Source organism: Candidatus Bathyarchaeota archaeon (genome assembly GCA_026014465.1).
In the GTDB taxonomy this organism is placed as follows: domain Archaea; phylum Thermoproteota; class Bathyarchaeia; order Bathyarchaeales; family Bathycorpusculaceae; genus JADGNF01.
The window spans coordinates 230,052-287,560 of the sequence record JAOZID010000004.1 but is presented as its reverse complement, the minus strand read 5'-3'; the positions used below and the strand labels follow the sequence as shown (position 1 = coordinate 287,560).

The window sequence follows — 57,509 nt, the reverse complement described above, 5'->3', positions numbered from 1 at the left end:
GAGCCGCAGTACACATAGCGGGGGAACACCAAAAAGACAAAGCGTTAGGTATTGGTTGAGGATAGCCAAAAAATGGTGGGTTGGGAGGTTATTGTACTTTGAGGAAAGAGGTTACGAATTTTCGTAGGTCTTGGTTGGTGTTTAGGATGGTTGTTATCATGTTGTTGCCTTTTGTTGTGAGTTGGTAGGTTCGTTTTCTTTCGTTCCAGACGCCTTCGATGAGGCTGTTTCGTTCTAGACTGTATAGAAGGGAATAGATTGTTCCTGAACTTATCAGAAGCTGGAATTTGTTGTGGATATAACTTATTATGTCGTAACCGCTAAGAGCCCCGTTTCGAAGCTCACTTAGGATGATTACGTCTAAGAAGTTCTTTATGATTCGTTCATTCATTTTATCTATTATTTTTGCGTTTGATTTATCGATGATTGTAACCACTTCGGATCACCAGATGTCCCTGCAATTGTTTAGATAGTTCAATTCGGATGTAAATATTTAACCATTATTCGGATTTGGAATCAGAAGTTATAACAATTTTTGTTGTGTTTAAACAAAACCATCAAACACGCAGCGTGCCCAGGAGAAGGGAAACGTAGCTGTGGATAGAAAAAGCACAAAATTGGGCGAAAAAGCAAAAGAAGAGAAAACAGAAAAGAAAGAAGAGAAGGGGAGCAGGTTATTGCTGGTGTTCTGTGTCGTTATCGGATATAGCTTCGACTTCGTTCAAGGTTTCTTTTGTTGAATGAGTCGTATCCTGCAGAGTTTCTGCGTAGACCGCGGGGGCGTCTTCGGCGGCTAAAGTTTCTTCTTGCGCCTCTTGTTGGGGCGCGTCTTGTAAAGGGTTTGCTTGTGCCACCTCCTCGGTTGCGGGGGAGTCGTTGATTTGGGGGGCTTCGAGTTTGATGGGGTCTGCTTGGATTATTTCTATTGTGTCGACTTCGGGTTCCATGGGGGTTTCTTCAACTACGGGTTCAGCGTCCATTTGCTCTTCTGCCATGGGTTCCTCAATTGGGGCTTCCTCGTCAAGGTCGGGGGACGCATCCATGCTTTCAGTGTTCTCAACTTCAGGCTGCTCTATTGCCTGCTCATAAATTTGCTCGTCAACTGGAGAGTCCTGCTCAACTGCGGATTCATCTTCCACGGCAGGGGCAGATTCTTGGTTTTCAAAAACCGCAGGCTCTTCAACTGCTGCTGGTTCTGCCTCGTAAATAGCTTCAGAAGAATCAACTGCCTCAACAACGGGTTCCTCCAAAGAAGCTTCTTCCAAAGGAGCCTCAGCAGAGGGTTCTTCGATGGGGGCTTCTGCGACGTAAGTTACGGTTTCTTGAACGTAGGTTTCTTCTGTTTCAGCGGGGGCATCGTCCATGACTACTGGTTCTTCGGGTTGGTCGAAAACGCAGGGTTCATCTGTGAAGGGTGTATCTGCAGGTTCTTGCAGGGCGGGTTCAGGAGATGTTTCAGGCTCTACTTCAGTAGGAGCAGCAGCTACCATCTCTTCAATGTTTTCCTCGGGTTGTTCAGGAGCAACTTCGGGAATTGGTGAAACCTCTTCAACTGCGGGAGCTTGGGGCGTCACCAAAGGAGTGCAAAGCTGGGTTACAGCCTCTTTTACGGTTCCCAACTCGTTGCGGGTTATGTCAAGAGCGCGTCCAAGAAGGGTTATTTCCATCTGGTAAGTCTCTTCGTCTAGCTCACCAGTGACATGCTGAATTTCATAATTGGCCAGAAGCATTTCTAGGGTTTTGATTTGGTTGTCGAGTTCAGAGGTTTTTGCCTGCATTTTTTGCAAAAGCTCGTTTTGTTGCCGCTCAATTTCTGCAAGAGCAACTTCTATGTCCTTGCCAAAAGTCTCATGGGTAGACTCCGAAATCTTACCCGATTCAAGCAAATTGTCCAACGCCTGTTTCTTTTTCTGGGCTAGCTCATATTCTTCGTTTAATTGGTTAAAGGAAAGTTTCCACGAAATCATATTTAGGCACCAGCAAAAACTACACACTAAAAAGAGATAACGTTTGTTAACATGCACATATATCGCTCATTGACAAAAACAGTTTTTCACAGCATAAAAATCGAAACCATACATACAAAACACGACCCCAACCAAGCGGCTAATAGCATTAAACAATGAAATTTTTCAAGGAGCCGCCAAACACGTCAAGGCAGTGTGGCATCCTTTATCTAAATTCCTTGTCTACAAACTCGCTTTTATATGTTAATCCCAACAGCACACCAAACACGCCCAAAAACAACACCTAAACACGAATCAGAACACACAGCAGGTTACTGCATTTTCAGCCTGCCAGCTTCCTACCTACCCTATAGGTTTTATCCATTTGGTTTTTGGGTTGCTTTTGTTGTTTAGCTTGTATTTCAGGCGTTTCTTGCGTCCCAAAAAGGCGATAAAAGGCGTGAAGAGTCAGGAAAAGGCACATCGCTGCAGAGCAACTCAAAGACCTGCTGCTCGCCCTCATAATTGTAGGCGAATATGATTTTCTAAAAGATGAAGTTGAAGCATACGCACACAAACTTCAACACAGGCGTTAAAGTCACAGCCCCAGATGCATGAGAATAGCCATACACAACTTCGCCATGCTAAACCCAATCACCAACGCCGTCCAACCCAAGTAGCCATAGCCATAGCCAACAGCTACCTCAAAAAACACCATTAACCACATTAACTCCATCCAATACGTCCTTGTTTAATATGTACAAAATTTCACCAGAAAGAAGTTCACCAGAAGGACAACAAAAAGAAAACACAAGCAGGTAATGGGCGTTTTTGTGGCATCTTCGGGTTTATTAGTATCCCCTGAGCACAAAACTAATTAGGTTTTTGACTGCAAAAACCGACAAAGAGACAATTAATAGCCTAATCGGATGACAATGAAGATGCAACTAAGAGCAGAAGATATTTTTCCAAGATCCACTAAACCGGAACAAATTCTTAAGGAGCTTGCTGATTTAACTCAGTCTGCACTTAAAGGAATCTTTCCCGCAAATGAGGACATTATAAAATACATTAGCAATTTCAAAAAGCCTCAAAAAGCAAGGTTGTTTCTTGAAACTGGAAGGTATTATCACTTAGCAAAAAACTATAGTTGTCCAATATGCTTTCCGCCAAAACGTTTAGAAAAGTGTCCAAATTGCAGAAAAACCCTTGAAATGCCTTCATTTTTGGTTTTAATTATGATAATTTCGATAATGGAAAGACTATCGCAAGGGGAGAAAACATATCAAGAGTTCTATACATGGATGGGCACAAAGAAAGCACGTAAAAAAGTTCAAGATTTTTTGGAGAAAGACGAAACTAAGAAAGCGGACGTTTTGATTGAAGATTTAAGAGAGTGCTGGTTGAAAGAATATGGGAGTACTACAAGGATAACGGAATTTTTCAAAAACTTCCTAACTAAAGAAGAGAAAATAGAAGTCGTCAAGTCAATCAGATATGTCTTCAAAGTGTTTGAGTTACCACCCAAAAGTTTTGATAACAGTGGAGGTAAAAAAGAAATAGCAGAAATACTTGACAAATGGGAAGAGGTTGTTAATAAAAAACAAGAAATAAGCTTTCAGTCAGACCAAGACATTTTTGACTATATTGAGAAAAATGATAATAAGAAAACGTATAAAGTTTTACCCATATGCTTCAATGAAGAAAGATTTTTGGAGTGTTACAGCAGAGATATCTATGGGCGAGGAAAAGGATACTGCAATTATAATCATTTATGCAAGCTAGGCAAAGATTCAAAAATTCTAAACGACTGTTTCGTGCAAACTGTTAAGACAATTTATGATTGGCGAAGTAAATTTGTCCATAACATGAAAATTCCGCCAATTAGAGAGACATCCATGGTTAGCGATTCTTATGACAACAAATTAGTTCTGGTTGAATTAACTACGAAATCACTTAAGCCAGTTTTTGAAAGAATGATTAAAAGGTATTTCGACCAATTTCAAAAATAGCTTAAAACAGAACGCGCTTTAAGTCCAATAACATACAATCACAAGTCTTTAAAAGAAAGACCAAAAATAACACGCCAAAAGGAATGTCATAGTTATGCCCCCCCATGAAGCCCATAAAAAGACATAGAGAGACAACAAAGGTTTGAAAAGACAACAACATGCAGTTTTAAATGGGTAGAAGTTGGAGGGTTAGGTTTGTTTGACTGGAATGCAGATTTTGGTGTTGTTGACGTAGGCGATTTGGATGTTGATGCCGTAGATTTGTTTGAGGTTTTGTTCGGTTATGACGTTGTCGGCGGGTCCTGTGGCTATGAAGTTGCCTTTGTCGATTATGGCTACGGTGGAGGAGAGGTGGAAGGCGTGGTCGGGGAAGTGGGTGGTCATGATTATAGAGAGGCCTTTGTCGGAGAGTTTTTTGATGAGGTCGAGCATGCGGATTTGGTTTCCAAAGTCTAGGTGGCTGGTGGGTTCATCTAGAAGCAGGATTTTGGGTTGCTGGGTGAGTACCATGGCTATGAGGGCGAGTTGGCGTTCGCCGCCGCTTATGTTGGTGTAGGGTTTGTCGGTTAAGTGGGAGATGCCTAGCAGGTCAAGGTTTTCTTTGGCAAGCGCGTAGTCTTTTTTGGAGGGGGATTCGGCTAATCCAAGATGCGGCGACCTGCCCATGACGGCTACTTCAAGCACGGTGAAGGGAAAGGTGGAAACGTGGATCTGCGGCAGAAAACCCATGTACGTGGCTAGTTCTTTTCGGCTAATGGCGGTTATGTCTTTGCCGTTTACGACGACGTTGCCGCAGTCGAGTTTTTGCAGGGCGTTTGTGCATTTGAGCAGGGTGGATTTTCCTGAACCGTTAGGTCCCAAGATGCACAGTATCTCGCCTTGCGAGAGGGAAAAATTGACGTGTTCAAAGACCTTCTTTTTCCCGTCATACGAATACGCAGCGTCAGTAACTTGCAGCATTAGGACCACCCCGCTTTTGCTTTCCACAGCAGGTACGCGAAGAAGGGCGTTCCCACAAGCGCAGTCAAAATTCCCAGGGGCACTTCGCCTGAGATGACGGTTCGGGCGATGTCGTCGATGACTAGTAGGTAGCAGCCGCCGATGAGTAGGCTAACTGGGAGGAGTTTTTTGTAGTCGGGTCCAACTAGCATTCTGCCGATGTGGGGGATGACTAAGCCGACCCAGCCGACGACGCCGCTTATGCAGACTGCTGAGGCAGTTGCGATGGTTGCGCAGGCTACGACAAGGCTCACGAGAACTTTGAGGTTAATTCCTAAGGAGCGGGCTTCGTTTTCTCCCATGGACAGTATGTTTATTCTCCATCGAACCAGCATCAACCCAACTATCCCCACCAAGATGACGGGGATTGCGGGGAGCAGGTTTTTGACTGTCGTGGCGGACAAGGAGCCCATGAGCCAAAAGACGATTTCGGGGAGGGTTTCTCGGGGGTCGGCAACGTACTGCATAAGCGAGACCAGTGCGGAGAAAAATGAGCCGACGATGATGCCTGAGAGTACAAGTGTGAGAGTAGAGGAGCCTTTGTAGATGCGGCTCATGGCAAAGGAGGCTAAAACGGCTATGATGCCAAAGAGGAAAGCGTAGCCTTGGATAAGAAAGGTGCTGCCTGCCATTGTTATTGCTAAAGCTGCGCCAAAACCTGCCCCTGACGAAACGCCCAGCTGGTAAGAGGAAACCAAAGGGTTTTTGAAAAGTCCCTGGAAAGCTGCTCCTGAAACTGCTAACGTTGCACCCACCAAGATGGCAGCGATTACGCGGGGGAGGCGCACGTTGAAAATTACGTTTACGGCGGTGCTGTCTGCGGTGTTGCCTAAAAACAGGGTGCTAAACACGGTGTCAAGGGGAATTGAGTATCTGCCCATTGAGATGGAGGCTAAAAACAGTAGAATGAGAAGACCAATTAGCAGAGCCAGAAGGGCAGGGTAGCTTTTAATTAGTTTCATGGCTTTTTGCCTTGTTGTGGTTTTGTGTTTTCCACCAGTAAACGCCCCAGGTCTGGTTGGCTTTGAAGAATCGTTCTTGGCTTTGTTTTAGATGCGTTTGGAACGCTGTTTTTTCTTGGGGGGTTAGGTTCACTGCCCAGCCTACGCGCCTTATGGTGAGGTTCTTGTCGATGTTTGGGTTGGTAAAGTGCAAGGTGTCGACGTTGGGGCGAAGACCCATCTGGTAGAGCATGTTGTGCAAGATGGTGTAGCTTGGCCAAGGGTGATGCTGTTTTCCGATACTTTTGAACGCTGCCGAGTAATCGTGAACCGCTGCGGGGAAGCTAATGTAAACACGTTTTCCCACTTGATTCATTTTTTCTATTGCCGTGGCAAGGTCCCAGCTTAACTTGGGTTTGCCGTCCACAAAGGATTCTTGGATGCCAAGCAGGTTTATAGAGTTAGAAGAGAGCACGATGTCGTAGTTGTCGGCTATGTCTTCGCCGATGTGGGTTTCAAGCCAGAATTTGTTGACGTATTTGATGTTTACTACGCCTTCGCGCGCCGCGTTTTGCTTGAGTATGTTGAGCATGCCCGGGGATATGTCGACTACGGTTACTGTTTTGGAGAGTTTAGAAAAAGGAAGGGCGAGAACGCCTGGTCCGCATCCTATGTCGAGTATGTTGTCGGTTGGTTGGATGTTTATGAGTTGGTTGAGTGCTTTGGGGTAGTGGGGGCTGGAGTGTTGGAGGTAGTCTTTGGCGTCGTTGGGGTGCCATCGTTTTAGGCTGCCGTTTTGGTCAAGCGCCACTCCTGTGCACTTGTCCATCATGCTGCGCCAGAGTTCGTGCCAGAGCAGGGGTGCAGGGCGTTCTTGGTTCATTCTAAAGCTGTGGTCCTGTATAGTTCACGCCGTAGACTGCCTGATAGAAGCTGTTTGCTTCCTGGTTAATGTCGATGTCACTATAGTGGTCAGGATAAAGCTTTGTTGACATCCATTCTATGGCAAAGATAGCCCGCAAGGAGCCAAAGTCCCAGCCTGCCTCGGCGATAGAGTAGACTTTGCCGTCGCTGATTGCCGAAACGGATTGGATGCGTTCGTCATGCAAGATTTCATCAGTGTTGACTGCTTCTAAGGTGAAGATTACGTCGGGGTTCCAGTCAATTAGTTGTTCAGGAGAGATTTCAGGGAGCCAAGTGGTGATACTTTCTGCTACGTTTACGCCTTTGGCGGTGACTATTTGGAAGTGCTCAAAAGTGGTTGAGCCGTAAGCGTGGTACACGTCGTGAGAGCAGAAGTACGCAGAAACCTGTTCAGCCACGGAGATGTCGCCAACGTGGGAGTCTATGGTAGATAGGACGCCTTCAATGTGGGGAATGACTTGTTCGGCGCGTTCGGTTTTACCTACGACTTCAGCGACGATTCTAAGATCACGGCTAAAGTTTCCGATTTCTTCAAAATGCGCCACTACAACTGTGAGGTTGGCGTTTTTTAGGGGTTCAATCCAGCTGAGTCTGCCGTAGCCGCCGATGAAAACCACGTCGGGGTCTAAAGCGATGACTTCTTCGACGTTTACTGAGCGCCCAGCAACAGGAGCAGTAACGCCTAGCAGTTCAGGGCAGATTTGGACGTTAAAAGCGCCGTAGCCTGAACCGTCGGTTGTTTGCTCGTCCACACCAACTATTGTATCTTCCGCGCCCAGCACAACTAGCATCTCAACAATGCCAGAGCGCAAAGCCACCACACGGTTAACCTCCATGGGGATTTCAACAGTTTCGCCAGTTGAGTCAACGACCGTACGGGTCTGCGGTTCGCCGCCTTCAGGGGAACTAGACGAGTACAGGTAAACACCCGCTACGCCGCCCACTGCGATAATAGCAATTATTACAACTGCAAGTAAAGTTTTCATTTAATTCACCGTTGTGTCCCCAGATACAAAACGAAGTGCTAATAAATCTATCTAAAAAACAAGACAAAAAACAACAAAAAAACAGCGTTATACCCCAGCAAACCAACTGACCGCCCAAAGAAAGTTTAACCCACCCAACCCAAGGCGCACCAGGGGGCATCCGCGCAATTCACGAATGTCGGGCAACTAACTACAGCTACCGCAAACTAATCCACATACTCTAACCTAACCTACCTTAGACGGCAGCCAACAAGTCACGCAGCAGTTTTATAGCTGACCATGCAGCCAAAGCGCTGGTTTTGGGGTTTTCAGGATGCGGACTGTTAGCAAACCGCAGGTGCATCTCGCCAAATTTCCAGTTAACGTTAATTTCGTGGGTGTTTTTTTGCATGGCGGGGTCGGCGATAACGGTTACTTTGACTTTTGAAGGCTTGACAGCTAAGGCTAATGTGGCGGCAACGTTCATCTCACGCGGGAACTGGCGTGCAGCTTCTTGAGCGTCCCCCTCATAGATTACTGAGGCGGTGGCGGGCGGGTTTTTTAGGGCTTTAGGGTTTTTGTGGGTCGTCAACGTAACTTGCAACTCGCCTGTTAGGGCGGCGCTGGCTATGGCGTCTAAGCCTCCGATGGCTCCTGAAGGAACATGCAGCCTGTTTGAGGTTAAGTCTAAATCCAGCAGGGCACCCGTGCTCATGACAATAACGTCTATTTCTTGCTCTACTAGTTTTTTTGCGTAGTCGCGTACTGCCTGCTGAGAAGCTGCTTCAACCACCACCGTGGGACGGCGTTTTAGCAATTCTTCGAAGCTATCGACGATGGTTACGGGGAAACTAAGGAGCCGCTTTAGCTGCTGGGCTTTGGATGCGTCAACGTCAAAAACGATTAGCTCGTCGCAGACTACAAGTTTGCGGTCTATAGCCTCTGCCAAAACCGTACCTATCGCACCACAGCCAATCAACCCAACGGTTTTCATTTCTTTTTTGCCTCGCCGTGCTGGGCTACAAAATGCACCTTGGGGTACTGAGCAAGTTCCCTGCCCTCGCCCTCGGCGGCTACGACCTCGAACGCTTCAACCTTGCAAGCGCCCACTATGTCACTTTCAGCCGACAGCAGAGCCTTTGCCGCCTCATCACTGCCAGCGTAAACTTTCAGCTGCAGAACAGGCGTATTCAAAGACAAGCGGTTTTGTGCTTTTTCACGCCGAACTTCGCCGATTAGCTCCACGACAAGGGCGCCTTGCTTTTCTGCTTGCTCATCTACCAATGCCGCTTCAACTTGGGGCCAGGGGGAAGTTTGCAGGCTACTGTAGTTCTTGTCGGGGGCGTACATGGTTTGGTAGATTTCTTCGGTCAGGTGCGGGGTTACGGGTGAGAGCAACTGGAGCATGTGGTAGAGAACGCTGTAGAGGGTGTACTGGGCAGCTACGCGTTTTTCTTGTCCGTGAACCTCGGGGCGGTAGAGGCGGTCTTTTACGGCTTCCACGTATGAGTCGCAGAAAACGTGCCAGGTAAAGTTGCGCAGTTCTTCAACTGCCATGTTGAATTGGCATTTTTCAAACGCGTCGGTTACGTTTTGGATGAGCGTTTGCATTTTGCTTAGCACCCAGCGGTCTAACGGCTCAAGCTTCACGTCTGCGGCTGCTGTGGGCGTGTAGTCAGCAAGCAGTTTACTGGTGAAGCCCGAAACGTTCCACAGCTTAACAAGAAAACGCCTGCCGTACTCTACATCGGGGGCACGGTACGGGATATCTGAGCCTGTGGCTCCTCCGCCTGCTGCCCACTGCCTTGTAGCATCTGCACCGTACTGGTCAAGAACCTTAGGCGCCGCAACATAATTCTTAAGCGACTTGCTCATTTTGCGCCCGTCCCCGCCTAGGACCATGCCGTTAATTAGGCAGCTCTTGTAGGGGGTCTGGTCAAACAACGCCAAATGCCTAACCATCAAGTAATAAGCCCAAGTGCGGATGATGTCAATGCCTGAAGGGTGCATGTCTGCGGGGAAAAGCCGCGTCCAGTCTTCACGGTCGGGCCAACCCGCGTGCACGGCGCAGGTTATGGAAGAGTCCATCCAAGTGTCGAAAACGTCGGTTTCACCGTTGAAGTCGGTGCCGCCGCATTTGGGGCACTTCTCGATTTTGGGGTTTTCGAGTTTGGGGTTTATGGGCACCCAGTCGGGTCCAGCGAGGATGAGTTCGCCGCAGCTTTTGCAGTACCACACGGGAATGGGCGTGGCGAAAAGGCGTTGGCGGCTAATTACCCAGTCCCAATCGAGGGCTTTTGCCCAGTCGATGAGGCGTGATTTCATGTAATCGGGATACCAGATGACTTCGTTGGCGGTTTTTTCGACCTGCTCGGTTAGGCTGCGGGTCTTCATGAACCACTGCTTGCGCTCTAAGATTTCCACGTTGGCTTTGCAGCGGTCACATTTGCCGACCTGCTGGGTAAGCGGCTCAACTTTTTCCAAAAGCCCCTGTGCCTTCAAATCTTCCACAATCGCCGCCCGAGCCTGACTCACAGTTAATCCAGCGTATTTGTCACCGCTCTCCGAAATCCGCCCGTTCTCAGATAAAAGCCCAATTGTGGGGAGCTTGTGTTTCATGACGGTTTTTACGTCTTCTTTGTCGCCGTAGGTGCAGATTTGAACCACGCCCGTTCCAAAGTCGGGGTCTACGCTTTCTTCGGCGATGATTGGGACTTTGCGGTTGACGATGGGGACTATGATGTTTTTGCCGATGTACTTGTTGAAGCGTTCGTCTTTGGGGTTGACTTCAACGGCTACGCATGCGGGTATGAATTCGGGGCGTGAAGTGGCAATTAGTAGGTGCTCGCTGCTGTCTTCGAGGGGGTAGCGGATGTAGTTAAGGGTGCTTTCTCGGGTTTTGTAGTCGACTTCGGCGTCGGCTATGGCGGTTTCGCATCGGGGGCACCAGTTTACGGGGTGGGTGCCGCGGTACATGTAGCCTTTCTTGTGCAGCAGGATGAAGCTGAGTTGGGTGCGGCGCCAGTAGTCGGGGTCCATGGTGCGGTATTCGGTGGACCAGTCGATGCTGCAGCCCAGTTTGAGGATGCCGTCTTTCATCATACCAATGTACTTTTCAACAAGCTCTTGGCACCAGCTGCGGAACTGAGCAGGTTCCACATCACGTTTACGAACATCATGCAGCTTCTCCACCTGAATCTCTATGCCCAAGCCGTGACAGTCCCAACCCTGCGGAAACAACACGTTAAACCCGCGCATACGCTTGTACCTAGCCACCATATCAAAATACGTCCAGTTCAAAACGTTCCCCATGTGCAACTCACCCGACGGATAAGGCGGCGGAGTATCAATACTAAAAGGCACCCGCTTCGTGTCGTTCCAGTCGTAACGGAAAACCCCAAGGTCCTCCCATTTCTGCTGCCACTTACGCTCAATCTCTATGAACTTGTAATCCTTAGGCAAAGGCTGCATACAACATGCTCCACATCAATACAATGCGATAGCAAAACCCGAAAACACCCTAAAAACATTACCGTAAAATTGTATACAAAATTTGGGTATTTTAAAAAAAATGTAATTTTGTACAGATTCTTGCGGTACACTCGCGTGTGAATTTAATCAGTAACAAAAAGAGGAAGGAGAGTATTTCATCTAATGCCGTTTAGCACAACAGATTTCCTAAATTAGCAGAGGTATGCTTTTTGGTGTTGTTCCATCTAGAACAAGGTGACTTGAGTAGGCTAAGCCAAGAGAAAGAAGCCACGCTTTTTGATTTTCGGTGAGCTGTTCAGTTTGCAATATTTTGTTGTTGCCAAGGGCTATTAAACCCAACGTTGTTCCACTATGAAAGACACTTCGATGATTGGGGTTAGTTGCGGGTTCAATTACGTCTGGAAGCACTGCCACTGCCGCTCCGACTGCACCTACTGCAAGCATCTCCCAGAAGTTTATTTCCTGATTTTTGTACAGCTTGTAAAACAAGTAGAAAGCACCAGATACTAAGCCTCCGCATATCGCATGATTTTTCAGGTTCATTTGTTCACCTCCTCAACTGTCACCGCCTAAGATTTCCGCAATTGCCGCGATTCCAAAAAGAAGCAGTAAGAACCCAACCAGATTCCCAAGCGCCGTATCGCTATTTCGTTTTTTAGCCTTTAAGTCAGCCAAGAAGCCACCCACGATCTTGTCAACCATTTCACTTCGGCTTGATGCTGCACCAAGTCTTACAAGTTCGTCAACTGCTTTAAGGTGGTCATCGCGCAATGTTATTAGAACTTTTTCAGGCATTCATCATCAATATCCTAAAGATATAATAAAGATATAACCACAAATCCCAAAGATAAGCATTATTAACGGCTTTCACTCAAAAATACAGCAGCCACATGAATAGAATAAGCAAAACTATACACATGAAGTTCTGAACATCCAAATTGCACAAAAACGTTTCAGCATTCACACCTTTCTTAAGACAAACACCAATATGGGAAAAACCAAGCTGTTACTGCGCAGGGTCACGGGGTGGGTCGTGCATCAGGGGAGAGGCGGTTATTGGAGGGGTTTTTTGGTTTTTGCATGATAAGCTGTGCCTGCAATGACTATGGCTACTAGTAAGCTGCAGACAACGATGAAGGAGGTTGCTGGGAAAGGTTCGGGTTGGGTGTTAGAGATTGTGAACTGTAGGAGTTTTGAGGCGGCGACGTTTCCAGTGGTGTCTTGTGCGTAGACTTGAATGGTGTGGTTGCCGTTGGTTAGGTTAGTTAGGGTTGTGTTTCCCGAAAGTGAGATGCTGTTTTGGTCGTCAAGGCTGTAGCTTAGGTGGGAAACTGTGCCGTTGACAGCGAAGGTCAGGGCGACGTCTGAAGAGTTGTAAGCTATAGCTTTGGGGGACAAAACATCAACTGCGGGCGAATTATCATCGGGGGCGTGGTACCCAATTGGGGTGTATTGCTCGTTTGCGGCGCTTGCTAGGGCGTTCATGCCTACCTCGAGGGTTTCGCCACCAATAACGTACAGTTGGTCTTTGACAACAGCAACGCCGGTGTTAGCACGCTCAGTCGACATTGATGCCCCAGAACCCCAAGCATCACTTGTGGGGTCATAAACAGCGGTTGTGACAGGGGGTGGATTTAGTTCCCAGACAGTGTAAGCTGCACTGAAAACGTATAGGCGTTTAGGCGCGTTGATACCTGTGGTTACAGCTGCTGAGGCGTAAGCGACGCCGTTTAGTGCTCCTGAACTCCAAGTGTTGGCGTCAGGGTCGTATATTAGATGGAAAGCGCCCTCGGAGTTTAATCCCAGAACATGTATTTTGCCTGATATGACGGCGGAAACGCAGCTCCAGCCAGAGTTAAGCTGGGGGACAACAGGCATGGAAGCTTTTTCAGCCCACGAATCAGCAGCAACGTCGTAGACATAGTTTTCTGAAGAGTTGCCGCCTAAAACATAGATTTTGTTGTCAACAACGTTTGCTTGTACGCCTTCTTTTGGTGCGGGCAGGGGAGTTAGCGTTTGCCAAGAATCGGATGCGGGGTCATAGACTTCGTTAACGTCGGATACTAGGCGTTTGTAGGGATGCTGCTCTACCGCGGATAAGCCGCCTATGCAGTATATTTTGTTTTGACAAACGGCTACGCCAAAGCTGGCTCGGGGAGTAGGCATGAATTCTTTGAAAACCCAAACATCACTTGTGGGGTCATATTTTTCGTTGGTTCCCAAAAACTGGCCCGTGCTTGTAGAGCCACCAATAGCATAGATTTGCTCGTCAACAACAGCAACGCCTAGGCGCGCTCTGGCTTCATGCATAGACGCTTTTTCTATCCACAAATCCTCAACAACAGAAGACGCCCCCGCAGGCGTAGCCATAACAAAACACAAGGTAAACAGGAAAACAAAACAAGCCACAGACACAAAATCTTTACCCACAAGACCACCATTGACTATTTTTCTTTCGTTTGCAGATAAAGCTTTTGCAATATACATGATAGCTCAGAGAAAGTTTTTAGAGAGATAGAAAAAAGGGAGAGGTTGTTGAGGGTTTTTGTTGGTTGCTTAGGGTATTGGCGGGAGGACGACAATGGAGTCGATGTAGAGGTTATTGATGTAGTCACCTGCGCTTTGGCGGTAGACCACTAATGAGATGTATCGGAAATCGGTTGCGTAGGTTCCACAGTCAATCCAGCGGGCGCCGCCGGGGCTTACGAGTATATTGTCGGCAACTAGTTGCCATCCAGATCCGCTGTAGTAAGAAGCGTATACGCGTAGGCGGCTGGTGTATGTGGAGGAGTAGCCATACGCCCAGATGTGTCCATGTGCTTCGTTGGCGCCTGTGTAACCCATGCTGCCAATTACCACTGCTTGGTCGTTTACGTTTAGTGCCCGTAGAAGGGTGTAGTCGCTGTTGGGTTGAGCACCTGTGAAGCCGTTAGGATTGCTAACTAACCCAGAACCATATGTTCCAGAGCTAACGTAGGGGTAATGCACAAAGTACTCGTACAAGTGTATGTTACCGTTTCCGTAGACAGCCATGGTGCTGTTTGGACCCGTATCGTCTTGCCATTCCCACTGATTGGAAGTTGCGTTATAACGGTATATGGGCCAGACTGCGGTGAAGCTGTTGTAGAGGGCAGTGTCGCCAAAGTCCTCGCTAAAGTTCTCCAGTGAAGCTTCGTCTAAAGCTTGGTTAATTGTCATGTCAAAAGACAGCGCATGCCAAAAGAAGTCTTCCACCCATTCCCAGTATTTTGGGCAACCGTCTTCAATGTACTGGTCTAAAGCGGCAGAACCAAATGGGAACCCTATGTAACAGTAGTCTCCGTTGTCGGGGTCAGCGTAGCCAAACATGCTCATGTGGTCTGCGGTAGTAAAGTTGCCAAAGCCTTTCCAGTTTACAAGTTTATGAGTCCAAGCAAAAGGCAGACTAACAGCAGAGCCATTGTCGTTGAATCCTTGCCCAGCAGGGTAGGTTGGCACTACTTCGGTATCAACGAATCGCCCAGACATGCAAGTGTTGATGAACGCAAAGAAAGTGTTGCCGTCTGTTGCGTTGTGTATGTCCATGTCAAATACCAGATGGTCAAAATCAGGATTATCCCAGTTAGTCATGCCAACGTTGTCTTCAATCATGTAATGGAATTCTCCATGAGCTTCATCGTAGTCAACCCTGCCAACGCCGTGGTCAAAATCAACTACAGCTACACGGTCATAATTTGCCTCGTTATTTGAGATCTGGTACAGAATCTGGCTCTTAATTGAGCTGCTTCCCTGATAGTTGTTAGCGGAGTAGCCGTCGTTGGCAAAGTACTCGCTGATGTGCTGCGAAACGGATTGTTGCCGTGAAATTTCAGCGGCGGTTTTTCGACCAGACAAACCAGTACTTTCAGAACCCCAAACAGTAGCGCGTCGAGTTGGTTCAGCACTAACAACCGCGATTGGAAGCATCAGCATCGGAGTTATCAACAGAAGAATCAAAGCACTACCAAGGGTACGTTTTGGCGAAGCCTTCTTACCAAACCAAAGAGGAGTCACACCAACCATTACGGCGAGAAGAACAGGGAAAACTATCCACGCAATTGCCATCGAATTTGACTGAGCATCGCCAACAGCGAGGGTAAGGTCTGATGAAGCACTCGAGAGGTCTTCGATTGTTACAACCTGGTCAGCTGGAGGGTCAAGGGTTGAAAAACGTTCTTGGATTTGACAGATTTCTTTAGTATCAGCCCAGACAAAAACTTCTATACCATAAACATTGCCTGGATAGAATTTGTCCAAACTAACCCAAACATGCCTCACGGGGTAAAGCATCAGAGGGTCATCGCTTCGTGCTTTATCCGCGTAAAGGTTGCTGCAAAAGAGTGTATCCCAGACCATCGCGTTTGTAACATTGAAGTCCTTGACTTCATAGATGCTATCGCCAGAATCAGTCTGCCAAGAAAATGCCTTAGCATTATCCAATGCGATGTCTATGGCTTCTTCTTCAGAGAGGTTAATGCTGTCACTGCCTATTTTGTAGAGAGCCCAATTGTCTAGGAAATAGTTTAGGAAGCCGTTCTTGTAGCTTAGGGCTACGCATTTGGATGGGGCTTCAGCGCCGTTAGATGTGTAGGTCCAACGGAAGGTATTTGAGTCTTCATCGGTGTTTACTTCAAGTTTTATGTTTCCAGAAGTTACAGGAGCATTTTCAGCACCTAGATTATCAAGCATTGACCCAAGTTCGTTATAGAACGAGTCTTCAGTGTAGGTTTGGTAGTTATTTAGAAAAGTCTTAGCCATTTCAAGTTCGCTGTTTGACGAAGCGGTCAGGCTTTGTGTTCCCTTGCTTTCAAGAACATGCATCACCTGCAAGTCATCATTTGCAAAGGTGCAAAGTATATCCAGCGTGCTTCCATCACCAGTAAGCATGTAACGCACGTTTTGTTGTGGAACAACATTAAGGTAAGAATCATCAACGCATTTCTCTGAAGCAATGGCATACTTTGTCAGGTCAAGAGCAACAACAGTTTCCAAAAGGGATAAACCCTTCAATTCAAGAACCGATTTGGTCGTGTTTGCTTCAGCGCCCAAGTTTGCAAGCATATCTTCAATGGTTGAGTCAGGCACATCAGTGGTGGCGTGTGCAGTCGACAAAGAGAAGGCACCTAGGCTCGAACTCAACAACAAAAGAAGTGTTGCTGAAAAAACCAAATATTTAGATTTAGACATTTTTTATCTCCTTTTTTATTTTATCTCAGCTTGGCTTTGAACAGTTACCATCCAATTCAAAGCTTCGAGACGCAATTAGCATCACTAAATGTTTCATTCTTAAGTTTTACTGCTGGTTTGTTTAACAAAAATACAACCAAAACAACACAATTGACAATTAAAACATGCCCACAAAAACACACCACAAAACAAAAAATCCGCCCCAAAAGAAAAAGAACCCAAACACCAACACAATAAGCACACCGATAAACCTAAAAGCTTTGATACCCAGTTTTTGTTTTAGGTTATTCAATGGGGAGCTAGGATCTGACCTGGCTGAGAGGGCAACTACTTGTTGTCGACCCAAGGAACCTGACCCAGGTAATACTGGCGGAGGGAACAAATAGTGAACAAAGTAAATGTTGAGTCTAAACCTCAGAATGTAACTGTATTTCCAACGAGAATTCTTGCTGAAATTGTTGTTTTTTCTGCTTTGGCGGCGGTTTTGTATGCGGTTCGTATTCCGTGGCCGTATGGCGGAGCCGTGACCGTGGGCAGCATGGTGCCTGTTATGTGGCTATCACTACGGCGGGGCATAAAAGTCGGCTTGATTGCAGGTGTGGTTTTTGGCGCATTGGCACTATTTATTGACGTGTTAACGTTTGGCGCCGCATACGCTATCGCAACCCCCGTGCAAGCAATTCTGGAGTACCCCGTAGCGTTTTGTCTGTTGGGATTAACAGGCATATTCCACCGCAAAACCGTCCCATTCGCAGTTGCAGGAGCCGCCATAGCCGTTTTCTTGCGGTTTTTGGTGCACTATTTTGTGGGCGTGTTTGTCTGGTACTACGTGTACGATTTCCCAGAGTTTGGCAGGTGGCTTTGGCCCGCAGTCTACAACGGCAGTTTCCTTGCAGGGGAATTTATAATCAGCGCCGTACTCCTAATCGTTCTAGTTAAAAGAGGAACACTGGATTACCGCGTCTAACAGGAGACAACTATGGGAAAACTATCCACCACGCAGCTCCAAAAACTCCTTGGCTGCATAAAAAAAGACCCCCGAGTGGTGGTTGCGCCACAAGTAGGTTACGACGCAGGCGTACACTGCTTAGCAGACAAGTACGTCGCAGTTGCAACCGACCCCTGCACAGGCGTACCCCCAGAACACTTCGGGTACCTACTGGTAAACTATGCAGCCTCAGACGTGTCGCTGTTTGGAGCAAAACCAGAATTCTGCACCATAACCCTGATGGGTCCACGCCCAACCGACCCCACAATTTTTGAGCAGATAATGCAGCAGACCTGCCGCGCCGCAGACGAATTAGACATAGCCATTGTTCGGGGTCACACAGGCATGTACGATAGCCTCTCAGAAGTCATTGGAGTCTGCACAGTATACGGAACGGTCGCGCCTGAGGGGTTGGTTACGCCAAACAACGCAGAACCCGGCGATTATATTTTGTGCACTAAGCCAATTGGACTGGAAACCGCAGTAAATTTCGCTTTGACATGTAGAGAGTTGGCAAAGAAGGTTTGGGATGCACCGCAGGTAGAGGCGTTAAAGGGGCTGGTTAGGTGGCAGAGCTGTGTTGGGGAGGCGTTGGCGCTTGCTCAGGGCGGGGTTGTTCGGGCGATGCATGACGCAACGGAAGGCGGCTTGGTTACGGCGCTTAACGAGTTAGCAGATGCCTCCAATGTGGGTTTTGAGGTTTGTTGGGAGAAAATTCCGTTGTGCCCGCAGGCTCAAACGCTGCAGGGGTATTTTGGGCTTTCAGATACGCAACTGCTCTCGATGTCCTCCACGGGAACCATCATAGCAGCAGTTAACCCCAAAGCCAAAGAAAAGACCCAAAACATCCTAACCCAAAACGGGCTACAAGCGCAGTTCATAGGCAAATTCACCCAAAACCCAACAACACGCACGCTAACAAAAAATAACCAGCTTGCCCCGTTCCCAAAAACCGCAGATGACCCCTACACCATGCTGCTGCTAAAACAAAAGCAAACGGCATAGGCACGTTATTTTTTGAGTTCACAGAGTAGGTAGTTGATGATTTCGTCTGCGATGTTGACTTGGGTGACGAGTTGGAGTCCTTTCCATCCGGGTTGGCTGTTGACGTCGCAGATTTTTGGTCCGTTGGGTCCTACCATGATGTCGACGCCTGAGATTTTGCATCCTACGGCTTTGGAGGCTTTGACGGCGAGTTCTTCAAGGTCGGGGCTTAGGGTGGTGGGTTCGGGTCTTGCGCCTTGGCTGTAGTTGGTTTTCCAGTCGGCGGCTTCGCGTTTCATGGAGGCTACTACTTGGTCTCCTATGACAAAGGCTCGGATGTCGGAGTTGCCGTGGGGGACGAATTCTTGCAGGTAGATGACGCCGTGGTGGAAGCTGATGGCTTTGAAGATGGTGAGGGCGACTTCGGGGTCGTTGATGCGGGTTATGCCTACTCCGCGGCTGCCAAAGATGGGTTTTAGGATTACGTCGTTGCCTAGCTGCTTGAAGGCTTCGGCGGCTTTTAAGGGGTTTTCAGTTGCGAACGTGCGAGGGACGGGTACGCTGCTGTCGGCAAGGACCGCTATGATGTCGTATTTGTCGGCGCAGTGTTCGATGGATTCGGCGGGGTTTAGTATGTAGAAGCCTTCGCGTTCCATCTTGTAGAGCATGTCCATGCGAAACACGAGTTCCTCAAGGCTGCCGCGTCCGATGGGGCGAATAAGCAGGGCATCTAAGTCATGGAGCAAATCCATATCCTGCAAGTCAGCATCATCTGAAACCGAAAAGAAAGGCTTGCCGCCAATCTGCGCCGTTATCATAGGAAAAGTAAAACACGCATAAGGAACCCCACGCCTAGTTAGGGCTTCGCGGAGTTGAGTGCTGCTCCAGCCCTCCAAGTTTCGAGTAACTATACCAACCGTCACACAAACTCTTCCTTGAAATACATCTGCAAAAATGCAGCGACACTATGCTCTTAAAGCTTACGCGGCAAAGACCGCTAAAACTGGTGAATAAAAGGCAAAAGCTCACGGGCACTTGCAAACCTCTCGGTTAAGGGTACATCCAAGTATGCGGCTTTGCTGTTAAAGTACGGGGGACCTTTGCGCGAGAACAGCGTGAGGACTTGGTTGTTGTGGCTGATTTTGTAGCCTTCGTTGGGGGATTCGTGTCCGCGTATTAGGATTTTCACGTTGAGCTGCATGAGGACTTGGCGGGTTACGTCTGATCCAAAGAGGTTTCCTGCACCGCGCGGCGAGGGCTGGGTGCCGTGGAGGTTTTCGGCGGGGTCGCTCCACAAAAGCTCTTCCAGCACTGCTTTGGCGGGGTGGGTCTGGTCGGCTTGCGAGAGCGTTTGCAGGGTCTGCAGGTTCTTAGGTAAGCCTCCGTGAACCATCAAATAACGCCCTTGCACGTAAGCAGCATTGCACAAACAGCCAAAAAGCCCGCGGGTAGCCTCATACACCTTGCCCCCGTCCTGCTTGAATTTGCGCTGGAAATAATAAGGCAAATCATGGGGCGACGCCATCAAATCCGCGGGAGCTTCGTGGTTTCCCCTAAGCAAAATAACCTGCTCTGGATATGATAGCTTCAAGCGCATCAGGAGGTAGTAGAGTTCGACGGATTTTGCGCCGCGGTCGCCGTAGTCACCCAAAAAAACAAGTGTTGCTTTGTTGTGGTTTAGGCGGTTTGCGAACTGGCTTTTTTCGAATATGGTTTGCAGGCTTTTGATGTCTCCGTGCAAATCGCCGATTACGACGGCGGCTCCTGAAGGTTCGATGCAGGCGAGCTTGCCGTTTTGGTTTTGGCAAATTACTTTGGCGGCGTTTTTAGTGAGCTGCAAAAACTCGTCTGCCTGGATGCTTTTTGATTCTTCAAGTACAGCAGAAAACTCAAAGGGCAAAGCAACACCGCCTTCCCAAACAGGGCTATGTTATGTGTACTTGTTTGTTTAGGAAGCTTTGTATGTTTTGTTCTATGGTGGTTTTGTGGTTTTTTAGGCGGTCTAGCAGGTCGTTGCGGGCGGTTTCTTTGACTGTTTCGTCCGCTTCGAGATTTGCTTGTCTGCCGTTGAGTTTGTCGGTTTGTTCTTCGATGACTGCTAGGGTTTGTTTGGCTTTTTGCATTTCTTGTGAGGTTAGGAGTTGCTGTTTTTTGGCGGCTACTTGGGCGCATTGGGTTTGCAGTGCAGAGAGTGAGTCGTGTTTAAGGATTCTTTCGGCGTCTTGTTTGGCTTTGCGGTGCTTGTCAGACTTGAGTTTTAGTTTATCTTGAGCTAAAAGCCCCAGAAGCTTCTCCAAAATCTCTTTTAAGATGCCGCAGCCTGGCTCCTCGGTTGCCAACGCTTCAAACGGCTCATCTATGTACTGGGCGAGTTTTTGGTTTTCGCCAGGAGTTAAGCCTGAACTGGAGAGAGCCTGCATTTTGAGGAAGGGTTTTTGGAAGTGACGCGTGGCATGTTTTGCTTTTTCGCCTAACGCTTGCTGTTCCACGTCAATTTGCCGCAGTTTCGCAAGCACATCAGTAGTTTCAAGTTCAGAACGCTGCTGCTGCAGACTCTGCATTTCCTCTTCTACGCCAAGGCGTTCATCACGCAGGTCGTTGCGGGCTTTTTCAGCTTCCGAAAACTGCGCTTCAAGCTCCACCAACTCACCCACCAAAGCATAAGTCTGCTCCAAAGTCTTCGTTTTCGAGTACTCCTTGACCAAAAACTCGTTTAGGTCATTAACAGTAAACTTGGTTTTCTCAAACACTGGGAGGAATTTGCGCCTGTCCATTATGAAAAACGGGCTGATTTTGGGGAACCAGTTGCGGATGTCGATTTCGGTTACGTGCAGGGCTTTGGTGGTTTCTTGGGCGAAGCTGTTTAGGGTGTCATACGAGATTGGGTCTGGGGTTTTGAGTTTGCGGATGCGGTCCATGAAAAGGGCAGAGAGCTTGTTTAGGGCACGGGCACGGTTAAAAAGCTTCATATTCTGCTTGTCAATTTCTTTTTGGCTGTTCTCAGAAAGCTTTTTACTTGCTTCCGCAAGATTCTGCAACGCATCAACAGTCTCCTCCAGATGCCTTTGAGCCTGACCCTGCACAGAAGACAAAACCGAACCCGTCTCACGCTCAAGCCACGCCGACAACTCCGAAACAGAAAGACTAACTCCAGACAAACACCATCACCGTAGACCCAAACTATGAAAAATATCCCTTATTTACATTAACCCAAATCAGCTCTGACGCGGGTCAGGAAGATTATTTTAGGCTAAAGTGTTCGGATGATTTGGCTTTCAAGGGTTGTAACACAAAGTAATAGAATGGAAAAACACTTACAAAAAGCGCAAGCCATACAAACAGGAGATAAAAAACAAAGGGTATAACACTAATACAAAAAGTAAGAAGAACCAAAAAGGATAAGCATAGTTCAAATAATATTCACCTGAAAATATAGGCTGAGTTACAGGGGGACAAATATAGTATCAAAGAGGTTTCGTGTAAGAATAACTCTAATTCTTCTTGGGCTTGCTCTGCTTGCCTTCGCTTCAGCGTTAATGCCTTCGATTATACAAGCACAACAACAAATAGAACACAACGAAAGACAAGATAGGGTAGACGCACTTCAAGGTGACACTAATCCATATCTAATCAATATGACAAAAGAGTTCATTCTTCATTTTGGCAAAAATGGTGCCACCAGCCATGTTTCTCCTGAAAAGATTGTCAACGGCATCGAAGTAGGTTGCCTCATATCAGTTAATGGGGAAGAAATTCCAGTTATTGTCAAAATTGAGGATAATCACTTTTAATCTCTGCCAATGTTACGGATAGCAATAGTGAACAAGTTGGGCATATTTGGGATAATGTTTGGGTAGGTGCTACAGAAACAATTCTAAAAACATATGACGTAAATTTTAATAACTTTGCGTTTGAAGTTGTAGGAAGAGACAAAAAGCCACTTATTCAGATTTATTTCATGGAACAAAACGAACTGGACGTCACAGGGTTTTTCAATAACGGAAACGACTTTATTGCCATCACTGATGATAGAGTATATGTAAACCCGAGCAACAAACCAGTCTTATCGCCATTCTTTTTATATCCAAGCGATATTTACCCGAACAAATTAGTACAACCAGAACTCTTCTTACCACCAGAGAACAGCATCCCTTGGTCTGTTTGGCTAGACTATATTCACTTTGTTCTATTGATCATTGGTAGCATACTAACCACTTTAATTTCTATTGATTCCGGTTATAAATGTATTCGTAAAAGCAAAGATACATAATTCCCACAAATATGAATAAAAGATACAGCCAAAGAAAGCACATTCCCGCCTAGAAAAATTGTTCGCGCATATCAAGTGTGACACAAATGTGCACCACCTACAGGTCGGATTACCCAACACCCCACACATTTTTAGGTAGCTACTCTTAAATAATTAAGTGGTGCTGTTAGCTTGATTACGATGAATACGAAGAGGCTTGCAGTAACTATTGTCTTTGCTGCCCTAACAGTAGCGTTAAATCCAGTTATATCTAAGATTGGGATTCCAGCTCCTTACGCGCCCTATTTGATTTATGGTATTTGGGAGATTCCTATTATTGTGGCGTTTTTGCTTTTGGGGGTTAAGTCGGGGTTGGCGATTTCGTTTATGAATTCTGTGGTGTTGTTTGCGTTCTATCAAGGTTCGTTGCCTGCGGGACCATTTTATAACTTGGCGGCGGTGTTGTCTACGTTGCTGGGAGTTTACATAGCAGGCAAATTTTTCGTCCAAAACTATACGCAGCCAAAGCAAGCCGCTATGTTGGTTACGGCTGCAACTGCTCTGGGGATTCTGTTTCGAGAAATCGTCATGACAGTCCTCAACTACGTCACCTTGCAGCAGCCTTACCCGTTCGGGTTTGAACTCACAGAAATAGCAACCATAGCAGCGCTGCCAGCCACAGCCATATTCAACGGAACCGTCGTCCTCTACAGCATACCACTAGCCTACATCCTAACGCAAATAATCCAAAGAAACATACGCATAAACTTAGACTAACAAAAAGTCAACGCAGCAATAATCACTTCTTCATTTTTTCTCCAAACAAAACTAAGCAGGCAAGCAGGAACCTAAAGCATACTGTGCAAGTGAAAGCTAAAACTGGAGAAGAGAGAAAGAAGAGGTTTAGAATCCGAGGGATTTTGTGAGGATTTGGGGGTTGGTTTGTCCTGCTTTGAAGGCTTTGCCTGTTTTGGCGTTGTTTATTGTGAGGACTGCGGGGGCGAAGAGGTTGTGGTCGATTTTGTAGAAGTCTTTGTCGGCTTCTTGGAAGATTTGTAGGAAGGGTTTGCCGTAGTCTTTGGACATGTTGGAGGGTGCTTGACTCACGATTTTTTGTAGTTGTTCTTCGTTGTCGTAGTCTACGGTGAGGTAGACGGCGCCGCCGTAGAGGATGGCGTCGTTGGTTCGTGCCATGGCAACTTCGAATTCTCCGCATTGGGGCGGAATGGGGGCAAAGCCGCAGGCGTATTTGATAGCTTTGGGGTCTAAGCCCAGAGTGCGGAGTTTGTGGATGCCGACTTCGACGACGCGTCCTGTGACCTGCGTTAAGCCTGCGATGCTGGCGGTTGGAGCTACGACAATGATTAGGTTTTCGGCTGCGATGTTGCAGGCTTTGGTGACTTTTTCTATTAGGGCGTCGGAGGGTAGGCAGTTGCTTTCCAGCGTGAGGACAGCTTTGTCGGATTCGTCAAAGTAGCCGATTTCTTCGAAGACGTTTTTGGGTTTTTTGGCTATGGCACGTGCGGGACCTGAGCCGATGGCGATGGATTCGTCGGGTTCTTTTATGCGCCAGCCTGCGAACTGGGAGCCTAACGCTGCGATGGCGGGGTGGTCAGAAGAGATGGTTACTGAAAGAAGTTCTGTGTCGCCGTAGGCTTTGAAGCCAAGTTGGGCTTTTCCTGCGCCGCCTAGGCAAAGTTCGGTTAGGATTTTGCCTGCTTGGAAGCCTCCGGGGACGTTGACTCCTGCGTCTATGACGGTTGCGCCTGCGCTGCTTGTGGTTGCGTGAACGCCGTAGGCTGCTTGGTTGTTTAAGAGTTTCTGGGCGACTTTCCATGCAAGAGCATTAACGCTTAAGGTTTCATGCATAAACTTTCACTCTACTCTACAGGTACTTGTCGTAAATTGGACCTAACTGCGGGTTGCTGGGTTTGGATATGAAAAGTTTGCCTGTTCCGTGCTGAGCCAAATCTCCGAGAAACACGTAAAATGGACCTTCAGCTTTTTGGGTGTCATCTACTTTGACTTTGCCTTTGGTTGCGTCAACGGTAAAGGTTGGCATGACCTCTTCTACAGTGCCTTGGATTATGACTTTGCCGCCTGTCATGCAGGGCGCTAAACGGTAGGCACAGTTTTTCTCGACGTAAATGGTGCCGTTGGACATGTGGTAGCCTAAGAAGCGTCCGGCGTTGCCTTTGATTTTGATTACGCCACCATGCATGTAGCAAGCAGAGTCAGTTCCGATATCACCGTCAACTATGATGGTGCCGCCACGCATGCCTGTTTCGCTGCCTCGGTAAGGAGAAGCCAAGTAGTCGCCGCCGTTGCCGTGGATTTCTATGGTGCCGCCACGCATTTGGCAGCCTACCCAGCCTACAGCGTTGCCGTTTATGACGATTTTGCCGCCCAGCATTTTTTCGCCTGTGTGCATGCCGACATCTCCGTTTATGATGATTTCGCCTGTTTTCATTTCTTGTCCGATGCGTTTGACTTTGCCAAAGTCGCCGTTAAGGGTGATGTTTGGGGTTTCTTGGGGGGTTTCTTCGAGTTTGAAGAGGTCGCAAAGCGTGAGTTGTTTGCTGCCTTCAGTTACAGGTAGAGCTGCGATTTCTTGGAGGGTTTTTCCTTGGAATACGTCGGGGTTTATGCAGGCTGCTTGGACGGGGGCTTCAAATTTTTTGAGGGGGGTGAGTACTATCATTTTAGACATCTGCCTTTATGGTTATTTGTTGTGGGACGCGCACGTAGTGGTCAAACACGGGGTAGTTGTCATATTCGATTGTCCAGTAGTCTTTGAATCTGCGTTTCATGTCTTCGTCGATTAGGCAGGGTTCGTTGGTGTCGACGTTGAGCCACATGGTTTTGCCGCTGGGGGTTTTGACGACTTCGCCGTCTTTGACTACGACTTCGCCGTCTTTGATGGTGTAGGCTGCGTTGCCAAAGGCTTTACGTGCGGTTTGGTACTTCTGGGTTATATCCAGTGTCTGGGGGTTAATGTCGTAGATTGCAACGTCACCGTCTGCTCCTACGCCTAAGTGACCCTTGTTGTCAAGGCCTAGGGCTTTGGCTTGTCCTGCCCTTGTGACTATGGCAAGCTCGTAGAGGCTAAGCTCACGGTCAATTGAGGGCAACAAGCTTCGGGACTGCGCTTTCTTGTGGCACTTATTAAGCACCGCCATACGGGCTTTCTTGCTAGTCAGCCACGCCATAATCTTTGGGTAATAGAAGAATGGCCCGCCGTTGGGGTGGTCGGTTGTCATGAAGATTTTCCAAGGGTCTTTGATCATGAGGGCAAGTTCTAAGCCGATGGACCATTGGATGGCGTTGACGGCGCTTGAGCGTTTGTACTGCATGGGTATGATGCCTCCGCTGGTTTCAGTTTCAACATCAGAATTGACCCATTTGTGACCGCTAAGCTCATAGAGCGTAAACTCAAAGGGGCCATCAGCAGTCATGGTCGTGGTTTCAGAGAAAATAACCTGACCCATATCAAAGGTCATGTGATTGTGATTGTTGATGTACTTGGAGATTTCTTCGGCGCCTGACTTCATGTTTGCCCAGCCATCACCCGCAAAACTGCTAAACTGCAGGTGAGTGATGTGACCAACGGGTCTATCGCCAGTGTAGACATCTTCGAGGGCTTTCATGGTTTCCAGCGTAGTGGTGTAGTTGCCTGGCAGACCCAAGTTGTTTGTGTGCAGGTGAATAGAGTGAGGCAAGTTGAGTCGTTTGTTGACTTTGGCTAAGCCGCGCACGATTTCTCTCGGGGTAATGCAGAAGTTAGGTACTTGGTCGTCAATGCTGTGCACGTTGCCGCCAAAACCCCAAGATTCCAAGCCGCCGGGGTTGACGATTTTGATGGCGTAGCCCTTGGTGGAGTTCATCATCCATGCGATGTGGCGGGCGCATTCGTCGATTTGGTCTTTGCTTAGGTACTCAAGCGCGAACCACCAGTCACCCAGCAGGGGATAGGTGGCTTTGTCGAGCATTGGTATGTCGTTTAGTTCTTCGTGAGTATGCTTAGCTTCCAAGGGGGACATGGAAGGGTTCATGACGGTTGTGTAGCCCATTTTGGAGTAGCGGTAGCCCGTGGTGAACGTTGAGGGTATGGAGTAACCTACGCCTGAGCGGGTTAGGGCGGTTTTGCGTTCGACGTCTTTGACGTGGTCTTCGGGGCGGATCATGCGTCCTGTATTTACTTCGCCGCCTGCAATGTGAGTGTGAATATCTACAGCACCAGCCATCACAGTTTTGCCAGAAGCATCAATGATTTGCGCGGTACTCTCGTCTACTTTCTCGACGATTTTGCCGTCTTTGATGGCGATGTCCATTTTTTCGCCGTTGATATTGTTGATGGGGTCAAAGACGAAACCGTTTTTTATGAGCATTTCACCCATTTTAGGTAGCCTCCGCGGTTACTGCACAGGCAGGTTTCTTGGGTTCCTTGCCCGCTTTCTCTACTTTTAGCTCGCGGACTTTGTTTAGTATCATCTTTAGGAGTTCTTCATCGTTGGGTACGCCCGGTGGAGGTTCGACGACTTTGCGCAGCATGATGGGAACATGATCCATGCGGTAGGCGGTGCCTTCGTATTCTATGCCGCACCACTGGGTGGGAAACACGACGTCACCAAGCCTTGAAACACAGTTCATGTCAGGATTAATGACGATTAGGGGCTTTTTGACTAAGCTTTGGACTGCAGCTTTGGGGAAATGAGCACCAGGGTCAGCAGATATGACAAGGGTGGCGTCGTTGTCACCGCGCTTTAACAAATCAACCGCAGTGAATTCACCAGGATTATATTGCGGATAGCCCTGGGAGAAGTCTAACGCGTAGGGGTAACCAGTTTGCCAAGCGAAAACCACGTTGGCACCTGTGACGTTGAAGTGCCCACGCATGGGGGCAATAACGAATTTGGTTCTTTGGTTAAGGTCACGGGTTAGGGCGATGGCGATTTCGATGTTTCTGAACCTGCCAGCACTTGCGGTCAAGCCCAACCCAAAGAAGATGGCCCCGAACTCGGCGTTAACCAAGGCGTCAGCTACTTCTTTTAGGTATTCCACGGGAACACCGCCGACTTTGTCCACATCAAGTTCTTGATCATTAATCAAGCAACGCAGAGCCTCAAAGATTTCGTAGTCCTTATTCGGCTCCACCTGAACAAAATAGTCTGCAGCTTCAGCCGTCATAGTCTTGCGTACGTCAAAAACAATCATCTTACGCCCCATCTTCTGCATGGTCTGAGGAGGCGCATCAACACTGCACATGTCAGGACGTGCAGGAGGCTGATACCTGCCCATAGCACGAGTAGCAGCGGCTCGGATTTTCTTTTTGCCTGATTCGCTCTTTAGTTTCTGTATGAAATTTGTCCATTCGCTTTTCTCGAAGCGTCCTTCGGAGAAGTTGGTGTAGCGTTCTACGTGGCGCGGATGCGACGCCCAAGGGTTGCATGCCCAGTAGACGATGAGGTCGGCGCGGTGTCTGATTTGGCCTAGGGTTGCGGTGGGGATTCCGATTTCTTGGGTTGCCATGACGGATGGTCCGTGGCAGACGCTGCAGCAGTTGTCTAAGGCTGAGCCTAGTTCTTCGGCTAATTCTACGCCGATGCGTTGGGCTTCACTAGTGGAGCTGCTCCAGCCAAACAGGAGCGGATATTTTGCGTCGGTAAGTATCTGAGCAGCTTTAGTTACCGCTTCATCCATGGTGACGGGGACAAGTTTGCCGTCTTTGCGTATGAGGGGTTTTAGGATGCGTTCTTCACTGTTGTAGCCGTGAACCATTTTGGCTTCGCATACGGCGCAGCCGTTTTTCATTTTCACGATTTTGTTATCTTCAACTGTTACTTCGAGGTCATCACAAAGACAACCACAAATCGGACAAATAATTGATTTTAATTCAGTCAATCACAGGACCTCCCGAATTCCTTTTTCAAAAGCTCATCTAGGTTTAAGATGGTTTCATTAGGGGCAAGTTCAATTTCAACGGGGAACCCCTTGAACAGAGGCATGCCCATGCTGTAGGTGTCATCGCCGCACACGGCGTTTGCCCATAAACCGCACGGCATAAAAGCCATTCCAGGCATGGATCCACGTGGAAACTTTTTAGCTTTAACTATCACTGAACCAAACTTTGAAGTCACCCGAACAATAGAGCGGTTTCTTATACCAAACTTTACCATGTCGGATTTATCTAGGAAACAGACCGCGGCGCTGTCAAAGTATTCTTGTGAACCTTTGCCCAATTCTTTTCCAACACCCTGGTCAATCGTCCTTCCAGTAATCATAGTTGCGCGTAACTTTTGGTCTACCATACCCTTGACCTTACTCAAATAGAATTTCAGTGGTTATATTTAAGAGTAAGTTCATGAAAAACGCGAAAAACAACATCAAAACAGGGTATAGAACACTTGTGGATGGAGAAAAAGTGTGTTTTGAGCTTGCGGATTTTATGTTGAAACAAAGCAGGTGGGGGTTGGTTGTTTTTATTTGAGTTTGCCTTGTTCTGCTTTGAAGGTTGCGTTGTAGGTTCGTTTGTTTGCGGCTCCTGTGGTGTATGTGGGTTTTGTGGGGAAGGTTACGCCGCGTAGTCTGCGCAGGTCTTTGGTTGTGTCGGATTCGTTGTCGTCAAACCAGCACATAACATACTGGTCAGCCATGCCCTCAGGAGAAGAGATGTAATCCGCATCACCCATTAGCGTAAAGAAATCAGTTATACTGCCAGCTAACTTGCCGTCCTCAGACTTGCACACGACAAGTTTTTTGCAGCGGACAACCACAAACGGGTCAGCCTCATGATTCTCAAAACGTTCCCTGAAAACACAAATAACAGCTTTATCCCAAACAAATTCATCAGCCAAAACAATACACCTAAAAAACCATAAGCACCAAGCAATATATAACACTAATGCCAACACCCCAGCAGGTCAGCCGCGCCACATTAATCTAAGAGAACACCCATCTGAAAAGGCAAGTGAGGTTAAAACTAAATGAGCGGTAACGACGACATGTTTTTTCCAGCGTTAGATGAATCCGAATTAACAGAAGGTTCTATGAAGCTGGTGCGCGTTGACGGCGAACCCGTCTTGTTAATCAGAACAAAAGGGAAAATCTACGCCATAGACAACCGTTGCCCGCATATGAGCTGCGGTTTTTCAGGCGGCGCCCTCGACGGAGACGTAATCATCTGCCCCTGCCACGACTGGCGCTTCAACCTTGAAACAAGCGAATACGAAGAAGACCCCGACATGAAACTGCTAAAATACGAATGGAAAATCAAAGCAGGAAAAATCTACGTCAAACTCGACGAAGAATAACCGCAAAGACGCCCCGCGGAGGGTGTGGGGGCGGGTAGTTAAGCGTTAGCGGCAGCTTCAAGAGGCTTTTCTAAAACTGCTTGCTTGCAAAATGTCCAGAAGACCTCGGAGGTTTTGAGTAGGGGTCGTTTGGAGCGTATCATGTAGAGTTTGCGTTTGGAGTTTACGCCTGTGATTGGAAGGATTTTGATTAGCCCTGCGTCTTGGGCTTGTTTGGAGGCGGTGGAGGAGATTACGCTTATGCCTCTGCCTTGGGAAACCGCGGTTATCACGGACTGGGTGCTTCCAAGCTCCAACGTCGTCCGAAGCTGCGAAAGCGGAATACCTGCGGCTATAAACATCTTTTCAATTTCCTTGCGGGTTCCCGAGTTTTCACCACGGTTAATGTAGGGGTACGGCAGGATTTGGTTTAGCGTGACGCTTTCTTGCCTTGTGAGTTCGTGGTTGTTGGGGACGATAAGGACTAGTTCTTCGGCTCCGACTTCTAGTATGTCGAATTGGTCGCGGTAACCGTTTATGGTTCCGACTAGGGCGAAGTCGTAGTCTGTGGTGTCATGGAGTTTTGCAAGGCTGCTTAGGCTGTCTTCGGCTTTGATTCTAAACTTCACCTGCGGATACAGCTTTTGGAATTCTGCTAGCAGGCTGGGAAGAATGTGTTCGCCAGGTATGGTGCTTGCCAAGATTTTGATGACACCCGAGAGTTTTTGTTTGGTGACAGAGATTTCGGCTTTGGTGGCTTCGAAGTCGTCAAGAAGCTTGTGTGCACGGTTTTTAAGAATCGCTCCTGCAGCGGTGACTTCTACGCCTTTGGCGGTGCGTTTGAAAAGCTCTGCCTCAAAGAATTCCTCTAGCGCAGCTATGTGGTTGCTAACAGTTCCCTGGCTAGTTCCAAGCTCCTTAGCAGCTACCGAAAAACTGCCCGTACGGTCCACAGTCAAATACGTCCTCAAATACTCAAGTCTCATACCCTACGCCTTCATTTAGAATCTAAACACCGCTAAATACTTCCTACCCAAAAGACTATATTAAACTGTCCATCAAACACAACCAGCCAAACAGGGCACAAACACATCTTTTTCAGATTTCACGGGTTTTTGCCGTTGCAATGATGGCGCAAGTGTGAATGGGTAAAAAGCTATATATTCTATCAGAAATACCGATAGCGTCAATCAAAAAAATTAAAGGGATAATACACTATGAAACGTGTTTCAGTAATAGTTGCCGGTTTGGTAGCTGGAATTTTAGCTGCCGCCGTTCAAATCCTCTTTAGTGTCTCGCCACCCCCAGCATACGGCGTTTGTATTGCCTGTCATGCAAGGGACCTGGTGAACTGGATAGTCAACGGTGTTGCAGGCACATCGCTCTCAGTTGCGCCTGTTTCCGCCGCCGCACCCGTGCTGACAATTGTCGGCTTGGTCATAGGCGCGTATGTGGCTTCAGCGCGTAACGGCGAATTCAAATTCAAAATAACCAAGAACCCCATCATGTCGTTTATTTATGGATTTTTGGTTATGATTTTTGCGTTGATTTTAGGGGCTTGCCCGCTGCGCACTGTGCTTCGGGTTGCCTATTTTGACTTTGTTGCCCTGGTTGGTTTAGGAGCCATTGTCGCGGGCGTTGTGATAAGCGCGGGCATTATCAAGTGGAACGCGCAAAGAGAAATCGATGGAGCGGTCTAAAATGGTACAAATTGAAGTTTTAGCAAGCACTCTGATTGCGGGGCTCATTATCGGTTATCTGGCTCAGCGCGCAAGAATGTGCTTTGTCGGAGGAGTCCGAGACTTCACCCTCGTAAAAGATACTCACCTGCTCAAGGCTTTGGGCGCGTTTCTAATCGGCGCATTAGCGTTTTTTGCAATCGCCGCGGCGTTCTCAGCTGTACCAAAGTTTCCGTGGATACTCTCTTCCTCAGGCTTGAACCCCATTCCAGGTGCACCCCTGTCAAGTGCGGCTGCAACTCCGTTGTGGGTACACATCACGTTGGCGGTCATCGGCGGTTTGGGTATAGGAGCATTTTCAGTCTTTGCAGGCGGATGCCCCCTAAGACAGCACATCATGGCGTCAGAAGGAGACAAAAGCTCAATGTCCTACCTAGCAGGATTCTACATCGGAGCCATAATCTTCACAATCGCCGTAGCACCCACCATAGTGCAAATATTTAGTTAGACAGGAGGAAAACAAGAAGTGAAAGCACAACTCGACGTGAAAGGAAAAACATGCCCTTGGCCCGTGTTGCTCACACGCCAAAAACTCAACAAACTCAACTCAGGAGACGTCCTCGAAGTAGTTGCGGATTATGCTCCTGCTAGAGAAAACGTGGAGCGCGTAGCAAAATCGTTGGGCAACAAGGTGCTCGAAATCAGAGAAGAAAAAGACCAGTTCGTCATCGTCATCGAAAAAAGGTAACGCGATGACTTGAAACGTTGGTAGTGGTGGAGGTTACGTGGTGAAACCTGACAAAACGGAGGGCGCCTTAGTGCTGTTGCGTGACGTACGTGAAAGCATGAAGGCAGAGCGGATACTAAAGCTACAAAAATACGCAGTCAAAGTAGTTGCTCCTCCCCCTGAAGTACGAATCGGCTGCGACCTAGCACTGGAAATCAACATCGTAGACAGCTTTGGCGTAGAAAACGCCCTGAAAAAGCACGGCATCAAACCCATCGACATCGTAGCACTGGGCAACACGCAACTTCGACCACTAAGCATCATCAAAAAAACAGACTTCGACGAGTACCAAATGGTAAAGGCAGGACACATGAAACTAACATTCCACAAGCAAACAGGCGAAATCGTCAACATCTCAGGCGGCGGCTGCCCCGACATCCCCTACCTCGCGCTTAGCATGGTCGGCAAAAACTTGAAGGACACCCCAAACCCGCAGGAGCTTGGCTACACGTTGTGCGCTTTTATGCTGCAAAAAGCCTACGAAGACGCCCTGCAAACCTACAGGAGCCAAACCTAGTGCTAATCATCGCAGGCGCAGTTCCCATAAAAGACCTGCAGCTAACCACCAGTTTTTGCAGCTTCGAGGACGGCAAACTCAAAGCAGGCGAGGTTGAGCTTCCGCTAATCAACGGAACCAGCGTAATGATTGCCGCAGCAGCCACCGCATGCAAAACCCTCCAAATCGAAATGCCCTACGCCATACTCGCAGGCGACATAGGCACAGGAGAAGGTAGCAACCAAATCTACAGGTACCTAAAAGACAAACTCAACCCCAACGCAAAAGACGGCGCGGTCATGGCTATGCACTACATCAAACCCAACATACTCTACGCCAAAGACGCCATCAAAAACGTCAAAAAACGCTTCAACCCCAAACTCATCGCGGACGCAGGCTCCATGTACGTTGCCAAAGCCGCAGGCATATCCAAAGACTTCACGTTGTTCACTCCTGACCCTGGCGAAATGGCGTTTTTAGCTGACCCCGAAGCTATGCACCCCGCTTACGTGCGCAACTACATCTTTGACGCCATTAACGATACGCCCAAGCTGATTAAGCAGGCTTGTGAGAACGGCAACGTCCCCGAAGTCATGCTAGTCAAGGGCAAAGTAGACTACGTTGTCACGCAGGGCAAAACCGTCGCGCAGGTCACTGAGCCGTGTATTCCAGTTTTGGAGGCAATCGGCGGCACAGGCGACACCTTAGCAGGCATGGTCTCAGCACTAATTGCTTCAGGAACCGACACTGTCACAGCGGCAACGCAAGCAGCCAAAGCAAACCGCATAATGGGCGAACTCGCAAAACCTACCCCCGCCACCAAAATCTGGGAAATGGTACCCCAAATCCCCCAAGCCCTCAAAACCGCAAAGCAACCATAACAGCCAATTCACGCAATCCAACAACCTTTTCTTTATTCTTTTCTTCAACTGCGGGTCAACACGGGTTTTGGCGTTGGCTAAAAACTAACATAAGGTACTTATATCAACATGGCTAATAGTTGGTATTAGAGATACTGAGTTTAGGGTGATTTGTATGGTTTCGTTTACAGTTTTGATTAATGAAGCACCTATAGCTAAAGAACGCGCGTTCACTGCCCTTCGGTTTGCCACTACTTGCTCGTTGGAGGGACATGAGGTCAAAGTGTTTTTGATGGAAAACGGCGTGTACGTTGCCAAGAAAGGGCAGAATCCGTCGGCGGATGCTCCGAACCTGCTCGAGTACCTTGAGGAGCTTATCAAGGGCAAAGTGGAAGTTAAAGCCTGCGTGGTCTGCTGCCAAGCCCGCGGACTAACCCAAGACGACCTTGTTGACGGCGTCAAAATCGCCTCCATGCACGAACTAGTCGAGTGGACAGCTAACACCGACAAAACCATAGTTTTCTAAGCGGCGAATGAAAGTGGAAACTGAAAAACTTGAAGTAAAAGGCAAAGTCTGCCCCATGCCGATTCTGATTCTTAAGCGCAAGCTCGAAACCGTAGAGTCAGGAAAAGTTTTGGAGGTTATCGGCGACTGCGGACCAGCCTTTGAGAACGTGCAAAGATGGGCAAAAAACGCAGGACACGAAATCGTCGAAGCCACCAAAGACGACAACGAATTCAACATCAAAATAAAAAAGAAGTAGCAGCGTTTGCCCGCCTGTTTTGTCTTTGGGCGAAGCTAAAGGTTGGCTAACGCCAAGGTTTTATTTGTTTTTTTAATAGTTTTTATCAAAAATTTTAATAGATACGTGAGGGCAGAAACTCTGCAACGACAAGTGGTAGTTATGGCAGAGAAATATACTGAATTATGGACAAGTTTAGGAATAGACCTTGAAAAGCACAATCAACTTTTGGAGGTTTTGCCCAAAGTCTACCAAGATTTTGTGCTCTCACAGAAAAACAGGCCCAAAAAGATGGATTACTTTGATTTTGTCATCTCTGAAATTCACGGGCTACGAGTAGAAGAACTTGCAAAACTGCGCAAAGAAGGCAACAAAATCATCGGAGCATTTTGCCTCTACGCCCCTGAAGAGCTCGCATACGCCGCGAACGCAACAATGGTTGGACTATGCGGAGGCGCAGACTTCTCAATTCCCGATGCTGAAGCGGTTTTGCCCCGCAACATGTGCCCCCTAATCAAGTCGTTTTATGGTTTCAAAATCGGTTTGACGTGCCCGTATTTCCAGTGCTGCGACATGCTAGTTGGAGAAACCACGTGTGATGGCAAAAAGAAAGTCTACGAACTGCTAAACGAAGAAGTCCCAACTTACGTAATTGAAGTCCCCCACAAACCCGACACCAAGCAGGGACGGAGCCTTTGGCTAAAAGAGCTTGAAGAATTCAAAGCCAAACTAGAAGAACTCACAGGCAACACCATAACCGCCGAAAAACTCAAGCAATCCATAGAGCTAATAAACAACAAACGCAAAGCCCTCAAACGATTATCTGAACTTCGCAAAACAAACCCCGCCCCCATTAGCGGCTTGGACGCTTTGATTGTAACCCAAATCGGCTTCTACGACGACGTCGCACGCTTCACAGCCAAAGTCAACGAACTTTGCGACGACCTCGAAGAGCGCGTGAAAAACGGCGAAGGCGTAGTTGACAAGAACGCTACAAGACTGATGGTTTCAGGTTGCCCCATGGCGGTTCCCAACTGGAAGGTACCCAGCATCGCTGAGTCCTTGGGAGCATCCATAGTAGTCGAGGAAAGCTGCGTAGGCTCAAGGTACTTCACCGACATGGTAGAACCCAAGAGCGATAGCCTAAATGACCTCATGGAAGCCCTAGTCGAGAAATACGCCAAAATCCCCTGTGCCTGCTTCACCCCCAACGACGCCCGCGTAGACAGCGTAAACAAACTCGCCAAAGACTTCAACGTCGACGGAGTCGTCTACTACACACTACAATTCTGCCACAGCTACAACGTCGAAGCCGTCAAAGTCGGAAAAGAACTCAAAAAAGAAGACGTCCCCATGCTCAAAGTAGAAACCGACTACACCATGGAAGACGCCGAACAAATCAGAACCCGCCTCGAAGCATTCCTAGAAATGATACGGGGCAAAAAATAACAACCCCCCTTCTTCTTTTGTTTTCACAGATAACAACGGTATAGGTTGAGTTGCGTTTGGCATTTGCAGGTATTGATATTGGTTCAGCGGCTACCAAAGCGGCAATCGTCAAAAACGGAAAGCTGCTATCTTTTGGAGTTGTTCCAACAGGGGCAAGCGGCAAAAACGCTTCCGCAAAGGCTTTGGATATCGCGTTATCCTCAGCAGGGCTAATCCGCAGTGACATAGAAAAAGTCGTTTCCACGGGGTATGGCAGACGCAACGCCGCAGTATCAGACAGCACCATAACAGAAATTACCGCTCACGCGACGGGTGCGAAGTCGCTGTTTTCTTGTGCTAGAACCATAATTGACATCGGCGGGCAAGACAGCAAAGTCATCAGCATAGCCGAAGACGGTCATATCGAAAATTTTGTGATGAATGATAAGTGTGCGGCGGGGACTGGCAGGTTTTTGGATGTTATGGCGAGGACGTTGGATGTTGCCTTGGATGATTTGGGGCAGCTCGCGTTTGAAGCAAAGCATCCAGCGAAAATCAGCAGCATGTGCACTGTATTCGCAGAATCCGAGGTTATCTCGTTGATTGCTCAGGGCATACAAAAAGAGGACATCATCGCAGGGTTGCATGAAGCCATATCCAAACGCATCTTAAGCATGGTCAAACAAGTCGGTCTGCGGCGCGAAGTCGTCTTCACGGGCGGCGTAGCCAAAAATCAGGGAATGAAGGATAGTCTAGAAAAAACGTTGGGGTTAAAGATTCTTATACCAAAGGAGCCTCAGGTTATAGGTGCCCTTGGAGCGGCACTCATCGCCCAAGACGGCAACCAAAAAATCTAGGCGAAAACCAAATGGAGTATCGGCTTACCAAAGTTGTCCCCGTTCATGGATGAAGCTGTAAGCTCCCACAGTATCAGCTGGATAAACTTCTCAGCCAAGCAGGCGTCTCAATTGCGCCGTCCACTGACTTGTTAGCTGGTCCGTGGGAGAACGCCAGCGCCGTACAGGTAAACAAAGACGTTGCGGTACTCAACACGCTGGACTTTTTCACGCCCATAGTAGACGAACCCGAGATTCAGGGCAGAATCGCCGCAAGCAACGTAACCAGCGACATCTACGCCATGGCAACCCCAGACATCGTCACCGTCCTGTCGATTATGGCGTTTCCAGAAAACATGCCCAACGACTTAGCCGTAGGAATGCTCAAAGGCTTCGCGGATTTCTGCAAAGAAATGCAAGCACCACTCATCGGCGGACACACCATCCGAAACCCATGGCCTGTCATCGGGGGCGCAGCAACAGGCGTAAACCACCCAGACAAGATTACGTACACACGCGGTTCAAAAGCGGGGGACGTGCTGGTTTTGACTAAGCCACTGGGGGTTCAGCCTGCCATGGCAGCGTACCGCATGCAAAAAGAAGAGGAAGGCAGAGAATTCCTCGAAGAACTACCCAAAGAACTCGTGGACACAGCGGTTGCAGGCGCAATCAAAGGCATGATTTCCTCCAACAAACCCGTCGCACAAGTCATGCAGCAAGTTCCCGTTCATGCAGCAACCGACATCACAGGATTCGGGCTCAAGGGACACGCCCAAAACATGGCAACCTTGGGCAAAGTGGATATGGTCTTTGACAAGTTAGCCGTCATCCAAGGCACCGCCGAGCTGTCAGATTTGCTAGGTTACTCATTACTAACGGGCGAGGCGGCAGAAACTGCGGGCGGAATGCTCATAGCCGTTTCCAAAACAAACCTCAAAGACTTAGAATCTGCGCTGGATGACCGCAAAGTCCCACACTTCGAAATCGGCTACGCAAAAGCGGGCCAAGGAACCGTAACCATCAAACAAAACCCAGAAATAATCCAAGCTTAACCGCCAAACAAACAACTTTTTCCACAAAAGCAAACCCACACCAACCTATTAGCAGCTATTTGGATCCAAATATTAATTGTATGCAGAAAGGGGGAGGGGGTAGGTCTGGAGTGTTTTTGGGTGTGGATGGTGTTTTGGGTATAGTTGGTATATATTAGGGTGTTTTGTATTAGTGGTTGGGTTGAAAGTATAGTTGGGGAATTGTTGTGGAACGCAAGATTATGTCTTTGGGTAAGTCTTCGTTGGTTATTTCGTTGCCTAAGGATTGGATGCAGCTTAACGATTTGCAAAAGGGCGATTCGGTTTCGTTTTCGATTCAGCGTGACCGTTCATTGGTTGTTTACCCAAGCTCGCAAAACCGCTCCGAACCCAAGGAGATAACAATTAGCATCGGGCACGACGACGAGGAACTCATGATTATCCAGAAAATCTTGGGGTCATTTTTGAATGGTTACTCGGGGATTAAGCTGGTTTCGGAGAAGGTGTTTTCGGTTCCGCAGATCAAGGCGATTAGGAACATGACGGGCAGGTTGTACATGAGGGTTATGGAGTCCGACTCTAAAAGCGTGTACATCCAAAGCTTAACCGACGAATCCAAAGCCTCGCTTGAGCAAGCCATACAACGCATGCACCTCATCTCGCGCTCCATGTGCGAAGACGCCATCCGCGCCCTCTACGAAAACGACACCAGCCTAGCCAAATCCGTCTTTTCACTTGACGACGACGTAGACCAATTCGCGTTCTTCATCTTACGGATGCTGCGTAACGCCGCCCAAGACCCCGTCTTAGCAAACGAACTGCGCATAGACCCACTTGACTGTATGGATCATCAGATGCTAGTTTACCGCATGGAACACGCCGCTGACTACGCCGCAGGCATCGCACGCCACATCATCATGCTTAACAGCTACAAACAGCAAATCCCACCCGAAGTGCTAGAGCTCATGATAGCCGCAGGCGTCGAAGTCGTCGAATTATACGTCAAAGCCGTCACAGGCTTCTTCACCAAAGACATCCCCTTCTCAGTAGACATCATGAAACACCAAAAAATCATCGAAGGCCTAGACGTAGAAATCGCCTCCAAAGCATTTACAGGCAAACCCAAAAGCGCCGAACTTGTCTGCGCCATATGCACCATACGCGACAACATCAAACGCATATCCCACTGCGCCGTGAGCATAGCAGAAATCTCCGTAAACCGCGCCTTCAAAGCAACAAACTAACCACACGCAAAAAGAAAGAAAAAAGAAGTGTGCCTAAAGGGGCGGGTTAGGTGCTTTGGGGTTGTATGGTTGCGTCTATGGTGTTGGGTAGGAATTCTTTTGCGTATTCTTTGGAGTAGGGGCTTATTGCCATGTGCTGGTAGGGTTTGAATTGTTTGGTGATGAAGTTTTTGTCTATGACGATGCGGGCGTCTAGGATGACGAGTTCTTTTTGGTTGATGAGTAGTGGGTTGATGTCGATTTCTTTTATTTGTGGGAAATCTATGAGCAGCTGCGAGAACAGCAGCAGGTTTTCTTCGAGCAACGCCAAGTTGGCGCGGGGGACGTTTCGGTAACCGTTTAGCAGGGTGTAGACTTTGGTTTCTTTGAGCATGCGCCTAACCAGAGTGGTGTTGAGCGGGGGCAAAGCTAAAGCGTAGTCTTTGAAGAGTTCCACGCCTACGCCGCCCATGCCAAACAGGATAACGGGTCCAAAGAGTGGGTCGGTTTTGGCGCCGATGATAAGCTCGCAGCCCTTGGTTTTGACCATCCGCTGCACCGTAACCCCCTGTATCTCAGCGTCAGGATCATAAGCTTTAGCTTTATTGATAATACCCTCAAACGCACTACGCAACGCCTGCTCGGAACAAATATCCAAAACAACCCCACCCGCGTCAGTTTTGTGCATAATCTGCGGCGACAAAACCTTCAAAGCCACAGGATAACCAATGTGCCGCGCGATGTCCACGGCTTCCTCAGCGGTTCTTGCCATCTTGGTCTCGATAACGGGGAAACTGTAGTACTTCAAGACTTTCTTGGCTTCGTATTCAGTGAGCAGGTCGCGGTCTTCTTGGGCGACTTTTTTGAGTATGTCGGTTATGGGCATCTTGGCGGTTGCGGGGAAGAACGGGGTTTCTTGGGCTTGGCGGATTTGTTCAAAGTTGCGTTGGCACCGGTACAGGTTTAGGTAGGCTTTGATGGCTTGTTCGGGCGTTGGGTACGTGGGGATGCTGTTGGCGTTTAGCAGGTTGATTGCTTCGTGCAGTATGTGGTCGCCCATGAAGCTTGTGAAAACGGGTTTTTTGTAGCTGGCATATTTTACGGCGTCAACAACCGCGCGGGCTACCTCCATAGACTGCAAAAGCAGTTGTTGCGTGAAGATAATTAGCACCCCATCTACCTCGTCATCGTTTAGGCAAGCCTCCAAAGCCGCTTGGTACCGCGAAGCTTTAGCATCACCCAAAACATCAATCGGATTGCCCCTGCTCCAAAACGCGGGCAAGACAGCATCTAAATCCTCAATGGTGCTGGGGCTTAGTGGCGCGATTTTGCCGCCTTGAGCAATGATTTCGTCAGTTGCCATGACGCCTGGTCCGCCTGCGTTGGTTATGACGGCGAGGCTGGGTCCTTTGGGTAGGGGTTGGGTGGAGAGCATTTCGGCGATGTTAAACAGGTCGTCGATGTTGTTTACGCGTACGATGCCTGCGCGTTGGAAGGCTGCGTCGTAGGTGTTGTTTTCTCCTGAGAGTGAACCTGTGTGGGAAGCGACTGCTTTGGCGGTTTCGCCGTATTTGCCTGCTTTGAGAACAACAAGCGGCTTGGTTTTGGCGAACCGACGTGCGGCGCTCATGAACTTTCGGGCTTCCGTGATTCCTTCAACGTACATGAGGATGCTGTTGGTTTGGGGGTCAGAATCAAAGTATTCGATGAGGTCGCCAAAGTCTACGTCGGTCATGGAACCCACGGAGACGAAGTGGCTAAACCCAATGTGTTTGTCTATGGCTCTGCCCAAAATCGCTGAGCCTAACGCGCCGCTTTGGCTAATAAACGCGATGGTTCCCTGAAGCGGCATCTTGTTGATGAAGGTCGCGTTAAGTTTGGTTTGGGGGTGAATCACGCCGATGCAGTTTGGACCCACCACCCTAACGCCATATTTTCTGGCGACCTTGAGAATTTGCTCTTCAAGGATTTTTCCTTCTTTTCCTGTTTCCTTGAATCCCGCTGAAACTATGATAACACCTTTTACGCCTGATTTGCCACATTGCTCCAAAATTGTGGGAACCGTTTTTGCGGGAGTTGCAATCATGGCTAAATCTACTGCTTTAGGCACATCACTAATAGAAGGGTAAGTTTTGACTCCGAAAAGTTCGGGTTTGCGCATGTTAACGTAATATACTTTGCCAGTGTAGCCTGACTGGAAATTTGCGACTATGGATTGTCCTACGGAGCCTTTTTCGTCGCTTGCTCCGATGATGGCTACGCTTTTTGGATTGAAAATCTTGTCCAAATTAAAGGTGCCAGAGGTGTGGCACCCGTTTTTTAGGTATTCATGTATGCTTTGGGCGGCTTTTTTGCCTGAACCCATGGCGCTAATGACGGTGGCTTCTCCGGTTGCGATGTCTCCTCCTGCGTAGACTGCGTTTAGGGTTGTTTTGCCTGTGGCGGGGTTGGTTATGAGTATGCCTTTGCGGTTGGTTTCTAAGCCGTCGGTGGTGCTTTGGATTATCGGGTTGGGGGTTCGTCCGATGGCTACGATGACGGTGTCGACGTCCATGACTTTTTCTGAGCCTTCAACTGGAACTACGCTGCGTCTGCCTGACTTGTCGGGTTCGCCAAGCTTCATGGTCACGTACTCCATGCCCTTGACTCTGCCGTTTTCGTCACCCAAAAACTTGGTGGGCGAAGACAAAAACTTGAAGTCAACACTCTCTTCCAAGGCATGCTCAACTTCTTCAAGCCTTGCAGGCATAGCCTCACGCGACCGACGATAAACAACCGTCACACTATCAGCACCCGAACGCAACGCACACCGAGCAGAATCCAACGCCACGTTACCACCACCAATAACCACGACTTTCTTGCCTACACCCATCGGGGTTTTGAAGTCGGGGAACCGGTAGGATTTCATCAGGTTAACACGGATGAGGAACTCGTTAGCGCTGTAGACACCACCTAGGTTCTCGCCGGGGACGCCTAGGAATCTGGGTAGACCTGCGCCTGTGCCTATGAAGACTGCGTCAAAGCCTTTCTTGAAGAGTTCATCAACGGTGAATAGCCTGCCAATCAAAGCATCCGTGCGAACTTCCACACCCAACTGTTTGATGTAATTGACTTCTGCTTGCACTATTTTCTTGGGCAACCTAAACTCGGGTATGCCATAGACCAAGACGCCGCCTGCAACGTGAAGCGCCTCATACAAAACCACGCGGTAACCCAGCTTTGCTAAATCTGCTGCTACCGTTAACCCCGCAGGACCACCACCGACGATGGCGATTTTTCTGCCATTGCACGGAGGCACCGTGGGGGCGGAAACGCGGTTTTCGAGTTCTTTGTCGGCGACGAACCGTTCTAGGCGTCCGATGGAGACGGCTTCGCCTTTTTTGCCTAGCACACACTGTTTTTGGCATTGCTCTTCTTGGGGGCATACTCTGCCGCAGATGGCGGGCAGGCTGTTGCGTTCTTTGATTTTTTGGATGGCGGCTTGGTAGTCTTTTTCTTTGATGTGTTTGATGAAGGCGGGGATGTCTACGCCTACGGGGCAGCCTTTTACGCATTGGGGATTGGGGCAGGTTAGGCAGCGGTTGGCTTCGGTTAGGGCTTGCTCTTCAGTGTAGCCTTGGGCGACTTCATCGAAATTGTTGATGCGTTCTTCGGGGTCTTGTGTTTGCATAGGAACCTCTTGTAGGCGTTTAGGCGCCGCCGAAGGCTTGTTTAGTGCTTGCTGCATGTGCAACCGCCTCCTCCAATGTGACTATGATGCTGCAGAGCAAATTTTTCCTCAGTAACGTAACATTCGAGCCTTTGCATCAACTCTTTGAAGTTAACTTGGTGACCATCAAACTCTGGACCGTCCACGCATGCAAAACGCGTCGCATTTCCCACATCCACGCGGCAAGCACCGCACATTCCCATGCCGTCAACCATGATTGGGTTTAGGCTAACTATAGTTTTGATGCGAAAAGGGCGCGTGACCTCCGAGGTCACTTTCATCATGATTGGGGGTCCTATAGCGTAGACGGCGTCAAAGAGGTAATTGTTGGATATCAGGTTGGTTAAAACGTCGCTGACAAAGCCTTTGTGTCCTTTTGAGCCATCGTCGGTGGATATGTAGAATTCGTCTGAGACTGCCTGCATTTCGTCTTCAAGAACCAGCATATGCTCGTTTCGGGCACCGATAATCGAGACCACTTTGTTGCCTGCGTCTTTGAGCGCCTTCGCAATCGGGTACGCCGCCGCCGTGCCAACACCGCCACAGACAACCGCAACTTTGCCGTAATTCTTGATTTCACTAGGTTTTCCCAGGGGACCTGCGATGTTTGCTATAGCGTCTCCGACTTCAAGCTTGCCCAGTTCTACGGTGGAGCAGCCGACTTCTTGGAAAATCAAGGTGATTGTGCCTGCTTGTTTGTTCCAAGTAACTATGGTTAGGGGGATTCGTTCGCTGTTTTCTTGCACTTTGAGAATTACGAATTGCCCAGCTTTGGCTTTCTCTGCGATGTCTGGAGCAGCAACCTTGATGAGCTTGATTTGGGGCGCAAGGTCTTCTTTTTCTATGATTTTGTGATGGGGGGATGTTTTTTCTTTGTTTGATGGGGGTTTGGTGGTTGGTTTTGAGATTTTTCACGCCTCCGCACACTATACAATATTTACGTGTATATACAGCACATACACGCTCATAAAAACCTTGCTGCAAACAAAAAACCAAAACAGCGACGCCGCATCGGGAGCGGTAAGCTTAATTGTTTTGCACATCTAGAAGAGCTTGCAGGTACGTGGTGGTTTTGGGCGCTACAAGTTATGGCATCAAACTGTGGATGATAAACGAGAAAGGCGAATCAGTTTTCGGGGACGGCTTGGCAGAGCTTTTAGAAGAAATCGACAAACAACGCTCCATCCTAAAAGCCGCACAAAACCTTGGCATGTCATACCGCTACGCACTACACAGAATAACCCTATCAGAAAAACGCCTCAACCAGCTACTGGTTAACCGAAGCCGCGGCGGAGCCAAAGGCGGAGGCTCATCCGAAATCACAGACTACGGCAAACAACTCATCACAAGATACCGCAAAGCCCAAACCCAAATCGACCAAGCCCTAAACAACCTCACATAAACCCGCCCACAAAAAGCAAAGCAAAGAGCACGTTTTGCTGCGAAGGCTTTATCTTAACCGATGTTACAAGTTTGTAATATCGATGCTTCCATGAACGACGTAAATGCAGGTCGAAGCAAAGGCGGCGGGCGGATTGCTACGGTTGATTTAGTGTTGATGACGTTGTTTGCCAGTTTGGGTTTGGCGACAAAGAACGTGTTGCATCCGTTGGTGGCTATGTTGACGGGTCCGTTGTATATTCCTACGGGTGCGGTGGCGGGCGGCTTGTATATGATGTGGCCTGTTATAGCGTTTGGTTTGGTTCGTAAAGTGGGGGCGGCGTCGATGGTTTCGTTGACGCAGGCGTTCATTAGTTTGTTGTTGCCGTTTGGGAATTTTGGGGTGCTCTCGTTTGTGATTTATTTGGCTCCGGGCTTGGCTATTGACGGCTTTTTCTTGTTGACCAGGCATAGAGCTTGCTGTGCAGCTTGTTGTTTGGGGGCGGCGGCAGCGGCGAACGCGGTGGGCACGTTCTTGGTGGGCGCAATCATCTTGGTATTGCCTGAGGCGATTTTGTTGTTTACAGTTTTGGTTGCGGCGGTTAGCGGGGGCATTGGTGGTTTGATTGCTAACATGCTTTTGATTAAAACCCGAAAGTTTGGCTTGAAACTACACAGTAACGAATATGAACAAAACAGTGAGTGAAAAATGTATGAATAAGGGAACTAAAATTGCGATTGTAGCGTTTGTGCTGCTGATTATTGCGGCAGTGCCCGTGTATTTGCATGTGCGCCAAAATGCAGGCTCTGAAGAGTATGTGCAGGTAAAAGGCGCCGTGGCTGAACCCCAAAACTTTACGTTAAGCGACCTTAAAGCGTTTGAACCTGTGACGGTGCAGGTGACGTTGGCTTCAAGTTCGCATGCCTCAGAAAACGGCGACTTTACCTACAAAGGCGTACCCGTCATGGTGTTGCTACAAGCCACCCAAGCCTCAACCAACGCCCAGTCAGTATACTTTCAAGCAGTAGACGGCTACGGAACAACCATACCCATCCAAGACCTACAACAAAACAACCAAGCCATACTAGCATACGAAAAAGACGACCAACCCCTAACCCCCCTAACCGACGGAGGCGAAGGACCCATACGACTCATAATAGGCACCGACCAATACGCCCAACGCTGGACCCGAGGCGTCGCCAGCATAGACATCCGCGAATAACCGCGGCTAACCCTTTTTTACCTCTATTTTTAGCGTCTTAATCTGGGGAATGCCTTCCAGCGACAAAACCATCTGCTCCACCATACTCTGTATGATTTGCTGGGGAAACTCTTTGAGCGGAATCTTTAGACCATTGACTTCAAGCACAAAATCAGTTTTGTTAAGCAAGGCGCAATCAACGCCTTTAGAGTCGGCGATTTTTGCTTTTGCCAACTCGTAGCAGTTACTGTAGCCGCATTCTCCACAGTGGGGCAAATCAGGCAGTTTAGAAAAAGCTTTTTGCTCAACAAGCGTGGAAAGCTCGGAGGCGTGGGTGTAGCTATTAAACACGGGCAACACCAACGCGGCGGCTTTTTGGGTTTCCTTTGAGTCTTCAGTTAGAAGCCCTGAAACTGCTATGGCTAACCCGTCGCTAAAACTTTGGGCTTCCTCTACGGTTTTGGCGGCGATTATCTTGGGCAGGGTCTTCTCGGATTCAAAGCCCTCCAACAACACGTAGTCGAGCTCTTCAAGATACGGCAAAACCCCCGCGATTTCAAGGCGTTCTCTGACGAAAATTACGGTTTCGCTGCGCGGCACGGCAACGATTTTTTTGGCGCCTGCTTGGTTATATCGGCAGGTCTCCGTTGCGGGCGTGTCCAACGTGGGAATGCGCACCATCTCTTTTATGACACCCACTTTGTAGCCGCGGCGGGTTAATTCTAAGGTGAGGTTTTCGATGACGGTGGTTTTGCCTGAATGTTTTCCTCCGACTACAGCTAAGGTTTTGGGCGTCATGGGCATCTAACGCTATTGTATGCTGCACGAGTAAATATGGGTTGGGTGAAACTGCTGGTTTTTGGGTTTTTTATTGTTTGGATGCTTGGGGGTTTATCGCGGTGTTTATTAGGTTCTGGCTTATGGCTTTAAGCAGTGGAGTGTGGTTGATTGGTTCTGGTTATAGCTGCTGTGGGCACAAGCGGTTCAGGAAAAACTACCACCCTTGAATACCTAATTTCTAACTTGACAAAAGAGGGCTACAAGATTGGCACCATAAAACATGTGCATCACCGTGGCTTTTCCATGGACAAGGAAGGCAGCAACACATGGAGGCATGCCAAGGCAGGTTCCAAAGTAACCGCCGCCATCTCGCCCGAGGAAATCGCAGTCATCAAGAAAACCGATGCTGCTCTTAACGATTTAGACCAAGTCATCGCCCTGCTCGAACGTGAACAGCTTGATATTATATTCATCGAAGGCTTTCACAGTCTCATAGCCAAACGCGAAGACGTCCCCAAACTCATAACCGCCAAAGACGTAGAAAACCTGCACCGAACTTTGGAGGGAACCGCTCAGCCCATCTTGGCAGTCACAGGCGTCATCGGAGAAAACAAACCCGCAGACAGCGGCACAGACATACCCATCCTCAAGTTACCCGAAGAGGGCGAGCAGATTTTGCAGTTAATCCGAAAACACTACAAAGAAAACCCCTACACGCCCCGCGCTAAAGCCGAAGGAAAACAGGGAAACTAAGGGACAACTATGACTAGAAGGGCTGCTCTCATTTTGGCTGGGGGAAAAGCCCGTAGATTCCAGTTCACCAAGGAGCAGTGGCAAGACAAAGCGTTGGCAGAGCTCTTTGGCAAACCGCTTCTGGTTCACGCCATCGAAAACGTGCAGAAAGTCGTGGACGAAGTTGTCGTATGCACCAACACACAAACACGCAAAACACAGTACGAAGAAGTTTTAACCCATTACGACATGGAAAACGTCCAGATAGTGGTTGACGAAAAAATCAGTTACATCAAAGGACCCAACGTAGCGGTTCTCACTGGACTTAAAGCCACCAAGGCAGATTACTGTTTTACTTTGCCCTGTGATATGCCCCTGCTCAAACCCGAAGTTGTCAATTACCTCTTCGATGCGGCGGGGGATGCGCAGGTGGTGGTTCCGATGTGGCCTAACAGCCGCTTGGAAACGTTGGTTATGGTTTTGCAGCGAAAAGCCGCGTTGGAAATTACGGATACGCTTTGCCAGCTTAGGCGTCCACGCTCAGATGACATCATGCGCGGAGCAGCCAAAATCCTGTTTGCCTTAGCAGTTGGCGAAATCAAAACCTTAGACCCTGAACTCAAAAGCTTCGTTAACATCAACTCCCAAAAAGACTTCGCCGACCTACAAACCCGCCGAGCCCAAGGACCCGTAGCAGAAGACATGCGCCTCAACCTTGGCGCCCTACTAACACCCCAACTACAACAACTACGCGAAGTCGGAAAACTATACAACCAAGAAAAATACCAAGAAGCAGCACAAACCGCAGCCAAATGCGCAGACCACCTAGAAGAGGCGCAGTCGTTTTTCTGGGCAGCCGTTAGCCGCGAAAGCGAAGGCGAAGCCCTACTCAGCATAGCACATCAAACCCAAACCGCCGAAACAGACTTCAAAGGCAAAGAAGCAGTTATAAAAGCCGCAGACAACTACCGCCTCGAAGCCAAACTACACCAAAACAACCGCATACGCTTCCTAGCCGAACGCGCCACCGCCGACAGAATCTGGTGCGAATCCTGGGCCATGGGCAAATACAACAAATGGAACCGCTACCCACCCAAAACTAACTAGCAAACCCGCAGCAGAAGTAGACCCCCCCCTCCCCCTATTGTTTCTGCATACAATTAAAATTTGGAACCTAATAAGCTGCTAATAGGTTGGCTATGGCGGGGTTTGTGTGAGTTCGAGTTTGTTGAAGAGGTGGATGGTTATGGTTGTGTTTTTTTGGGTGGTGGTGTGGGGTGGGATGAGGGTGTAGCCGTTTGAGTTGACTATGGTTGTTAGGGCGCTTGAGCCTGTTTTGGTTGGGGTTGCCGTTAGTTTGCCGTTTGGGGTGTGGGTGAGTTTGACGAATTGGAAGCGGTTTTGGGGTCCTGTTTGGATGGTTTCTGTTAGGGTTGCGGTGAGGGCGGGTTGCATGCCTGTGCCCTGTAGTCCAGTGTAGAAGCTTAGGAGCGGAGCGGCGAAGAGGTAGAAGCCCGCGATGCAGGAGCCTATGTGTCCGGGGAGCATGATTATGGGTTTGCCGTCGACTATGCCAAATCCTGAGAGGGCGCCTGGGCGCAGTTTTATGCCTTGGGCAAGCACGCCAGGTTCGCCTATTGCGTTGATGGCGTCGGGGACGAAGTCTTTTACGCCTACAGATGAGCCGCCTATGGTGAGAACAATGTCGGATTGTTGTAGCGCGGTTTTGATTGTTTGGGTGACTTTGTCGAGGTTGTCGGACATGATGCCACCTTGTTTGGCGTCTGCGCCCAGTTCATAGGCTAAGCCTGCGATGACTAGGGCGTAGTTGTTGGCTATGTGTTTGGGTTCGCGTTCACATTGTTTAAGAAGCTCATCGCCTCCTGAAATCACCGTCACCACAGGCCGCTTGAAGACTTCAACGCGGGTTAAATGCAAAGAAGCCAACAATCCCACGTCTTGCGGACGCAAAACCTGACCCCTCCGTAGCACCAACTCGCCCTTCTTAACATCATCACCCAACGGTATGATACCCTCGCCCGGCTTGAGTTCACGCACAACCTCCACCCTATCGCCGTTAAGGCGGGTTTCTTCGACTTTCACGGTGCAGGCTGCACCTTTTGGTATTGGGGCACCACAGGCAACATACATGGTCTCGCCCGATGCGAGCTGCGCGGTTGTGGGGTGGTCAGGTGGAAACAGTTTGCCAACAATTCGGAAAACAGCGGGGTTTGCGGGGGTAGCGCCTTGAGTCTGTTTGGGGTCTACCGCATAGCCGTCAATGAATGTCTTGTCGTAATCAGGAATATTCAAAGGCGAAACGGCGTCTGCAGCAAGTACCCTGCCAACGGCTTCTTGGAGCGGCACGGTTTGGGTCTGCAACGCAGTTTGGTTTACGGCGCTTAACAAAAGCTCCACTGCCTGTCTGGGGTCAGCACGTTTAGGCAACCGCCTAATATCAGGTCGATCCATACAATCACCACAATAAGGGTTAGATGATGATTCTTTGTGCGCCGGTGTAGATGTTCATGCGTTTGCCGCGTACGAATCCGACAAGGGCGATGTTTGCTTCGTTTGCTGTGGCAACGCCTGAGGAGAGAACTGCCGCCATAGACGCGACTAAGGGCAGCCCTGCTTTTGCAGCTTTGAAAATCATATCTCCTGGTACGCGCCCCGTTATGGACATGAAGCATTCGCTAAGGTCTACGTGGTTTAACGCTGCCGTGCCTATGACTTTGTCGACGGTGTTATGGCGTCCAACGTCTTCAGAAAAAGCAACTAGGCTGCCGTCGCCGCGGTAAATTGCAGAGTCGTGTAGCCCGCCTGTTTTCATGAAGCCCGTGGCGCGTTTGTTCATGTCGTTGATGGAGTCTACGAGAACCTGTGCTTTGACTTTAAAGTCCGAGGTGATTACGGGCGTTTTTTCTTTGCGTTGGTAGGGGGAGGTGCTGGCTTTGAGCAGGGGTATGACGCGGGTGTGTCGTCTTGAGTAGTTCATGCGTTCATCCACGTTTATTTCGGGTTTGAGGGTTACGTTGCAGATGCGGTTGGTTTCGTTGAGGTTGATGTCGGAGATTTCGTCTACGGATTTTAGGATGTCCTCTGCTATGAGGTAGCCTACGGCGAGTTCTTTGTACTGCAAGGGCGAGCACCAGATAATGTACGAATAAGTTTTGTTCACGGAGATTTGCAGGGGAACTTCTACGGCGACGTGGTCTACTACTTTGTTAGCCTGTCCAGTTGAAAGGTCAAGCCTTAGGATTTCAACTTGGCGCATAGCATCATCACCTACCCAACACCCAAGGCGCTATTTAAAAATAGATAGAACCCAAAACACGCCGCGCCAGTTCACGGTCGATAACCGCCCAGCACCGCCAAAGCCAGCGCCGCCGCAGTCAAATCCGCCGTCGTCCCAGGGTTAAGCTTGTTTCCGCAAGAACGCAGCCGCTCATCTAATGCCTCAACCCCAATCTTGCCCCCTTCTGAGTCCAAGCCGCCTAAAGCCAAAATTATCCCCGCCTCAGCAGCCACCTCACACGCCGCCTCCACACTCACCTTGCGCGCTATGAAAGTGTCAGGATGCTCAGAGAGGATTTTGAGGAAAGTATGCACAACTGCTCCCGTGAGGTCACGTCCGTTTTGCAGCTGCGTTTTGAGGTAGGGGTAGGCTTGTGTGAATGTTATGGGGTAATTGTTGACCCATTCAGAGCAGATGTCGTCGTAGGAGGCGCCGATTTTGAAGACTTGGAGCAGTGTGATGTTGTCGGTTAGGAGGCGTTGTTTGCTTTGGGGGTCGTTTACGTCAAGGTCGCTGGACTGGTTAAGCCCGCTGGGGCTGGCGATTTCTACGGCGTCGTACACGCAAACGGCGTCGGTTGCTGTGGTTGATTCTACAAGGAGCTTGACGTTTTCACGCAGCACAGTCAAGTCAAAGCTGTCGTCTGGGCGGGTTTTTGTCATGCCTGCGGCGGTTGCTAATGGTACTAGGAGCATGATGGTTCCAAGCAGGGTGTTTCCGCCGTGTTGCCAAACCATGATATCGGATACACAGGTTTTAATGAGGTTGCCCATGCCTACTTCGCTGGGGCTGATTTTGCCTTCGGCAACTGCTATGCCCTGATTGGCGGCTTCTTCTAAAGCGGGGGCAGCAGCAACAGCTGAAGCCAAGAAATGCTCCGCGCGGGTATCTGCAAAACTGTCGTTAAAGTTGACGTTGCCAGGTTTTTTGGTGCTAACTTCCAAAAGCATCGCTAACTGCAAACACTGACAGATATGCTTAGCTTTCCTCGAATCAGACATGGCTTCACACGTTTGTATGTACCGTTAAAGAACGTTTATTAGGGTTTTTGCCTCCACGCTTTCCAAACAACCGCAGGAACAGGTAAAGGGTATGCAGGCACGTGAAGGCGACTTAATCAAAACAGAGGACAACGTAGTTTTTGACGTAAAAGGCATAGTGCACCCCGAGGATAAGTTGATTGCGTTTCCACGGTATATCCCATCTCCACAGGGGAATAGGGGCAGCGGCGAGAATTTGTATGGGAAGGTGTATAATCTTGCGGAGCGGTTTGCGTTTTTGCAGAAGAATTTGCCGCATTTGATTGTGGATGACCCTGTCTTTGGCGAGAAACTGTGTGAGGTTTCTGTGGATACGGTTACGGAGCATTTTCAGCCTGTGGAAAGCTTGGCGCGGCTACGCAAAAAGGGTGACCTTGCCGAGTTGGAACGCAAAGCTGTCGAGTTAGCTGAGGAGCTGCAAGCGGCTGCGAATATCCCGTGGAGCAGCATCGGCGTTTCGGGCTCTGTTATGGCTGGAATGTTTACGCCCCAAAGCGATATTGACCCGCTTGTTTACGGCGAGAAGAACTGCCTCAAAGCCTACCAAGCACTACAAGCCCTGCTGCCAGACGAAAAATCACGATTCAACGCCTACACCCGCCAAGAACTAAGCAACCTGTACGATTTTCGCTCCAAAGACACCCACATGGGCTTTGAAGACTTCGCCAAAGTCGAATCCCGAAAAGCGTTCCAAGGCATGTTCTTAGGCGTAGACTTTTTTGTGCGCTTTGTCAAAGACTTCTCCGAAGCAGACCAAAAATACGGCGACGTCCACTACCAAAACAGCGGCTACGGCAAAATCACAGCCACCATCACTGATAGCTCAGAAGCACTTTTTACGCCCTGCAGCTACCAACTTGAAGGCACCCAAATCCTCGAAGGACCAAACCGTGAACCAATCACTGAAGTCGCCAGCTTCCGAGGCAGATTCTGCATGCAAGCCGTCGAAAAAGAAAAAATTGAAGTGCAAGGAAAAATCGAGAAGGTCACCGACAAACGCAGCAACCAAACCCACTACCGCTTAATCATCGGGAACAAACCTGCGGATTATATGGTGTTGTCAAAGGTTTAGGTCGGCGACTTTTAGGAATTGTTCGTAGTAGCGGGGGCAGTAGGTTAGGACGATTTGGTGGTGGTTGCCTTTTGGGGTGTGGACTTCTTCGAGGCTGCCTTCGACGAGTATGGTTTCGTCTTTTTGGACTTGCTGGCGGAATTCTTCCATGTACGAGATGATGCGCACGGCTTCGAGTGCGGTTTTGGAGCCTGAGAGAACTTCTATGGGCTGTATGCCATATACTGAGGGGATGAATGGTCCGTCGTCGTCTGCGGTTACGCGGGCTTTGAGGCGTACCCAGTCTTTGCGTTCTATGCGGGTTTGCGGGTCGTATTCGTTGACGATTTCGCTCCAAGCTTTGATGGGTTCAAACTCGGCTTTGATTATTCTGCCGCTGCTCTTGCGGTCATCGTACAAGCCGTAGATGAATTTGCGTTTCTGGTGCCACAGGAACTCTTGGGGGGTTATGTTGTGGAAACGCCAGCTTTTGCCAGCTATGGACGCGTCGGTGTCGAATTCGTTGGTAAAACCGGAACCCTGCGTGGTGTAGAGGTCGCTTAGGGCTTGGCGCATTTTCTCGTTTTCTTTTTTGCCGTAGATTAGCAGGTCAATGTCAGAGTAGGCGGGGTGGTGGAAGTTGTGGAGCATGGAGCCAAAGACGCCAAAATCGTCGGTTGCTAGCCCCGTTTGTGTTTTGGAGACCTCAAGAACGCGCAGCATCGCGCTATAGAGTTTGTCGGTGGGCTCTTGTTTAACCATTTGTTGGAGGCGCTTTGGGGGCTGGCGGTACTCTGCTATGTCGGACTGCTGGATGCCAACAAGCTTTACGCCAAGCATTTCATGCTCAACCGTGTATTGGGGGTACTTTTTGAAGACGAACTTGATGCCTTCATCGTCATAGAACTTGTAGAATAGGGGGCTGCCACATCCGTCACGTGGCGCACGCGGGTCCTTGGAGCTAAAAATGTCTGCCGAGGCGTATTCGGCGTCGCACAAATAAGCGCCTATGGGATGGGAGTAGCCAAAGACGCGGAAAATCAGGCCTTCTTTGGTTACTATGGCGTCTCGGTCTCGCAGCTTGGGGGGCACTATTGGGGCCAAATTTGTTCTTCCTCCGTCGTGGCGGTTCCGACCACAACTTGATAGAAGACTTCGCCCGTTTTCGTGGACTCCACACGCTCCAGCATGCCAGCGGCTTTGATGTTGTCGCCCGTTCGGGCAACGTTGCGGTAGCAGCCGATGTTGCTTAGGATGATTCGGGGGATTTTTTCTAGGGTGATTTGGGATTTTTCGTCTAAGGGCATGTAGTTGGAGATTTTGTAGATGGCGGGGCGGAAGATGGCTTCGGAGTCGTCGCTAACGGTGCATTTGAATTTGAGTGGCGCAATGGGGGTGAATTTGTGGTCGCCGTACTTTGTGGTTTTTTCGCTGGGTTTTCGGGCGGCGGTGTACATCCAGATTTTGTCTTTGTATTTGCCTTTGAATTTGCGGGCGCGGTCAAGCTTGTTTCCAAAGATGTAGCGTAGCGTGCCAGCTTCAACGAGTCGGTCTATGGCGGCTTCGACTTTGCGGAAGTTTTCTGTACCGTAGAGTACGAAGTCTATGTCGCTTTCTTCAGAGTGCATGTTGAGTGCGATGGAGCCGTGCATGCCAAAATCAGAGAGGGGGACGCCTGATTCTTTGCTGAGCATGTTGATGAGTTCAAGTGCCAAGGTTTGGATGTTATCGTGGCTGGGCAGTTTCATTATGGCTTGCAGGCAGTCTTTAGGAACAAATACGCGTTCGATGTTTTTGATGGGCGCGCTAATTAGCTCCTTGTTGCGCAGGGGACAGAAGTACAGGTACTCGGGGAAGTTTTTCCTAAACGTTTCCATGAAGGACTGGTAATTCTTGGCGGTGTAGAGCTTCTCGGCGCGAAACAGTTTGCGTTCGCCATACGTCCAAGTACGCGTCAGCATCTCCACGTTAAAAAGCTCCATAAACTCCGCAGGGATATACTTCAAGAAAGCAAAAACCCGCCCGTCAGGATGCTCATAACCCAAAGTATTGAAAATAAAACCCTCCTTAGTCAAGAAGGTATCACCATCACTAGGAACCCAATTATCAGTCGAAGACGTTTTCAATGCACCGCGATAAACATAAAACCAAACCCTAAAAAACATATTGCAACAAAACAAAACAAGCGGGGGAGCTTTCCACAAGTTTTAATTGCTGGAGTTACAGTTTGTTGTAGTGGGTTTACATTTGAGTGCAGATTTACATCCTTATGTAGTGTTTCTTCCATCAGAAGAGAAAAACAAAGTGCTCAGCGCCATTTTCGGCTCAAAAGCAGCTGTTGACCTCCTCAAATTCGCGTTAGAGCAGGGCATCCAAAAAAACATTTACCAAAAAGACCTCTTCTCAAAACTCAACTTCTCCAACAAGACCATAATCGAGAACCTAAAGACGTTGACGAAGTTAGGTGTTTTGGAGGAGTCGATGGAGAAGAACAGCAAGGAGGGCAGGATTGTTTGGGTTAAGGCGTATGTGTTGACGGATTTGGGGAAGTGGTTTGCGTTGTTGATGGCAGATGAGGAGCAGCTCTCAGATGGAGAGAAAGCGGAGATTATGCAGAACCTGTTTCGGATTTACGTGAAGATGGTGAAGGATTTGGCGGAGGAGCTGCATGTGGATAAGCAGATGTTTGAAGAGATTTTCAGGGAAGAAATGCAGTCTTGAAACCCAAAGTTGTCTCGGTTGTGGGCGCAAGAAAAGTAGGCAAAACGACCACGGTGGAGAATCTTATTGAGCAGCTTACCATGCGCGGCTACAGGGTCTCGGCAATTAAACACATAAGCAAGCCGCAGTGGAGCATAGATACCCCTGGCAAAGACAGCCACCGATTCGCACAAAAAGGAGCCAAAACCGTAGTTGTCGTCTCCCCTAACGAAACCGCCACCATACAAAAAGCTCCCACAGAAAACATCAAAATCCAAACGCTCATCGCTAAAGCCAAAGCAGACAGCGACATCATCCTCACGGAGGGCTTCAAAAAACAAGTCGCCAAAAAAACCAGCATCCCCAAAATCGCCATAACCACCAACCAGCAACAAGCCACAGAAGCCCTCAAAACCTACAAGCCGCTTCTCGCCTTTAGCGGACCCTACAACACCCAAAACATAACCCAAACCGTACCCTACATCGACGCCCTAAAAAACCCCAAAGAACTAGCTGACCTTGTGGAAGAAAAAGTTCTAAAAAACTAAACTAAGGTGGTTGGTTGTGGTTTGTGGGGTTTGGAGATGTTTGAGGGGGAGAAAGGGAGAGCGTGCAAAACTGTGACTTCTCCAAACCTGTCCACCCACGTTGTGTGTGCCCTTTTTTGTAGTTTCACCTTGTTATAGTGCTTTGAAGGCGTCGAACCATCTGGTGTAGGATGCTAGCATGTCCATGGATACGCTTGGTTTGCGTGATTCGAATATTTGGCGGAAATCAGTCATTTTTAGTGCTCGGGGTTTGGCTTCTTTGTCGGTTGCTTGTCCTGATTCGAAGAACTCGCCTATGAGGGAGAGCTGTGCGGATTGGCAGACGTCGCGTATGTCGCTTCCTGAGAAGCCTTCGCTAATTCTGGCTAGCTCATGCAGGTCTACATCAGGGGTTATCTGCAAGGTTCCAGTGTAATGCTTTAGCATCATCAATCGGGTATGATGGTCAGGCAAAGGCACAAGGATACGTTTTTGGAACCTGCGTATAAAAGCCCAATCCAAATCCCAAGGCTTGTTGGTTGCGCCTATAACATAAACGTGCAAAGACTTGCCCTTGTCCATGATACCGTCCATCTCTTTGAGGAACTGATTCTTAACACGGATTTCGCCGCCCACCTCGTTAGAGTGCGTGCCCATCAAAGAGTCCAATTCGTCAACAAAGACTATAGCGGCTTTTCCCTCAGTGGAGGATTTGCGCGCAGCATTAAACAGTTTAGCAACGTTTTGTTCAGCCTCACCAAGCCACTTCGACATAATCGACGCCGCATCAATAGAGTAAAAGTTCGCGTCAATCTCGGTTGCGACCGCAGCGGCAAGCAAAGTCTTACCACAGCCAGGCGGACCAAACAGCAAAATCCCACGGGGCCAACCCAACGGGAACAAGTCAGGACGCTGAACAGGGTAAACAATAGCTTCCTTCACGGCTTTCTTGGCGGTGTCCAAGCCTACGACTTCAGCCCAGGAAACCTCGGGTTTTTCGGTTACCACGAGTTCTTCGCCTTTTTCGTTTCCAGTGTCGGGGCTGGTTTTTTCTACGCCGTTTTCTTGGGCGTCGCGTTCCATTTCCATTCGTACGTCGGCGTGTGATACGGTGCCTTGCAGGGCTTTGATGCGTTCTTGGTAGGCTATGGCCCGTTGCACGTAGACTTTGTTTAGTCCGTATTCGGGATATAGCTGTACAAGCTGCAAGAGGCTTTCAATGGCTTTTTGGTACAGTGTGATAGCTCGGCCTTTGTTGCCTTGCTTGTCCATTTTTACAGCTTCTAATGCGTATGCTGTTGCGGCTTTTTCTAGTTCTTGTGAAGCACTCATGGTTTACCCTCGTTTGTTTATTCAGGCGATTTTAGTTCTATCTTGATTTTTCCTTTATTACCCAAGCTCGTGAGAGCTTTCTCGATTTCCTTGCTAGAAGTGTTCAGTTCACTTGAACACCGTGTAAGGTCTATCTCACCGTTACTCTTACGCACATAATCTAGGAGCAGGTCTTCAATCGAAGTTTCTTCAACCTTCAGAGAAATCTCTTTGATTTCGGATTTTTTGTAGGAAAACGTTGTCTGTGAGGCTTCTCTAAGGGGCTTGTCTATTGGGCTGCGACTTGAAGTGGAGTTTGAAGCGGACAGGGCAACAAGTTCTCGTACAGGAGCACGCCTTTTGACTTCGGCGCGGGGTGCAGCAATTGGAGGTTCAGGCAAGGAATCCGAAACCTTGCGTTCAAGAAATTCTGAGACTTCTTTGAGGATTTCTTCGCCGCCTTCGGTTTGTTTGCCCACGGGTATGACTGCGTCGGCTTCGGTTTGGATTTTTGTGGAGTAGAGGGTTTCGGTGATTGTGTCGTTGACTGTGTTGAGTTCGGAGGAAACTTCGGGCATGACTTGGAATAGTTCTTGGGAGACACCCTGCAAAAGTTTAAGGGACGGGCGCAGGTCCACAACGATTTCGCTTAGCTCTTTTATGGTTTCAAGCCTAAGAACCACACGTTCAATAGCCAAATGC

At 48.7% G+C, this 57,509-nt stretch carries 58 protein-coding genes, 1 pseudogene and 1 riboswitch (1 of these 60 only partly in view); of the genes and pseudogenes, 25 read left to right on the top strand and 34 right to left on the bottom strand.

What is annotated here, in order from left to right; all coding sequences use genetic code 11:
* Positions 1-88: 88 nt before the first annotated feature.
* Together NWF04_01440 and NWF04_01435 are read right to left on the bottom strand one after the other, a co-directional pair.
* Positions 89-436 (bottom strand): PadR family transcriptional regulator, encoded by a 348-nt coding sequence (locus NWF04_01440; protein ID MCW4005253.1) that lies wholly within the window; start codon positions 434-436, stop codon positions 89-91.
* A 238-nt stretch (positions 437-674) separates the two neighbouring features.
* Positions 675-1,967, bottom strand: a complete 1,293-nt coding sequence (locus tag NWF04_01435; GenBank protein MCW4005252.1) for a CdvA-like protein — start codon at positions 1,965-1,967, stop codon at positions 675-677.
* A gap of 461 nt (positions 1,968-2,428) precedes the next feature.
* On the opposite strand from NWF04_01435, the gene NWF04_01430 reads away from it, so the two are divergent.
* Positions 2,429-2,542 carry an alpha/beta hydrolase gene (locus NWF04_01430; GenBank protein MCW4005251.1) on the top strand — a complete coding sequence of 38 codons (114 nt, stop codon included), beginning with the start codon at positions 2,429-2,431 and terminating at the stop codon, positions 2,540-2,542.
* Between the two features lie 333 nt (positions 2,543-2,875).
* On the top strand, positions 2,876-3,958 hold the full coding sequence (locus tag NWF04_01425) for a hypothetical protein (protein ID MCW4005250.1): 1,083 nt from the start codon (positions 2,876-2,878) through the stop codon (positions 3,956-3,958).
* Between the two features lie 189 nt (positions 3,959-4,147).
* On the opposite strand, the gene NWF04_01420 is transcribed toward NWF04_01425, so the two are convergent.
* From NWF04_01420 to NWF04_01375, 10 genes are all read right to left on the bottom strand, one after another.
* Entirely contained in the window at positions 4,148-4,918 is a 771-nt protein-coding gene (locus tag NWF04_01420; protein ID MCW4005249.1) for an ABC transporter ATP-binding protein, read from the bottom strand.
* Positions 4,918-5,919 carry an iron ABC transporter permease gene (locus NWF04_01415; protein ID MCW4005248.1) on the bottom strand — a complete coding sequence of 334 codons (1,002 nt, stop codon included), beginning with the start codon at positions 5,917-5,919 and terminating at the stop codon, positions 4,918-4,920. Before NWF04_01415 ends, NWF04_01420 begins: the two co-directional genes overlap by 1 nt.
* On the bottom strand, positions 5,906-6,781 hold the full coding sequence (locus NWF04_01410; protein MCW4005247.1) for a class I SAM-dependent methyltransferase: 876 nt from the start codon (positions 6,779-6,781) through the stop codon (positions 5,906-5,908). Before NWF04_01410 ends, NWF04_01415 begins: the two co-directional genes overlap by 14 nt.
* Before the next feature lies 1 nt (position 6,782).
* Positions 6,783-7,808: an ABC transporter substrate-binding protein gene (locus NWF04_01405; GenBank protein MCW4005246.1), complete on the bottom strand. Its 1,026-nt coding sequence runs from the start codon at positions 7,806-7,808 to the stop codon at positions 6,783-6,785.
* A 235-nt stretch (positions 7,809-8,043) separates the two neighbouring features.
* Complete coding sequence (nadX, locus tag NWF04_01400; protein ID MCW4005245.1) at positions 8,044-8,781, bottom strand: aspartate dehydrogenase; 738 nt, start codon at positions 8,779-8,781, stop codon at positions 8,044-8,046.
* Complete coding sequence (locus tag NWF04_01395; GenBank protein MCW4005244.1) at positions 8,778-11,258, bottom strand: valine--tRNA ligase; 2,481 nt, start codon at positions 11,256-11,258, stop codon at positions 8,778-8,780. The genes nadX and NWF04_01395 overlap by 4 nt, the downstream gene beginning before the upstream one ends.
* A 207-nt stretch (positions 11,259-11,465) precedes the next feature.
* Complete coding sequence (locus tag NWF04_01390) at positions 11,466-11,822, bottom strand: metal-dependent hydrolase (GenBank protein MCW4005243.1); 357 nt, start codon at positions 11,820-11,822, stop codon at positions 11,466-11,468.
* 12 nt (positions 11,823-11,834) lie between these two features.
* Entirely contained in the window at positions 11,835-12,074 is a 240-nt protein-coding gene (locus NWF04_01385; GenBank protein MCW4005242.1) for a hypothetical protein, read from the bottom strand.
* Between the two features lie 258 nt (positions 12,075-12,332).
* Positions 12,333-13,709, bottom strand: a complete 1,377-nt coding sequence (locus NWF04_01380) for a hypothetical protein (protein MCW4005241.1) — start codon at positions 13,707-13,709, stop codon at positions 12,333-12,335.
* Positions 13,710-13,835: 126 nt separating this feature from the next.
* A complete protein-coding gene (locus tag NWF04_01375) occupies positions 13,836-16,484 on the bottom strand; it encodes a hypothetical protein (GenBank protein ID MCW4005240.1) in 2,649 nt (882 codons plus the stop codon).
* A 282-nt stretch (positions 16,485-16,766) separates the two neighbouring features.
* A riboswitch (TPP riboswitch) is annotated at positions 16,767-16,879 on the top strand.
* On the opposite strand from NWF04_01375, the gene NWF04_01370 reads away from it, so the two are divergent.
* Both NWF04_01370 and NWF04_01365 read left to right on the top strand, forming a co-directional pair.
* Positions 16,870-17,451: an energy-coupled thiamine transporter ThiT gene (locus tag NWF04_01370; GenBank protein ID MCW4005239.1), complete on the top strand. Its 582-nt coding sequence runs from the start codon at positions 16,870-16,872 to the stop codon at positions 17,449-17,451. It overlaps the preceding riboswitch by 10 nt.
* 12 nt (positions 17,452-17,463) lie before the next feature.
* A complete protein-coding gene (locus tag NWF04_01365; GenBank protein MCW4005238.1) occupies positions 17,464-18,477 on the top strand; it encodes an AIR synthase-related protein in 1,014 nt (337 codons plus the stop codon).
* Positions 18,478-18,482: 5 nt separating this feature from the next.
* On the opposite strand, the gene NWF04_01360 is transcribed toward NWF04_01365, so the two are convergent.
* The 3 genes from NWF04_01360 to NWF04_01350 form a co-directional block, all read right to left on the bottom strand.
* Positions 18,483-19,379 (bottom strand): RimK family alpha-L-glutamate ligase, encoded by an 897-nt coding sequence (locus NWF04_01360; protein MCW4005237.1) that lies wholly within the window; start codon positions 19,377-19,379, stop codon positions 18,483-18,485.
* Between the two features lie 74 nt (positions 19,380-19,453).
* Complete coding sequence (locus NWF04_01355) at positions 19,454-20,356, bottom strand: serine/threonine protein phosphatase (GenBank protein MCW4005236.1); 903 nt, start codon at positions 20,354-20,356, stop codon at positions 19,454-19,456.
* 25 nt (positions 20,357-20,381) lie between these two features.
* Complete coding sequence (locus NWF04_01350) at positions 20,382-21,614, bottom strand: hypothetical protein (GenBank protein ID MCW4005235.1); 1,233 nt, start codon at positions 21,612-21,614, stop codon at positions 20,382-20,384.
* Positions 21,615-21,992: 378 nt separating this feature from the next.
* Here NWF04_01350 and NWF04_01345 point away from each other — a divergent pair, with 378 nt between their 5' ends.
* The gene (locus tag NWF04_01345) at positions 21,993-22,247 is read left to right on the top strand and encodes a hypothetical protein (protein ID MCW4005234.1); all 255 of its coding nucleotides are present in this window, start codon (positions 21,993-21,995) and stop codon (positions 22,245-22,247) included.
* A 650-nt stretch (positions 22,248-22,897) separates the two neighbouring features.
* Positions 22,898-23,482 carry a hypothetical protein gene (locus tag NWF04_01340; protein ID MCW4005233.1) on the top strand — a complete coding sequence of 195 codons (585 nt, stop codon included), beginning with the start codon at positions 22,898-22,900 and terminating at the stop codon, positions 23,480-23,482.
* A gap of 126 nt (positions 23,483-23,608) precedes the next feature.
* Here NWF04_01340 and mch read toward each other — a convergent pair whose 3' ends face one another.
* The 6 genes from mch to NWF04_01310 form a co-directional block, all read right to left on the bottom strand.
* Positions 23,609-24,574: a methenyltetrahydromethanopterin cyclohydrolase gene (gene mch / locus NWF04_01335; GenBank protein MCW4005232.1), complete on the bottom strand. Its 966-nt coding sequence runs from the start codon at positions 24,572-24,574 to the stop codon at positions 23,609-23,611.
* Between the two features lie 16 nt (positions 24,575-24,590).
* A complete protein-coding gene (locus tag NWF04_01330) occupies positions 24,591-25,406 on the bottom strand; it encodes a formylmethanofuran dehydrogenase subunit C (protein MCW4005231.1) in 816 nt (271 codons plus the stop codon).
* Between the two features lies 1 nt (position 25,407).
* On the bottom strand, positions 25,408-27,102 hold the full coding sequence (locus tag NWF04_01325; protein MCW4005230.1) for a formylmethanofuran dehydrogenase subunit A: 1,695 nt from the start codon (positions 27,100-27,102) through the stop codon (positions 25,408-25,410).
* A gap of 1 nt (position 27,103) precedes the next feature.
* Positions 27,104-28,606 carry a formylmethanofuran dehydrogenase subunit B gene (locus NWF04_01320; GenBank protein ID MCW4005229.1) on the bottom strand — a complete coding sequence of 501 codons (1,503 nt, stop codon included), beginning with the start codon at positions 28,604-28,606 and terminating at the stop codon, positions 27,104-27,106.
* Positions 28,603-29,013 carry a molybdopterin dinucleotide-binding protein gene (locus tag NWF04_01315; GenBank protein ID MCW4005228.1) on the bottom strand — a complete coding sequence of 137 codons (411 nt, stop codon included), beginning with the start codon at positions 29,011-29,013 and terminating at the stop codon, positions 28,603-28,605. Before NWF04_01315 ends, NWF04_01320 begins: the two co-directional genes overlap by 4 nt.
* A 171-nt stretch (positions 29,014-29,184) precedes the next feature.
* On the bottom strand, positions 29,185-29,559 hold the full coding sequence (locus NWF04_01310; protein MCW4005227.1) for a hypothetical protein: 375 nt from the start codon (positions 29,557-29,559) through the stop codon (positions 29,185-29,187).
* A gap of 129 nt (positions 29,560-29,688) precedes the next feature.
* Between NWF04_01310 and NWF04_01305 the strand changes: the two genes are divergently transcribed.
* A complete protein-coding gene (locus NWF04_01305) occupies positions 29,689-30,015 on the top strand; it encodes a Rieske (2Fe-2S) protein (protein ID MCW4005226.1) in 327 nt (108 codons plus the stop codon).
* 38 nt (positions 30,016-30,053) lie between these two features.
* Here NWF04_01305 and NWF04_01300 read toward each other — a convergent pair whose 3' ends face one another.
* On the bottom strand, positions 30,054-30,980 hold the full coding sequence (locus NWF04_01300; protein ID MCW4005225.1) for a LysR family transcriptional regulator: 927 nt from the start codon (positions 30,978-30,980) through the stop codon (positions 30,054-30,056).
* Positions 30,981-31,211: 231 nt separating this feature from the next.
* Here NWF04_01300 and NWF04_01295 point away from each other — a divergent pair, with 231 nt between their 5' ends.
* The 11 genes and pseudogenes from NWF04_01295 (at position 31,212) to NWF04_01245 (ending at position 39,098) form a co-directional block, all read left to right on the top strand.
* The gene (locus NWF04_01295) at positions 31,212-31,694 is read left to right on the top strand and encodes a YeeE/YedE family protein (GenBank protein ID MCW4005224.1); all 483 of its coding nucleotides are present in this window, start codon (positions 31,212-31,214) and stop codon (positions 31,692-31,694) included.
* Position 31,695: 1 nt separating this feature from the next.
* Positions 31,696-32,181, top strand: coding sequence for a YeeE/YedE family protein (locus NWF04_01290; protein MCW4005223.1), 486 nt, complete (start codon positions 31,696-31,698; stop codon positions 32,179-32,181).
* Positions 32,182-32,199: 18 nt separating this feature from the next.
* Positions 32,200-32,421: a sulfurtransferase TusA family protein gene (locus tag NWF04_01285; GenBank protein ID MCW4005222.1), complete on the top strand. Its 222-nt coding sequence runs from the start codon at positions 32,200-32,202 to the stop codon at positions 32,419-32,421.
* A gap of 37 nt (positions 32,422-32,458) precedes the next feature.
* A complete protein-coding gene (locus tag NWF04_01280) occupies positions 32,459-32,977 on the top strand; it encodes a DUF3343 domain-containing protein (protein MCW4005221.1) in 519 nt (172 codons plus the stop codon).
* Entirely contained in the window at positions 32,977-33,837 is an 861-nt protein-coding gene (locus NWF04_01275; protein MCW4005220.1) for a sugar kinase, read from the top strand. Before NWF04_01280 ends, NWF04_01275 begins: the two co-directional genes overlap by 1 nt.
* A gap of 154 nt (positions 33,838-33,991) precedes the next feature.
* Complete coding sequence (locus tag NWF04_01270) at positions 33,992-34,342, top strand: DsrH/TusB family sulfur metabolism protein (GenBank protein MCW4005219.1); 351 nt, start codon at positions 33,992-33,994, stop codon at positions 34,340-34,342.
* A gap of 13 nt (positions 34,343-34,355) precedes the next feature.
* Complete coding sequence (locus tag NWF04_01265) at positions 34,356-34,580, top strand: sulfurtransferase TusA family protein (protein MCW4005218.1); 225 nt, start codon at positions 34,356-34,358, stop codon at positions 34,578-34,580.
* Between the two features lie 141 nt (positions 34,581-34,721).
* A complete protein-coding gene (locus NWF04_01260; GenBank protein ID MCW4005217.1) occupies positions 34,722-36,008 on the top strand; it encodes a double-cubane-cluster-containing anaerobic reductase in 1,287 nt (428 codons plus the stop codon).
* 56 nt (positions 36,009-36,064) lie between these two features.
* Complete coding sequence (locus NWF04_01255) at positions 36,065-36,844, top strand: acyl-CoA dehydratase activase (protein MCW4005216.1); 780 nt, start codon at positions 36,065-36,067, stop codon at positions 36,842-36,844.
* Positions 36,845-36,912: 68 nt separating this feature from the next.
* Positions 36,913-37,875: pseudogene (gene selD, locus NWF04_01250) on the top strand (selenide, water dikinase SelD).
* 206 nt (positions 37,876-38,081) lie between these two features.
* Positions 38,082-39,098 carry a phosphate uptake regulator PhoU gene (locus tag NWF04_01245; protein MCW4005215.1) on the top strand — a complete coding sequence of 339 codons (1,017 nt, stop codon included), beginning with the start codon at positions 38,082-38,084 and terminating at the stop codon, positions 39,096-39,098.
* 46 nt (positions 39,099-39,144) lie between these two features.
* Here NWF04_01245 and gltA read toward each other — a convergent pair whose 3' ends face one another.
* Together gltA and NWF04_01235 are read right to left on the bottom strand one after the other, a co-directional pair.
* Positions 39,145-42,804 carry an NADPH-dependent glutamate synthase gene (gltA, locus tag NWF04_01240; protein MCW4005214.1) on the bottom strand — a complete coding sequence of 1,220 codons (3,660 nt, stop codon included), beginning with the start codon at positions 42,802-42,804 and terminating at the stop codon, positions 39,145-39,147.
* Entirely contained in the window at positions 42,789-43,694 is a 906-nt protein-coding gene (locus NWF04_01235; protein MCW4005213.1) for a sulfide/dihydroorotate dehydrogenase-like FAD/NAD-binding protein, read from the bottom strand. Before NWF04_01235 ends, gltA begins: the two co-directional genes overlap by 16 nt.
* A 164-nt stretch (positions 43,695-43,858) precedes the next feature.
* Here NWF04_01235 and NWF04_01230 point away from each other — a divergent pair, with 164 nt between their 5' ends.
* Positions 43,859-44,188: a LysR family transcriptional regulator gene (locus tag NWF04_01230; GenBank protein MCW4005212.1), complete on the top strand. Its 330-nt coding sequence runs from the start codon at positions 43,859-43,861 to the stop codon at positions 44,186-44,188.
* Between the two features lie 53 nt (positions 44,189-44,241).
* Here NWF04_01230 and NWF04_01225 read toward each other — a convergent pair whose 3' ends face one another.
* Positions 44,242-44,538 carry a hypothetical protein gene (locus NWF04_01225; protein ID MCW4005211.1) on the bottom strand — a complete coding sequence of 99 codons (297 nt, stop codon included), beginning with the start codon at positions 44,536-44,538 and terminating at the stop codon, positions 44,242-44,244.
* A gap of 48 nt (positions 44,539-44,586) precedes the next feature.
* A complete protein-coding gene (locus NWF04_01220) occupies positions 44,587-44,802 on the bottom strand; it encodes a hypothetical protein (protein MCW4005210.1) in 216 nt (71 codons plus the stop codon).
* A gap of 77 nt (positions 44,803-44,879) precedes the next feature.
* Between NWF04_01220 and NWF04_01215 the strand changes: the two genes are divergently transcribed.
* Positions 44,880-45,389, top strand: a complete 510-nt coding sequence (locus NWF04_01215) for a molybdopterin-dependent oxidoreductase (GenBank protein MCW4005209.1) — start codon at positions 44,880-44,882, stop codon at positions 45,387-45,389.
* Between the two features lie 6 nt (positions 45,390-45,395).
* Here the strand turns inward: NWF04_01215 and mobB (NWF04_01210) are convergent, their stop codons facing one another.
* Complete coding sequence (mobB, locus tag NWF04_01210) at positions 45,396-46,166, bottom strand: molybdopterin-guanine dinucleotide biosynthesis protein B (GenBank protein MCW4005208.1); 771 nt, start codon at positions 46,164-46,166, stop codon at positions 45,396-45,398.
* A 150-nt stretch (positions 46,167-46,316) separates the two neighbouring features.
* Here mobB (NWF04_01210) and mobB (NWF04_01205) point away from each other — a divergent pair, with 150 nt between their 5' ends.
* Together mobB (NWF04_01205) and NWF04_01200 are read left to right on the top strand one after the other, a co-directional pair.
* Entirely contained in the window at positions 46,317-46,901 is a 585-nt protein-coding gene (gene mobB, locus NWF04_01205; protein ID MCW4005207.1) for a molybdopterin-guanine dinucleotide biosynthesis protein B, read from the top strand.
* 9 nt (positions 46,902-46,910) lie between these two features.
* Entirely contained in the window at positions 46,911-47,987 is a 1,077-nt protein-coding gene (locus NWF04_01200) for a molybdenum cofactor guanylyltransferase (GenBank protein MCW4005206.1), read from the top strand.
* Between the two features lie 90 nt (positions 47,988-48,077).
* Here NWF04_01200 and NWF04_01195 read toward each other — a convergent pair whose 3' ends face one another.
* The 3 genes from NWF04_01195 to NWF04_01185 form a co-directional block, all read right to left on the bottom strand.
* Positions 48,078-49,352 carry a molybdopterin molybdotransferase MoeA gene (locus NWF04_01195; protein ID MCW4005205.1) on the bottom strand — a complete coding sequence of 425 codons (1,275 nt, stop codon included), beginning with the start codon at positions 49,350-49,352 and terminating at the stop codon, positions 48,078-48,080.
* A 19-nt stretch (positions 49,353-49,371) separates the two neighbouring features.
* A complete protein-coding gene (gene fdhD, locus NWF04_01190; protein ID MCW4005204.1) occupies positions 49,372-50,157 on the bottom strand; it encodes a formate dehydrogenase accessory sulfurtransferase FdhD in 786 nt (261 codons plus the stop codon).
* 71 nt (positions 50,158-50,228) lie between these two features.
* Positions 50,229-51,179, bottom strand: coding sequence for a triphosphoribosyl-dephospho-CoA synthase (locus NWF04_01185; protein ID MCW4005203.1), 951 nt, complete (start codon positions 51,177-51,179; stop codon positions 50,229-50,231).
* 91 nt (positions 51,180-51,270) lie between these two features.
* Here NWF04_01185 and NWF04_01180 point away from each other — a divergent pair, with 91 nt between their 5' ends.
* Positions 51,271-52,290, top strand: coding sequence for a hypothetical protein (locus tag NWF04_01180; GenBank protein ID MCW4005202.1), 1,020 nt, complete (start codon positions 51,271-51,273; stop codon positions 52,288-52,290).
* Here the strand turns inward: NWF04_01180 and NWF04_01175 are convergent.
* On the bottom strand, positions 52,279-53,373 hold the full coding sequence (locus NWF04_01175; GenBank protein ID MCW4005201.1) for a nucleotidyltransferase domain-containing protein: 1,095 nt from the start codon (positions 53,371-53,373) through the stop codon (positions 52,279-52,281). The genes NWF04_01180 and NWF04_01175 overlap by 12 nt on opposite strands.
* A complete protein-coding gene (locus tag NWF04_01170; protein ID MCW4005200.1) occupies positions 53,361-54,344 on the bottom strand; it encodes a hypothetical protein in 984 nt (327 codons plus the stop codon). Before NWF04_01170 ends, NWF04_01175 begins: the two co-directional genes overlap by 13 nt.
* 172 nt (positions 54,345-54,516) lie before the next feature.
* On the opposite strand from NWF04_01170, the gene NWF04_01165 reads away from it, so the two are divergent.
* Both NWF04_01165 and mobB (NWF04_01160) read left to right on the top strand, forming a co-directional pair.
* On the top strand, positions 54,517-54,990 hold the full coding sequence (locus NWF04_01165; protein ID MCW4005199.1) for a hypothetical protein: 474 nt from the start codon (positions 54,517-54,519) through the stop codon (positions 54,988-54,990).
* Entirely contained in the window at positions 54,987-55,517 is a 531-nt protein-coding gene (mobB, locus tag NWF04_01160; protein MCW4005198.1) for a molybdopterin-guanine dinucleotide biosynthesis protein B, read from the top strand. Before NWF04_01165 ends, mobB (NWF04_01160) begins: the two co-directional genes overlap by 4 nt.
* Before the next feature lie 132 nt (positions 55,518-55,649).
* Here the strand turns inward: mobB (NWF04_01160) and NWF04_01155 are convergent, their stop codons facing one another.
* Together NWF04_01155 and NWF04_01150 are read right to left on the bottom strand one after the other, a co-directional pair.
* Positions 55,650-56,828: an AAA family ATPase gene (locus tag NWF04_01155; GenBank protein ID MCW4005197.1), complete on the bottom strand. Its 1,179-nt coding sequence runs from the start codon at positions 56,826-56,828 to the stop codon at positions 55,650-55,652.
* 17 nt (positions 56,829-56,845) lie between these two features.
* Positions 56,846-57,509 carry the 3' portion of a Snf7 family protein gene (locus NWF04_01150; GenBank protein MCW4005196.1) on the bottom strand. Its footprint extends 182 nt past the window's final position, so the window shows 664 of its 846 coding nt (coding positions 183-846); its start codon lies off the right edge, out of view; it ends in the stop codon at positions 56,846-56,848.

What these genes read in the sequence shown, in the direction of transcription:
- NWF04_01435 (MCW4005252.1), bottom strand. Translation starts at nt 1,967, where the DNA reads ATGATTTCGTGGAAACTTTCCTTTAACCAATTAAACGAAGAATATGAG.
- NWF04_01425 (MCW4005250.1), top strand. Translation starts at nt 2,876, where the DNA reads ATGACAATGAAGATGCAACTAAGAGCAGAAGATATTTTTCCAAGATCC.
- NWF04_01420 (MCW4005249.1), bottom strand. Translation starts at nt 4,918, where the DNA reads ATGCTGCAAGTTACTGACGCTGCGTATTCGTATGACGGGAAAAAGAAG.
- NWF04_01415 (MCW4005248.1), bottom strand. Translation starts at nt 5,919, where the DNA reads ATGAAACTAATTAAAAGCTACCCTGCCCTTCTGGCTCTGCTAATTGGT.
- NWF04_01410 (MCW4005247.1), bottom strand. Translation starts at nt 6,781, where the DNA reads ATGAACCAAGAACGCCCTGCACCCCTGCTCTGGCACGAACTCTGGCGC.
- NWF04_01405 (MCW4005246.1), bottom strand. Translation starts at nt 7,808, where the DNA reads ATGAAAACTTTACTTGCAGTTGTAATAATTGCTATTATCGCAGTGGGC.
- nadX (MCW4005245.1), bottom strand. Translation starts at nt 8,781, where the DNA reads ATGAAAACCGTTGGGTTGATTGGCTGTGGTGCGATAGGTACGGTTTTG.
- NWF04_01395 (MCW4005244.1), bottom strand. Translation starts at nt 11,258, where the DNA reads ATGCAGCCTTTGCCTAAGGATTACAAGTTCATAGAGATTGAGCGTAAG.
- NWF04_01390 (MCW4005243.1), bottom strand. Translation starts at nt 11,822, where the DNA reads ATGAACCTGAAAAATCATGCGATATGCGGAGGCTTAGTATCTGGTGCT.
- NWF04_01385 (MCW4005242.1), bottom strand. Translation starts at nt 12,074, where the DNA reads ATGCCTGAAAAAGTTCTAATAACATTGCGCGATGACCACCTTAAAGCA.
- NWF04_01375 (MCW4005240.1), bottom strand. Translation starts at nt 16,484, where the DNA reads ATGTCTAAATCTAAATATTTGGTTTTTTCAGCAACACTTCTTTTGTTG.
- NWF04_01365 (MCW4005238.1), top strand. Translation starts at nt 17,464, where the DNA reads ATGGGAAAACTATCCACCACGCAGCTCCAAAAACTCCTTGGCTGCATA.
- NWF04_01345 (MCW4005234.1), top strand. Translation starts at nt 21,993, where the DNA reads ATGCCTTCGATTATACAAGCACAACAACAAATAGAACACAACGAAAGA.
- mch (MCW4005232.1), bottom strand. Translation starts at nt 24,574, where the DNA reads ATGCATGAAACCTTAAGCGTTAATGCTCTTGCATGGAAAGTCGCCCAG.
- NWF04_01330 (MCW4005231.1), bottom strand. Translation starts at nt 25,406, where the DNA reads ATGATAGTACTCACCCCCCTCAAAAAATTTGAAGCCCCCGTCCAAGCA.
- NWF04_01325 (MCW4005230.1), bottom strand. Translation starts at nt 27,102, where the DNA reads ATGGGTGAAATGCTCATAAAAAACGGTTTCGTCTTTGACCCCATCAAC.
- NWF04_01315 (MCW4005228.1), bottom strand. Translation starts at nt 29,013, where the DNA reads ATGGTAGACCAAAAGTTACGCGCAACTATGATTACTGGAAGGACGATT.
- NWF04_01305 (MCW4005226.1), top strand. Translation starts at nt 29,689, where the DNA reads ATGAGCGGTAACGACGACATGTTTTTTCCAGCGTTAGATGAATCCGAA.
- NWF04_01300 (MCW4005225.1), bottom strand. Translation starts at nt 30,980, where the DNA reads ATGAGACTTGAGTATTTGAGGACGTATTTGACTGTGGACCGTACGGGC.
- NWF04_01295 (MCW4005224.1), top strand. Translation starts at nt 31,212, where the DNA reads ATGAAACGTGTTTCAGTAATAGTTGCCGGTTTGGTAGCTGGAATTTTA.
- NWF04_01290 (MCW4005223.1), top strand. Translation starts at nt 31,696, where the DNA reads ATGGTACAAATTGAAGTTTTAGCAAGCACTCTGATTGCGGGGCTCATT.
- NWF04_01270 (MCW4005219.1), top strand. Translation starts at nt 33,992, where the DNA reads ATGGTTTCGTTTACAGTTTTGATTAATGAAGCACCTATAGCTAAAGAA.
- NWF04_01260 (MCW4005217.1), top strand. Translation starts at nt 34,722, where the DNA reads ATGGCAGAGAAATATACTGAATTATGGACAAGTTTAGGAATAGACCTT.
- gltA (MCW4005214.1), bottom strand. Translation starts at nt 42,804, where the DNA reads ATGCAGCAAGCACTAAACAAGCCTTCGGCGGCGCCTAAACGCCTACAA.
- NWF04_01225 (MCW4005211.1), bottom strand. Translation starts at nt 44,538, where the DNA reads ATGAACGCCTGCGTCAACGAAACCATCGACGCCGCCCCCACTTTACGA.
- NWF04_01220 (MCW4005210.1), bottom strand. Translation starts at nt 44,802, where the DNA reads ATGTTAGCAATCAAACCACCAATGCCCCCGCTAACCGCCGCAACCAAA.
- NWF04_01215 (MCW4005209.1), top strand. Translation starts at nt 44,880, where the DNA reads ATGAATAAGGGAACTAAAATTGCGATTGTAGCGTTTGTGCTGCTGATT.
- mobB (MCW4005208.1), bottom strand. Translation starts at nt 46,166, where the DNA reads ATGACGCCCAAAACCTTAGCTGTAGTCGGAGGAAAACATTCAGGCAAA.
- NWF04_01200 (MCW4005206.1), top strand. Translation starts at nt 46,911, where the DNA reads ATGACTAGAAGGGCTGCTCTCATTTTGGCTGGGGGAAAAGCCCGTAGA.
- NWF04_01195 (MCW4005205.1), bottom strand. Translation starts at nt 49,352, where the DNA reads ATGGATCGACCTGATATTAGGCGGTTGCCTAAACGTGCTGACCCCAGA.
- fdhD (MCW4005204.1), bottom strand. Translation starts at nt 50,157, where the DNA reads ATGCGCCAAGTTGAAATCCTAAGGCTTGACCTTTCAACTGGACAGGCT.
- NWF04_01185 (MCW4005203.1), bottom strand. Translation starts at nt 51,179, where the DNA reads ATGTCTGATTCGAGGAAAGCTAAGCATATCTGTCAGTGTTTGCAGTTA.
- NWF04_01180 (MCW4005202.1), top strand. Translation starts at nt 51,271, where the DNA reads ATGCAGGCACGTGAAGGCGACTTAATCAAAACAGAGGACAACGTAGTT.
- NWF04_01155 (MCW4005197.1), bottom strand. Translation starts at nt 56,828, where the DNA reads ATGAGTGCTTCACAAGAACTAGAAAAAGCCGCAACAGCATACGCATTA.